This is a genomic window from Mangrovactinospora gilvigrisea (assembly GCF_001879105.1).
Lineage (GTDB): Bacteria > Actinomycetota > Actinomycetes > Streptomycetales > Streptomycetaceae > Mangrovactinospora > Mangrovactinospora gilvigrisea.
Genome location: NZ_MLCF01000017.1, coordinates 54625 through 98735, shown reverse-complemented (window position 1 = coordinate 98735; position 44111 = coordinate 54625). Strand labels below are relative to the sequence as shown.

At 74.8% G+C, this 44111-nt stretch carries 33 protein-coding genes (1 of these 33 running past the window's edge); 18 read left to right on the top strand and 15 right to left on the bottom strand.

Features of this window, described 5'->3' with window-relative positions; genetic code table 11:
- Positions 1–13 precede the first annotated feature (13 nt).
- Both BIV57_RS24915 and BIV57_RS05240 read right to left on the bottom strand, forming a co-directional pair.
- On the bottom strand, positions 14–3775 hold the full coding sequence (locus tag BIV57_RS24915; RefSeq protein ID WP_079170021.1) for a glycosyltransferase family 2 protein: 3762 nt from the start codon (positions 3773–3775) through the stop codon (positions 14–16).
- Positions 3776–3923: 148 nt separating this feature from the next.
- Entirely contained in the window at positions 3924–4187 is a 264-nt protein-coding gene (locus BIV57_RS05240; RefSeq protein WP_071655449.1) for a WhiB family transcriptional regulator, read from the bottom strand.
- A 758-nt stretch (positions 4188–4945) separates the two neighbouring features.
- Between BIV57_RS05240 and BIV57_RS05235 the strand changes: the two genes are divergently transcribed.
- The 3 genes from BIV57_RS05235 (at position 4946) to BIV57_RS05225 (ending at position 7897) form a co-directional block, all read left to right on the top strand.
- Positions 4946–5497, top strand: a complete 552-nt coding sequence (locus tag BIV57_RS05235; protein WP_245797436.1) for a cysteine dioxygenase — start codon at positions 4946–4948, stop codon at positions 5495–5497.
- A 103-nt stretch (positions 5498–5600) separates the two neighbouring features.
- Positions 5601–6566, top strand: a complete 966-nt coding sequence (gene cofD / locus BIV57_RS05230) for a 2-phospho-L-lactate transferase (RefSeq protein ID WP_071655448.1) — start codon at positions 5601–5603, stop codon at positions 6564–6566.
- Positions 6563–7897, top strand: coding sequence for a coenzyme F420-0:L-glutamate ligase (locus BIV57_RS05225; RefSeq protein ID WP_071655447.1), 1335 nt, complete (start codon positions 6563–6565; stop codon positions 7895–7897). The genes cofD and BIV57_RS05225 overlap by 4 nt, the downstream gene beginning before the upstream one ends.
- A gap of 88 nt (positions 7898–7985) precedes the next feature.
- Here BIV57_RS05225 and BIV57_RS05220 read toward each other — a convergent pair whose 3' ends face one another.
- A complete protein-coding gene (locus tag BIV57_RS05220; RefSeq protein ID WP_071655446.1) occupies positions 7986–8945 on the bottom strand; it encodes a DNA-3-methyladenine glycosylase family protein in 960 nt (319 codons plus the stop codon).
- Positions 8946–8986: 41 nt separating this feature from the next.
- Entirely contained in the window at positions 8987–10162 is a 1176-nt protein-coding gene (locus tag BIV57_RS05215; protein ID WP_071655445.1) for a peptidoglycan recognition protein family protein, read from the bottom strand.
- A gap of 172 nt (positions 10163–10334) precedes the next feature.
- Between BIV57_RS05215 and BIV57_RS05210 the strand changes: the two genes are divergently transcribed.
- From BIV57_RS05210 to BIV57_RS05200, 3 genes are all read left to right on the top strand, one after another.
- Positions 10335–11099: a TIGR03089 family protein gene (locus BIV57_RS05210; RefSeq protein WP_071655444.1), complete on the top strand. Its 765-nt coding sequence runs from the start codon at positions 10335–10337 to the stop codon at positions 11097–11099.
- 147 nt (positions 11100–11246) lie between these two features.
- Positions 11247–12401, top strand: coding sequence for an LCP family protein (locus tag BIV57_RS05205; RefSeq protein WP_071655443.1), 1155 nt, complete (start codon positions 11247–11249; stop codon positions 12399–12401).
- A 111-nt stretch (positions 12402–12512) separates the two neighbouring features.
- Positions 12513–14198, top strand: coding sequence for an LCP family protein (locus BIV57_RS05200; RefSeq protein ID WP_071655442.1), 1686 nt, complete (start codon positions 12513–12515; stop codon positions 14196–14198).
- Positions 14199–14375: 177 nt separating this feature from the next.
- Here the strand turns inward: BIV57_RS05200 and BIV57_RS05195 are convergent, their stop codons facing one another.
- The 5 genes from BIV57_RS05195 to BIV57_RS05175 form a co-directional block, all read right to left on the bottom strand.
- Positions 14376–15164 carry an ATP-binding cassette domain-containing protein gene (locus tag BIV57_RS05195; protein WP_071655441.1) on the bottom strand — a complete coding sequence of 263 codons (789 nt, stop codon included), beginning with the start codon at positions 15162–15164 and terminating at the stop codon, positions 14376–14378.
- A 7-nt stretch (positions 15165–15171) separates the two neighbouring features.
- Positions 15172–16215, bottom strand: a complete 1044-nt coding sequence (locus BIV57_RS05190) for an ABC transporter permease (protein ID WP_071655440.1) — start codon at positions 16213–16215, stop codon at positions 15172–15174.
- A complete protein-coding gene (locus tag BIV57_RS05185; RefSeq protein ID WP_245797433.1) occupies positions 16212–17180 on the bottom strand; it encodes a sugar ABC transporter substrate-binding protein in 969 nt (322 codons plus the stop codon). The genes BIV57_RS05190 and BIV57_RS05185 overlap by 4 nt, the downstream gene beginning before the upstream one ends.
- A gap of 83 nt (positions 17181–17263) precedes the next feature.
- Entirely contained in the window at positions 17264–17917 is a 654-nt protein-coding gene (locus tag BIV57_RS05180) for an acyltransferase (protein ID WP_071655438.1), read from the bottom strand.
- Positions 17918–17960: 43 nt separating this feature from the next.
- Positions 17961–18848: a LysR family transcriptional regulator gene (locus BIV57_RS05175; protein WP_071655437.1), complete on the bottom strand. Its 888-nt coding sequence runs from the start codon at positions 18846–18848 to the stop codon at positions 17961–17963.
- 95 nt (positions 18849–18943) lie between these two features.
- Here BIV57_RS05175 and BIV57_RS05170 point away from each other — a divergent pair, with 95 nt between their 5' ends.
- The 8 genes from BIV57_RS05170 (at position 18944) to BIV57_RS05135 (ending at position 31266) form a co-directional block, all read left to right on the top strand.
- Entirely contained in the window at positions 18944–19597 is a 654-nt protein-coding gene (locus tag BIV57_RS05170; protein ID WP_071655436.1) for a succinate dehydrogenase cytochrome b subunit, read from the top strand.
- Complete coding sequence (locus BIV57_RS05165; RefSeq protein WP_071655435.1) at positions 19594–21558, top strand: fumarate reductase/succinate dehydrogenase flavoprotein subunit; 1965 nt, start codon at positions 19594–19596, stop codon at positions 21556–21558. Before BIV57_RS05170 ends, BIV57_RS05165 begins: the two co-directional genes overlap by 4 nt.
- Positions 21559–21569: 11 nt before the next feature.
- Positions 21570–22328, top strand: coding sequence for a succinate dehydrogenase/fumarate reductase iron-sulfur subunit (locus BIV57_RS05160; protein ID WP_071655463.1), 759 nt, complete (start codon positions 21570–21572; stop codon positions 22326–22328).
- Between the two features lie 224 nt (positions 22329–22552).
- Complete coding sequence (locus tag BIV57_RS05155) at positions 22553–23017, top strand: MarR family winged helix-turn-helix transcriptional regulator (RefSeq protein WP_175548669.1); 465 nt, start codon at positions 22553–22555, stop codon at positions 23015–23017.
- A complete protein-coding gene (locus BIV57_RS05150; RefSeq protein ID WP_079170019.1) occupies positions 23014–25761 on the top strand; it encodes an MFS transporter in 2748 nt (915 codons plus the stop codon). Before BIV57_RS05155 ends, BIV57_RS05150 begins: the two co-directional genes overlap by 4 nt.
- A gap of 150 nt (positions 25762–25911) precedes the next feature.
- Positions 25912–27501 (top strand): hypothetical protein, encoded by a 1590-nt coding sequence (locus BIV57_RS05145; protein WP_071655434.1) that lies wholly within the window; start codon positions 25912–25914, stop codon positions 27499–27501.
- 17 nt (positions 27502–27518) lie between these two features.
- Positions 27519–29444, top strand: a complete 1926-nt coding sequence (locus tag BIV57_RS24910) for a hypothetical protein (protein WP_071655433.1) — start codon at positions 27519–27521, stop codon at positions 29442–29444.
- Positions 29445–29790: 346 nt separating this feature from the next.
- Complete coding sequence (locus BIV57_RS05135) at positions 29791–31266, top strand: hypothetical protein (RefSeq protein WP_071655432.1); 1476 nt, start codon at positions 29791–29793, stop codon at positions 31264–31266.
- On the opposite strand, the gene BIV57_RS05130 is transcribed toward BIV57_RS05135, so the two are convergent.
- Positions 31263–32369 carry a glycosyltransferase family 2 protein gene (locus tag BIV57_RS05130; RefSeq protein ID WP_071655431.1) on the bottom strand — a complete coding sequence of 369 codons (1107 nt, stop codon included), beginning with the start codon at positions 32367–32369 and terminating at the stop codon, positions 31263–31265. The genes BIV57_RS05135 and BIV57_RS05130 overlap by 4 nt on opposite strands.
- Before the next feature lie 153 nt (positions 32370–32522).
- On the opposite strand from BIV57_RS05130, the gene BIV57_RS05125 reads away from it, so the two are divergent.
- On the top strand, positions 32523–33695 hold the full coding sequence (locus BIV57_RS05125) for an LCP family protein (RefSeq protein ID WP_071655430.1): 1173 nt from the start codon (positions 32523–32525) through the stop codon (positions 33693–33695).
- A gap of 31 nt (positions 33696–33726) precedes the next feature.
- On the opposite strand, the gene BIV57_RS05120 is transcribed toward BIV57_RS05125, so the two are convergent.
- Positions 33727–34275 (bottom strand): acyl-CoA thioesterase, encoded by a 549-nt coding sequence (locus BIV57_RS05120; protein ID WP_245797432.1) that lies wholly within the window; start codon positions 34273–34275, stop codon positions 33727–33729.
- 72 nt (positions 34276–34347) lie between these two features.
- On the opposite strand from BIV57_RS05120, the gene BIV57_RS05115 reads away from it, so the two are divergent.
- Entirely contained in the window at positions 34348–35403 is a 1056-nt protein-coding gene (locus tag BIV57_RS05115) for an LCP family protein (RefSeq protein ID WP_071655428.1), read from the top strand.
- Positions 35404–35457: 54 nt separating this feature from the next.
- Here the strand turns inward: BIV57_RS05115 and BIV57_RS05110 are convergent, their stop codons facing one another.
- The 3 genes from BIV57_RS05110 to BIV57_RS05100 all read right to left on the bottom strand — a co-directional run bounded on the left by BIV57_RS05110 (position 35458) and on the right by BIV57_RS05100 (position 41080).
- Positions 35458–36558 (bottom strand): lactonase family protein, encoded by a 1101-nt coding sequence (locus BIV57_RS05110; RefSeq protein ID WP_079170018.1) that lies wholly within the window; start codon positions 36556–36558, stop codon positions 35458–35460.
- A gap of 33 nt (positions 36559–36591) precedes the next feature.
- On the bottom strand, positions 36592–39606 hold the full coding sequence (locus BIV57_RS05105; RefSeq protein ID WP_071655426.1) for an endo-alpha-N-acetylgalactosaminidase family protein: 3015 nt from the start codon (positions 39604–39606) through the stop codon (positions 36592–36594).
- Positions 39607–39970: 364 nt separating this feature from the next.
- Positions 39971–41080, bottom strand: coding sequence for an acyl-CoA dehydrogenase family protein (locus BIV57_RS05100; protein WP_071655460.1), 1110 nt, complete (start codon positions 41078–41080; stop codon positions 39971–39973).
- A 234-nt stretch (positions 41081–41314) separates the two neighbouring features.
- Here BIV57_RS05100 and BIV57_RS05095 point away from each other — a divergent pair, with 234 nt between their 5' ends.
- Positions 41315–42640, top strand: coding sequence for a UDP-glucose dehydrogenase family protein (locus BIV57_RS05095; protein WP_071655425.1), 1326 nt, complete (start codon positions 41315–41317; stop codon positions 42638–42640).
- A 220-nt stretch (positions 42641–42860) separates the two neighbouring features.
- Positions 42861–43280 (top strand): CoA-binding protein, encoded by a 420-nt coding sequence (locus tag BIV57_RS05090; RefSeq protein WP_071655424.1) that lies wholly within the window; start codon positions 42861–42863, stop codon positions 43278–43280.
- Between the two features lie 15 nt (positions 43281–43295).
- Here the strand turns inward: BIV57_RS05090 and BIV57_RS05085 are convergent, their stop codons facing one another.
- Positions 43296–44111, bottom strand: partial view of a dipeptidase gene (locus BIV57_RS05085; RefSeq protein WP_071655423.1) — the 3' portion only. 369 nt of this gene lie beyond the right edge of the window; only the last 816 of its 1185 coding nucleotides appear in the window; its start codon lies beyond the right edge, outside the window — the gene reads right to left on this strand; the stop codon is at positions 43296–43298.

Below are 44111 nucleotides of genomic sequence, written 5' to 3'. Positions count from 1 at the left end.
GCTCGGGGGCGGTTTACGAGCCGTCACCGGGGGGCTCCGGTTGGGGGTGGGGGGTGTAGTCGGGGTAGGTCGCGTAGTCGCCGTAGGGGGCCGGGGGCTGCTCCTGCTCCTGCGGCTGCGGGTGCGGCTGCTGGTAGTAGCCGTAGGGGTCCTCGCTGAAGGTGCCGTACTCGGCCTCCGGCGACGGCGTCGGCGACGGCACCGCCGGGGCGTCGGACGTCGTCGCGCCCTGGGCGGCGAGCCGCCGCGCGCGGCGCCCCGTCGGGGGCCCGGACGCCGCCGCGGCGGCCGCGGCCGCGGCCTCCGCCTCGGCCGCCGCGGTGTCGTCGCTGAGCTCGGGGTTGCGCCCCGGCAGCGCGAGGACGAGGGCGACGAGGACGAGCAGCCCCTGCGCGCCCAGCCAGAGCCGGTGGCCGAGCGGGGTCGCGTAGTCGACGCGGAGCCGGCCCCCGGAGTCCGGCACCTTCCAGGTCTGCGCCCAGTCGGTCGAGGAAGCCGCCGGGGTGAGGGCCTTGCCGTCGAGGGTGGCGCGCCAGTGGCCGTCCGCCCGGTCGGCGAGCCGCACCGTGCGGTCGCCGGTGCCGGACGGCACCCGGGTGTCGACGCCGATCCGTCCGGCCGGCAGCACCTTGGTGGCCGCCGGGTCGCCGGCCTGGCGGAGCGTCAGGCGGGCGGCGACGCGGTCGTTCCGCCACAGCAGGGTGCCGCCCTCCTGGCTGAGCCGGGTGAGGCCGGGGGTGGTGTCCAGGGTGCGGGCGAGCGCCGGGTCGACCGGCGGGCGGGCGACGATGTAGCGGACGGCGAAGTCGGCGAGCTCCTGCGGCTGGTCGCCGCCGGTGCCGGCGGCGAGGTCGCGGACCGCCTCCGTCAGGCTGCGGTTGGCGCCCTGGGCGGCGAGCACGTCCGCGTCGCCGAGCGTGATGCCGCTGCCGCGCACCACGGTGAAGTCGATGGACTCGGCGCCGGCGCCCTGGGTGGCGCGCAGCATCAGCGTCCGCGGCTGGTCGGTGGTGGCCGACTCGGCGGCGACGAACGGCGGCACCTGGGCGGCCTGACGGGCCGCCAGCGGCGACGAGCCGCCGTCCACCCCTTGCCAGGCCCACCAGCCGAGCGCGGCGACCGGGCCGAGGGCGGCGAGCGCGGCGGTCAGCAGGGCGGCCGGCTGGCGCCAGCCGAACGCGGAGCCGGAGACGAGCGTGCGGGCGTCCTGCGCGCCGATCGCGGCGGCGGCCAGCAGGGCCGCGGTGCAGACCAGCACGGTGGCGCCGGACCAGGCCGGGCCGCCCGCGACGTTCGCGTGCTGCGCCCACAGGCCGAGGACGGCGGCGACGGCGGCGGCCGTCCAGCAGGCGAGCGCGGCGCGCAGCCGGTCGGCGCGGAGCAGCGCGGCGAGCGCGGCCAGCAGCACCCCGGCGTAGATCCAGCCGGCCGGGGCGCCCGCGCCGCCGGGGCTGAGCAGCGGCCCGAGCAGGTCGTGCTGACGGGGCGCCGGGTCGGCGGCGCCGGCCTGGGCGAGGAACCGCGCGGGGTGCGCGAGGAGCTTGAGCGACCAGGGGGCGTCCAGCACCAGCGGGACGGCCAGCAGGGCGAGGACGCGCAGCGGCAGGGCGCGGCGCGGGCCGCGCAGCGTGGCGTCGGTGGAGGCGATGTCGCCGCGGTCGGCGAGCGTCAGCCAGACGGTGGTGCCGGCGAGCAGCAGCAGAGCGAGCGGCCAGACGGCCGGGGTGAAGGCGGTGACGACGGCGAGCAGCAGCCCGGCGAGCCAGGCGGAGCGCCAACTGCCGGTGTGCCGGGCCGGGGTGTCGACGGTGGCGGTGGCCTCGCCGCGGCCGCGGTAGCCCAGGGCCGTCCAGCCGACGGCGGAGACCGCGGAGCGGGCCAGCGGCGGGAGCAGCACGGCTAGGACGGTCATGCCGAGCCGGCCGCCCGCGAGCCCGCCGGTGACGGCGGGCGCCAGGGCGTAGCCGGCGCCGAGCCAGATCCGCACCCAGCGGTCGGTGACCAGCGGCCGGGCGGCGAGGTAGGCGGAGAAGCCGGCGAGCGGGACGGCCAGCACCATCATCAGCGTGACGGCGAGGGAGGCGTTGCCCAGGAGCACGCTGCCGAGCGCGGCCGGGACGGCGATCCACGGCGGCGCGGCGCCAGCCGCGCCGGTGCCGACGGGGTGCCAGAACGCGGTGAACGTCGACCAGAGTTGGCCCGCGCCGCCCGGGGCGGGCAGCAGCGCGCCGCCCTGCAGGGTGCCGGAGAGCAGGTTGCGGAAGGCGAGCAGCGAGAAGAGCAGCAGCCCGACCAGCAGCAGGATGCCGGGTCGGCGGGACAGCCGCTTGAGCCTGGCGAACCGTTCTCCCTCGTCGAGGAAGTCGGCGTCGTCGCTGGTGGGCCCGGTCTCGACGGCGCTGTGCCGGGCGGAGTTGGAGGTGGACTCGGTGCCGCGCCGGCCGAGGTCGCCGATCAGTTGCTCGACGGCGAACGTCAGGGTGGCGCCGGGCTTCGGGAAGAGCCCGCGCAGCTTCTGGTGCGGGATGCGGCGCACCCGGCCGCGGCGGCGCCGGGCGGCGAGCACCCGGTAGGGCCGCAGCAGCACCGAGGCTAGGCCGAGGACCTCGTCGAGGGCCTGCCGGGGCACCTTGGCGACCAGGTAGCCGAGGGTGCGCAGCAGCGTGCCGAGGACGAGCCGGAGCAGCGTCCAGGGCAGCGCGGCGGCCCGGGTGTTGGCGAGCAGCGTGAAGGCGGCGCCGGCCTTGTCGACCTGGTGGGGGCCGCCGTGCGCGGCGTGGATCTTGCGCCGCTCGCGGGCGGCGGCCTCGGCGTGCCGGACGATCGCGTCGGGGGCGACGAGCACCCGGTGGCCGGCCGCGTTGGCGCGCCAGCCGAAGTCGGCGTCGTCGCGCATCAGCGGGAGGGCGCGGTCGAAGCCGCCGAGGGACTCCCAGACGTCGCGGCGCACCAGCATGCCGGCGCTGGAGACGGCGAGCACCCGGCGGACGCCGTCGTGCTGGCCCTGGTCCTGCTCGCGGCGCTCCAGGCCCGTCCAGCGGCGGCCGCTGGGGGCGATCGAGGAGCCCACCTCGAGGAGTTGGCGGGCGTCGTACCAGCCGCGCAGCTTGGGGCCGACGACGGCGGTGCGCCCGGCGTTGGGGTCGGCGACGCCGGCGTGCGCGGCGGTGCCGGTCTCGGCGACGCGCAGCAGCCGGCGCAGCGCGTCGGGTTCGGGGCTGCAGTCGTCGTGCAGCAGCCAGAGCCACTCGACCGGGCCGGCGCCGGGGTCGAGGGAGACGGAGCGGGGCGCGTCCCGGTCGGCGGTGCGGCCGATGGCGGCGAGCTGGGCGAGGTGGTCGTCCGGCTCGGCGTGCCCGGCGCCCTCGGGGCCGGCGGCCGGGTCGGTGCCGGGCCCGGCGGCCGGGGCCGCCTGCGGGTAGCCGTAGCCGGGCTGGGGCGTCCAGTCGCCGGTGTCCGGGTCGTAGTGGCCGGACAGCTGCCAGGGCAGCTGGTCCTGACGGAGCGCCGGGGTGGCGCGGACGGCCGCGTCCACGGCGGCGCCGAAGCCGGTGCGGCGGGCCAGGTGCAGGACGGCGGGTTCGCCGAAGGTCTCCGCGAGCAGCCGGGGCGAGTCGTCCTCGCTGCCGGTGTCGACGGGGACGATGCGCTGGACGGGGCGGTCCTGACCGAGGACCCCCGCGAGTGCGGTCGGCAGCCACCGTGCGCCGTTGTGGGTGACCAGCACTGCCGTGACGACATGGCGTGGGAAGGCCGGCGGTGGTGTCGTGGTCATCGAGTGGGCCCGCGTTCGCTGGTGGTCGGTTGCTCGGTCAGCGGACCACCCTAGTGGGTGGGGCGGGCAAGCACCGGTGGTACCGGCGGAGTCGGGACCATGGGGACCGCGGCGGCGCCGCCGGCCGCGGCGCCGTCGATCGGACGCCCTACAGGACGCCCTTCTTCAGTCGGCGGCGCTCCCGCTCGGAGAGCCCGCCCCAGATGCCGAACCGTTCGTCGTTCGCGAGTGCGTACTCCAGGCACTCCGTCCGGACCTCGCACGAGAGGCAGACCTTCTTTGCCTCACGCGTCGATCCGCCCTTTTCGGGGAAGAACGACTCGGGGTCCGTCTGCGCGCACAGCGCGCGCTCCTGCCAGCTCAGCTCCTCCTCGATCTCGTCGGTGAGCAACAGCTGAAAGAGCTCGCTCATCGCGCGCCTCCTTGCCCCTCATCGCAACCCCGTGATGCTGTCGTTACCTTTTGCGACGGAACGACACGTCAGAAATTACAGGTGCGTCGCTCCGGTGCCGTCAAGCCGCGGTCTGCTATTGCCCCTCCGATTCACCCGGCTGAACCAAGGTCCTCGTAAAAGTATGCAGAACGGTGCAAACCAATGGCCCAGCGCGGCACTCCGTCACCCCACCGCGCCTGAGCGCGATGTGACGCGGTGTCGGACCGACGGTCCGACAGGTTCGGCGGCGAATCCCGCCCGTCGCCCCGGGCCCCCGGTGCACCACCAGGTACGACAAGGCGAAGAAAGGATTCGGTTGCACGGACCGAGCGATCATGACCTGAATCACGATCAGATCACGGTTCCGCAACGACGACCGAGTGTGCTGAGGCCTCTCCCCGGGGCTCCCATCCGCCAAACGAGATAAGCCCCATAACACCCTATCGAGTGACATTACCTCGCAGTGGAACCAGGCAAGTTGACTGTGGGGCACGGTGTCCGGTCCACTTGCCCGCATGGCCCCGACGCCGTCGACCTCCGCACGCGCCGCGCGCACCATGCGCCCGGCGCCGGTCTCGCGCGCCCGCCGGATGAGCCTCTCCTGTCGCCCGAGCTGTCGATGCCGCACCTGCCGCTGTAGCTAGGGCTCGCGCCCCGCCCGCGGTTCTGTGGCCATCCGTCCGACTTGTCCAACGCCCCCGAGCGGGCGTGGAGTTCCCGACAGGCAGCACAGCGTGATCAATCACACGTCAGGCACCACCGGTATCGGCAGCCCCGCCTTCCCCGACGGCCTCTGCGACATCAGCATCGCGGGCGACCCGCTCGCGCTGCCGCACCGCGAGGTGGCCCGCCCCGAACACCCGGCGACGGTCGGCGACTTCGCCGCGCTGGTGCGGCGGCTCGCCGCGCAGCCGGGGCGCTGGGCGCACCTGGTGCGCTACGACGCCCTCAGCCGCGGCTACGCCCGGCTGGCGACCGGGCCCGGCTACGAGGTCTGGCTGCTGTGCTGGCTGCCCGGGCAGGGCACGGGGCGGCACGGGCACGGGCGCTCCTCGGGGGTGTTCACCGTGGTCAGCGGGGAGTTGACGGAACGCAGGCGCGGCGGGGCGGCACTCCGGCCGGGGACGCTGCGGGTCTCGGCGCCGGGGACGCCGCACGAGGTGGTGAACGCCTCGCTGGAGCCTGCGGTGAGCATCCACGCGTACTTCCCGGGGCTGACGGAGATGCCGCGCATGCAGGACTCGGACGCGGACGAGCACCGCGGAGCCGCCCTGTCGGTCGCCGACTGACCGGTGGTTCGCGCCCGCTCGCGCACCCGGCGGAGCCGGATGTCCGCAGAGTCTCGCGCCCCCTATGGGGCGCGGGGTCGGACGGTACGGAAGACTGGGCCCCATGCGCATCGTGGCATTGGCCGGCGGGATCGGCGGGGCGCGGTTCCTCCGCGGACTGAAGGCAGCCGTACCCCAGGGAACCGAGATCACCGTCATCGGCAACACCGGTGACGACATCCACCTGTTCGGGCTGAAGGTCTGCCCCGACCTGGACACCGTGATGTACACCCTGGGCGGTGGCATCAACGAGGAACAGGGCTGGGGCCGCACCGGGGAGACCTGGTCGGCCAAGGAGGAGCTGGCCGCCTACGGGGTCGAGCCGAGCTGGTTCGGCCTGGGCGACCGCGACCTCGCGACCCACCTGGTGCGGACTCAGATGCTCGGCGCGGGCTACCCGTTGAGCGCCGTCACCGAGGCGCTCTGCGCCCGCTGGCAGCCCGGCGTGCGGCTGCTGCCGATGAGCGACGACCGCATCGAGACGCATGTCGCCATCGACGACCCGGACAGCCCCGGCGCCCGCAAGGCCGTCCACTTCCAGGAGTACTGGGTGCGGCTGCGGGCCGGCGTCCCCGCGCACGCCGTCGTGCCCGTCGGCGCCGACGAGGCCGCCCCGGCGCCCGGCGTGCTGGAGGCCATCGGCGAGGCCGACGTGGTGCTCTTCCCGCCGTCGAACCCGGTGGTCAGCATCGGGACGATCCTCGCGGTGCCCGGCATCCGGGAGGCCATCGCGGACCGCGGCGCGCCCGTCGTCGGCCTCTCCCCCATCGTCGGCGGCGCGCCCGTGCGCGGCATGGCGGACCGAATGCTCGCCGCCGTCGGCGTGGAGACCTCGGCCGCGGCCGTCGCCACCCACTACGGCGCCGGGCTGCTGGACGGCTGGCTGGTCGACACCGTCGACGAGGCGGCCGTGCCCGAGGTGGAGAAGGTCGGCATCCGCTGCCGGGCGGTGCCGCTGATGATGTCGGACGCCGACGCCGCGGCGCGGATGGCGCGCGAGGCGCTGGCGCTCGCCGGGGAGATCCAGTGACGGAGGCGGCGGACCGTCATGAGCTCGCCGTCTGGGCCCCGGACGGCATTCCCGAGGTGCAGCCGGGCGACGACCTGGCGAAGCTGATCGCCGCCGCGGTGGCGGCCGACGGGCGCGCGCTGCGGGACGGCGACGTCCTGCTGGTGACGTCCAAGATCGTGAGCAAGGCGGAGGGGCGGATCGTCCGGGCCGACGACCGCGAGGCGGCCATCGACGCGGAGATGACCGAGCTGGTCGCGCAGCGCGGGAAGACCCGGATCGTCCGCACCCGGCACGGCTTCGTGATGGCCGCGGCGGGCGTGGACGCCTCCAACACCGCCGCCGGAACGGTCCTGCTGCTCCCGGAGGACCCGGACGCGTCGGCGCGCGCGCTGCGGGCCGCGCTCCGGGAGGAGCTGGGGGTGGCGGTGGCGGTGCTGGTCACCGACACCTTCGGCCGGCCCTGGCGGGCCGGGCTGACGGACGTCGCGCTGGGCGCGGCGGGGCTGCGCGCGCTCGACGACCACCGGGGGACGGTCGACAGCCACGGCAACCCGCTGGCCGTGACGATCACCGCGGCGGCGGACGAGCTGGCCGCGGCGGGCGATCTCGTCAAGGGCAAGACCGCGGGGCGGCCGGTGGCCGTCGTGCGGGGGCTGGGCGAGCGGCTGACGACCCGCGAGGACGGGCCGGGCGCGGCCGTGCTGGTGCGCGACCTGGAGTCGGACATGTTCCGGCTGGGGACGGGCGAGGCGATGCGCGCGGCGGTCCAGCAGCGGCGCACGGTGCGGGAGTTCGACCCGGCGCGGCCGGTGGACGGCGCGGCGGTGCGGCGGGCGGTGGCGGCGGCGGTGACGGCTCCGGCCCCGCACCACACCACGCCGTGGCGGTTCGTGCTGCTGGAGTCGGCGGCGGCGCGGACGGGGCTGCTGGACGCGATGGCGCGCGCGTGGCGCGCGGATCTGGAGGGGCTGGACGGGCTCTCCGCGGAGCGGGTCGAGCGGCGGGTGCGGCGGGGGGACGTGCTGCGGCGGGCGCCGTACCTGGTGGTGCCGTGCCTGGTCTCGGAGGGGGCGCACGCGTATCCGGACGCGCGGCGGGCGGCGGCGGAGCGGGAGATGTTCGTCGTGGCGATGGGGGCGGCGGTGCAGAACCTCTTGGTGGGGTTGGCGGCGGAGGGGTTGGGGTCGGCGTGGGTGTCGTCGACGCTGTTCTGCCGGGACGTGGTGCGGGCCGAGTTGGGGTTGCCGGCGGGGTGGGACCCGATGGGGGCCGTCGCGGTGGGGCATCCGTCGGGGGCGGCGCGGCCGCGGGGCGCCCGTTCGGTCGACGCGTTCACGGTGGTGCGCTGACCGCTCGGCGCGGCGCGGGGGTTTGCCGCCCCTCCGCCCCGGCACCCCGCCCGGGGAGGGGGCCGGTGAGGGCGGCAGCCGGCGGGGGTTACATGCGGCGGAAGTCGCGGATGGGTTGGCGGGGGATGTGGCGGGGCGGGCGGCGGGAGCCGGAGAGCAGGAGCCGGACGGCGCGCTGCCGCTGGCCGGCGTAGACCGCCAGCAGACGCACCATCAGCGCGTCGTCGCCGTCCGGGACGCCGGCCAGCTCGCGGCCGACCGTGCGCGGCAGGTGCAGGTCGCCGACCGAGACCAGGTCGGCCGCGCCGTGCGAGCGCTGCAGCGTCTCGGCCGCCGTCCAGATGCCGATGCCGGGCAGGGTGCGCAGCTTGGCGGCGGCCTCCTCCGCGGTGAGCGCCGCCGTGCGCTCCAGCGCGGCGGCGACCCGCACGGCGCGCATCACGGTGCCCGCGCGCCGGGCGTCGACTCCGGCCCGGTGCCACTCCCAGGACGGCACCTTCAGCCAGGCGGCGGCCGGCAGCGGGGTGCGCATCCGCGGATCGGGGACGGGCCCCGGCGCGGGCTCGCCGAAGCGGGCGAGCAGCAGCCGCCAGCCTCGGTACGCCTCCACGGTGGTGACCTTCTGCTCCAGCACGGCGGGCACCAGCGCCTCGACGACCAGCCCGGTGCGGCAGAGCCGCAGCCCGGGGTGGCGGCGGTGCGCCTCGGCGATCACCGGATGGCGGGGGACGAAGCCGGTGGAGCCCTCCGCGTCGGCGGCGCCGACCAGGTCGGGCAGCGCGTCCAGCAGCCAGCCGGCGCCCGGTCCCCACGCCTCGCCGCGGACCTCGCCGTCGGCGGGCCGGGCCGTCACCCGGAGCGTGCCGGGGCCGTCGGGGGTGCGGGAGACGCGCCACACGGCGCCGTCCGGGGCGAGGCGGAAGGACGGGTCGGCGGGACCGCGCCGCAGCACGCCGAGGGTGCGCGGCACGTCCACCGGCGCGGCGGGCCGGTGGACGCGGGTGGCCGGCTGCGGGGCGGGGGCGCTCACGGGGGTCCACTCAACCATGCGCGCCGGACATCCCACGTCCGGTACCGGGATCCGGGGCGTCAGCCGGCCGCGAGGCTGCGGATCCTCGGCAGGTCGGCGTAGAGGCGGCCGCCCGGGCAGTCGGTGCTGAAGGCGTCCCGGTGGCCGGAGATCGTCCGGAAGGTGTGCCGGGCGCCCTTGGGGTAGCGGCTGCCGCTGTCGCCCGAGGTGAGGACGACGGTGCCGGCCGGGTTGGTGTGCGTCATGCCGAGCTTCCAGGCGGCGAGTCGGGCGATGGCGCTCAGCATCGCGGACGGCGGCGAGGCGGAGTCGTAGGAGCCGATCGCGGCGATGCCCGCGGTGCCGGTGTTGAAACCGAGCGTGTGGGCGCCGAGCACCGGGCGGGCGACCCCGCCGGCGCGGCCCTCGTAGATCCGGCCGCAGGTGTCGACGAGGAAGTTGTAGCCGATGTCCCGCCAGCCGTTGCTCTTGACGTGGTAGCGGTAGATCCCGCGGATCACCGCGGGCGCCTGGGAGCAGCTGTAGCCGTTGCCGGTGGCGGTGTGGTGCACGAAGATCGCGCGGACCGGCGAGGTGTAGGCGAACTGCTTCTCGCGCAGGCTCTCGTCGGCGCCCCAGCCCTTGCGGGTGACGATGGCCGGGCGGCCGCCCATCCGGGTCGAGGGGCGCTCCAGGGCGCGGCTGCCGGGGCCGTCGGCGGGCTCGGGGAGGGGGTGCGCGGCCACCGCGGCGCCGTCCGGGCCGGGGTCGACGAGGTCGGCGCGCAGGCCGTCGGGGAGCCGGGTGCCGGCCCGCGGGACGAGGCGCACCCGCAGGTCGTCGGAGGGGCCGACCCACAGCGGCGGGGTGCCGCCGCGGGCGCCGGTCGTCAACTGGTCGGGGTCGGGGGCGTCCTCGCGGCCGTGGGTGTCGAGCGGGAGCCAGTCGGACCAGCGTCCGGTGGCGGCGTCCCGGACGCGGACGGTGACCGCGGCGTGCAGCTCGGCGGCGGGGTCGTCCCAGGTGAGGCCGAGGAGGGAGAAGGCGCCGGTGGCCGGCGGCAGTCCGCGGCTGCGGAACGCCGACCAGGGGATGGTGCGGGTGCTGCCGGGGACGTCGTCGAGGGGCGGGGCGGGCACGGCGGGGGTCGCGGCCGTGGCCGTCCGGGCGACGGTGCCGGAGAGGACGGCGGAGGCCGCGGTCACCGTCCCGAGCCGGAGGACCGTGCGACGTGAGGGGTCCAGGAGTGCGCGCATGCCTCCGATGGTTTCCGCTGTCCCACGGGTCGTCATCCGCTGATCGCCTCGGGTGGTTCCGACGGGTGAATGCGGTCTGACACGGGCTCAGATCTATTCGGACAGGCGTGCAGGGAGCGAGGGGGTGGGGAAGGCCTGTTCGGATCGGCGTCCCGTTACCCTCGGTGGTGCTATGACGACATCCTCAGCCGACACCCCCGACGCCCTGCTGCGGGCCGCGCTCGCCGCCGATCCGGCGCGCCCGCTGGTCACCTTCTACGACGACGCCACCGGCGAGCGGGTGGAGCTCTCCGCCGCGACCTTCGCCAACTGGGTCGCCAAGACCGCGAATCTGCTCCAGGAGGAGCTGGCGGTGGAGGCGGGCGGCCGGGTCGCCCTGCTGCTGCCGCTGCACTGGCAGACGGCCGTGTGGCTGCACGCGTGCTGGGCGGTGGGCGCGGTGGCCGCGCCCGACGGGGACGCCGCGGCCGCGGAGGTCGCCGTCAGCGGGCCCGAGGCGGCGGCGCTGGCCGCGGCGCGGGAGTGCCGGGGCGAGCGGGTGGCGCTGGCGCTGCGGCCGCTGGGCGGGCGGTTCCCGCAGGTCCCGGAGGGGTTCCTGGACTACGCGGCGGAGGTGCCCGGCCAGGGGGACGCGTTCTTCCCGTACCAGCAGGTGGGGGCGGGGGACGCGGCGCTGGCGCCGGCCGGTGGCGGCGCGGCGGTGCTGACGGGGGCTCAGGTGGTGGCGCGGGCCCGGGAGCGGGCCGCGGAGCTGGGCCTGGCGGCGGGGGCGCGGGTGCTGGTCGCGGACACGGCGGGGGTCGACCTCGTCGACGCGCTGCTGGTTCCGCTGGCGGTGGGCGGGTCGGTGGTGCTGGTGCGCAATGCCGCGCAGGGACCGGCGGGGGGCGCGGCGAAGCGGGCCGAGGCGGAGCGGGTGACGGACACGCTCGGGTAGCCCGCGGCCCGTCCGGCTCGGCAGCCCCACCCGAGCCCCGCCATCCGGCCCGGGTTGGGCCGGTTGGCGGTGCAGGGGTCGACGGAGCGCGGCGCCCGCTGTTCAGTGGTCTTGGTGGTTGGGCGCCGAGACGGGTGGTGGTGGGCGGTGGCGGACGGACGCGGGCGGTACTGGGCGCGGCGCCTGCTGCTCCCGCTCGCCGCCGCGGTGCTCGCCCTCGCCATGGCGGCCGGCTCCGTCGTGCTCTTCGCCCTCGGCCGCCTCAACGCCAACATCCGCACCGACCACGGCACCGAGGCGCTGCTCGGCCGCTCGCACTCCGGCGCCGCGGCGGCCGTCACCGGGGCCACCGAGAACATCCTGCTGATGGGGACGGACTCCCGGGCCGGCGCCAACGCCCAGTACGGCCACGGCCTCGCGGACGGCCCCGCCCGCTCCGACACCACCATCCTGCTGCACCTGCCCGCCGACCGGAGCTGGGCCACCGCCGTCAGCATCCCGCGCGACCTGATGGTGCAGGTGCCCGCCTGCCCGCGCGCCGGCGGCGGCAGCTACGCCCCCCGCTTCGTCCAGTTCAACTGGGCGTTCGAGCTGGGCGGCGCGTCCTGCACCATCCGCACCGTCGAGCAGCTCATGGGCCTGCGCGTGGACCACTTCGCCACCGTCGACTTCACCGGTTTCAAGAAGATGGTGGACGCCGTCGGCGGCGTCGAGGTGTGCCTGCCGAAGGCCGTCCACGACCGGGACGCCAAGCTGGACCTGCCCGCCGGGCGCCAACTCCTCAACGGCTCGCAGGCGCTGGGCTACGTCCGCGTCCGGCACGCCCTCGGCGACGGCAGCGACATCTCCCGGATGGGTCGCCAGCAGGCCTTCCTCGCGGCCCTGGTGCAGAAGGTCGACTCGGACGGCGTGCTGCTCGACCCCACCCGGCTCTACCCCCTGCTGGACGCCGCCACCTCCTCGCTGACCACCGACTCCGGCCTCAACTCGCTCGACAAGCTGTACCGGCTGGCCTCCGGCCTGCGGGCGCTGCCGCGCGACCGGATGGTCTTCCTGACGGTGCCCCAGGCGCCCTGGGCCGCCGACCCCAACCGGGTGGCCCTCCAGGAGCCGGCCGCGCGCCAGCTGTTCACCGCGGTGCGCAACAACCGCCCGGTGGCGGTGGAGCCGCCCGCCAGGCCGTCGCCGCTGCCGTCCGCGCGGCCGTCGGCGCCGCCCTCGCCCGTCGTCGCGGCGCCGAGTCAACCGCCTTCTCCCGAACCGCTGTTCACCGGTCGGGCCGCCAATGCAGACATCTGCTGACATTCAGCCCTCCGCCGCCCGGACCGATTTGCCGCAAGCCACCCGGAACCGCTGAACTTGACCGCTACTGTGGCGTGATCGCAAGCGGAATCGAAGCGGAAGGGACGGGGAGTGGCGACCGGAGACGTCGACCCGGCGGACCAGTGGGTGCGTGACCCCGCGACCGGCGAGTACCAACTGCGCAGTCCTGGCGACACCCGGCCCATGGAGATCGTCCCGGCGCCGCCGGTGCCCGCCCAGTCCGGCGGGCACGGGCACGGGCGCGGCGGCGCCGGAGGCGGTGGCGGCAGGAGCGGCGGCGGCGGGGGTGGCGGCAGGAGCGGCGGACGTCCCGGCGGGCGCGCCGCGCGGCGCCGCGGCGGGAAGGGCGGCCGGGCCGGCAAGCGCCGGGTGCTGCCCTGGGTGGCCGGCACGGTCGCCTTCGTGCTGATCGGCGGGGCCGCCGCGGCCTACGGCGTCTACCAGCACTTCAACGGGAACATCAACTCCATGGACGTCCACCCCGGCGGCAGCCGCGCGGACGACGACCACGGCCCGCTCAACATCCTGATCCTGGGCACCGACAGCCGAAAGGGCCTGGGCAGCACCTACGGCGACACCGGCAGCGTCGGCCACGCCGACACCACGATCCTGCTGCATGTCTCCGCGGACCGCTCCAACGCCACCGCGGTGAGCATCCCGCGCGACCTGATCACCGACGTCCCGGAGTGCCAGACCGGCAACAAGACCATCCCGGGCTCGAAGAACGTCCAGTTCAACACCAGCCTCGGCCAGGACGACCGGGACCCCGGCTGTACCTGGAAGACCACCGAGCAGCTGATGGGCATCACGATCAACCACTTCATGATGGTGAACTTCGAGGCGGTGAAGACGCTCTCGGACGCGGTCGGCGGGGTGCCGGTCTGCGCGGCGCACGACATCGACGACCCCAAGTCCCACCTCCACATGACGGCCGGCCGGCACATCGTCAAGGGCGACCAGGCGCTCGCCTTCGTCCGCACCCGCCACTCGGTGGGCTTCGGCGGCGACCTGACGCGCATTCCGCTGCAGCAGCAGTTCCTCAGCTCGCTGATCCGCAAGATCAAGAGCAATGGGACGCTCACCGACCCCACCAAGCTGTGGTCGCTGGCGGACGCCGCCACCAAGGCGCTCACCGTGGACAGCGGCATCGGCTCGATCGCCAAGCTGGAGGGGCTCGCCCGCGACCTGGGCGACGTCGACACCAAGAACATCACCTTCGCCACCGTCCCGGTGATCGACGACCCGAACAACAAGAACTGGGTGGTCCTCAAGCCGGGTGACGCCCAGTCGCTGTTCCGGATGGTCCGCGAGGACGAGTCGCTCACCGCGGTCAAGAAGAAGAAGGCCGCGGCGGCGAAGAAGGCGGCGGCGAACGGGCCCGCGGCGCGCGTCGCCAAGGCGAACGCGGCGGCGGCCGCGGAGGTGCGGGTCAAGGTGGTCAACGGCAGCGGCGTGATCGGCCAGGCGCAGGAGACCATCGACTGGATGCAGAACCAGAAGGGCTACCGGCTCTCCAGCAACGGCCTCAACGCGGCGCCCCGGCCGGCGACGACGCTGGTCTACGCGCCGGGGCAGGAGGCGGAGGCGAAGCGGCTGGTGGAGGACTTCGGGCTGCCCGACTCCGCCCTGAAGCCTTCGGCCTCGGCAGGGCAGCAGCTGGTGCTGACGCTCGGGAAGGACTTCACCTCCCCGGGGACGCCGGTGCAGGCACCGAAGAAGGCCCCGGCGGACCTGCAGCACGTCCAGGCGAACGACACGAACCAGTGTGCCAAGTAGGGGACATGCCGCAGGCCCCGCACCCCTTGCGGGGCGCTAGTGCCGTGACCGGCAGGGTTTGCCCGGAAGGAGCGTCGTTCGGTGCGGCAGGGGGCACCTCCCGGACGGAGTCTGGGGGAGTGCGTGCCGGGCGGCGCGACGGGGCAAACCTTGCCGGGAGGGGCACTAGGTCCGCCTTCAGCCCTCGACGCCGCGCAGCTCGTGCTCCAGCGCCTCCAGCTCGGCGCCGCCGGCCATCTGGCGGGTGAGCTCCTCCAGGGAGATGTCCGCCTTCTCGTAGTTGCCCAGCGCCGCGCCCCGCTTGAGCAGCAGGAACCGGTCCCCGACCGGATACGCGTGGTGCGGGTTGTGGGTGATCAGGACGACGCCCAGGCCGCGGTCGCGGGCCGCCGCGACCTGGCGGAGCACGATGCCCGCCTGCTTGACGCCCAGCGCCGCGGTCGGCTCGTCCAGGATCAGCACCTTGGCGCCGAAGTGCACCGCCCGGGCGATCGCCACGCACTGCCGCTCGCCGCCGGAGAGCGTGCCCACCGGCTGCTCGACGTTGCGCAGGTTGATGCCCAGCTCGGCGAGCGCCTTGCGGGCGGTGTCCCGGGCGCCGCGGCTGTCGATGATCTTCAGCGGGCCGATGCTCTTCCGCGGCTCCGAGCCGAGGAAGAAGTTCCGCCACACGCTCATCAGCGGCACCACCGCCAGGTCCTGGTAGACCGTGGCGATCCCCCGGTCCAGCGCGTCCCTCGGCGAGGAGAGCCGCACCTCCTCACCGCCGATGAGCAGGTGGCCGAAGTCATGCTGGTGCACCCCGGCGAGGATCTTGATCAGGGTGGACTTCCCGGCGCCGTTGTCGCCGAGGACGCAGGTCACCTCGCCCGCGTTGACCGTCACCGAGACGTCGTCGAGCGCCTTGACGCTCCCGTACATCTTGCCGACGCCGCGCGCCTCGACGAGTGTCTGATGCTCGCTCATGGGCCCGTCACCGCCTCATCCGTTCCGCACGGCGGCGGAACACGTCGTTGGCCAGTACCGCGACGAGCAGCAGCACGCCGAGGAAGAGCATGAACCAGTCGCTGTTCCAGTCGGCGAAGACGATGCCCTGCCGGACCATCCCGAACAGCAGCGCGCCGATCGCCGCGCCGACGACCGAGCCGAAGCCGCCGGTCATCAGGCAGCCGCCGATCACCGCGGCGACGATGTACTGCAGCTCCAGCCCGATGCCCTGGTTGGCCTGGACGGTGGTGTAGCGCAGCACGTTGATGTTGCCGACCAGCCAGGCGCCCAGCCCGGTGAGCATGAAGAGCGCCACCTTGGTGGAGCGCACCGGGACGCCGACCGCCCGCGCCTGGAGCGGCGCGCCGCCCGCGGCGAACACCCAGTTGCCGAACCGGGTCTTGAGCAGCACCCCGGAGAGCAGGGCCGTGGCGCCGATCCACCAGAGGATGGAGACCGGGAACGGGGTGCCGCCGATGCGGAACGTCGAGGCGAGGAAGTACCCGGCCGACTCGTAGCCGTGCGCGGCACCCACCCCGGAGATCTGCACATTGCCGGTGACGGCCCGCGTCACGCCCAGGTTGAGGCCCTGCAGGGCGAGGAACATGCCGAGCGTGATGATGAAGCTCGGCAGCCCGGTGCGCACCACCAGCAGCCCGTTGACGAGCCCGACCAGCAGCGCGAAGACCAGCGAGACCAGCAGAGCGAGCCAGACGTTCCAGTGCGCCTGGGTGGCGAGGATCCCGGTGACCAGTCCGGTGGAGGCGGTGTTGACGCCCGTGGAGAGGTCGAACTCGCCGCCGATCATCAGCATGGCGACGGTCACCGCCATGATGCCCAGCGTGGAGGCGTCGTCCAGCCAGTTGGAGACGCCCTTCACGGTGAGGAACTGATCGGTGATCAGGGTGAAGAAGACGAAGACCAGCACCGCGCCGAGCAGCGAGCCGATCTCGGGGCGGGCCACCAGCCGGTCGACCAGCCGCGGCGGCCTGGCCAGCTCGGGGACGACGGCTGTGCTTCCGGCGCTCATCGCGTCCCCCGATCCACGTACTGGCCGACGGTGTTGACATTGCTCTTGTCGACGAAGGCGGGCCCGGTGAGGACCGGCTTGCCGCCGCCCACCGTGTTCCCGTTGTTCAGGTAGAGGCTGAGCATGACGATCGGCAGATAGCCCTGCTCGTACTGCTGCTGGTCGACGGCGAAGAGCAGTTGCCCGCCCTTGATCTCGTTGACCACGTCGGCGTTGAGGTCGAAGGTGGCGATGGCCGCCTTGGCGTTCGCCCCCGCCTTGGCCTTCACAGCCAGCGCCGCGACCTGCGAGTTGAGGGTGAGGACGGCGTCGATGGACGGGTCCGCCTGCAGGGCGCCCTGGATGCGGGCCCGGGTGTCGGTCGGGTTGGAGATGTCCACCTGGAGGCGCTTGGTAGTGCCGCCGAAGCCCTTGGCGGCGCCGTCGCAGCGCTGGTTCTGCCCGACGTTGCCGGCCTCGTGGATGACGCAGAGCAGCTTGTGCTTGCCCGCCTGGGCGAAGCGCTTGCCGGCGGCCTCGCCGGCCACGGACTCGTTCTGGCCGACGTGGCCGATGGCGCCGTAGGCGGCGGACTGCTCCTCGCCGGAGTTGATCGTCACCACCGGGATGCCGGCCTGCACGGCGCGCTGGATCGACGCCTTGAGGGCGGGCGGGTTGGCCATCGAGACGACCAGGCCGTCCACGTGCTGGGCGACCGCGTTGTCGATCAGCTTGGACTGGGCGCCGGGGTCGCCGTCGGAGTAGTAGCTGACCTTGTCCTTGAGGTCCTTGCCGGCCTGCACGGCACCGTTCTTGACGACGTTCCAGAACATGTCGCCGGCGGTGCCGTGGGTGACCACTGCGAACCGGTAGCCGTTGTGCTTGCCGGAGACCCCCTTGGCCGTCTCGCTGGGCGCCGCGGTGGCGTTCGGCGAGGTCGCGGTGGGTCCGGTGCAGGCGGCCGCGGTGAGGGCCAGGGCCGCCACCGCGAGCAGGGCGCGCCAGGGCCTTCGGCGCCGTTGCCGTGGGCGATCTTGAGTAGGCGTCATGGTCCTACGGTCCTCTCGGCTCATCGGTCGCGGGAAGGCGTCGGCACGGGTCGCAGCCGGACGCCGCCGTCCGGCGCGGGATGCTCCTCGAACCGGTCGCCGGTGCGGGGGCAGTGGTAGCGGGCCGGGCCCTCACCGGGCTCAGGCAGCGGCTCCAGGGGGACGCCGGCCCGGCCCACCCAGTTGATCCGGCGCGCCGGGCAGCCAGCGACCAGGGCGAACTCGGGGACGTCCTTGGTGACCACGGCGCCGGCGGCGACCAGCGCCCAGCGTCCGACCTCGACGCCGGCGACGACCACGGCGCGGGCCCCGATGGCGGCGCCCTCGCGGACGGTGACGCCCTCGGCCTCCCAGTCGCCGCCGCCCTTGAGGGCGCCGTCCGGGTCGGTGGAGCGCGGGTAGCGGTCGTTGGTCAGCACGGCGGCGGGGCCGACGAAGACGTTGTCCTCCAGCCGGGCGGGCTCGTAGACGAGGGCGTAGTTCTGGAGCTTGACGCGGTCGCCGAGGACGACGCCGGTGCCGACGTAGGCGCCCCGGCCCACGATGCAGTCCGCGCCGAGGCGGGCGTCCTCGCGGATCTGGGCGAGCTGCCAGACCTTGGTCCCGGCGCCCAGCCGGGCGCGCGGATCGACGTCTGCCGTGTCCGCGACAAAGCCACCGTCGGCTGCTGACATGTGGTTTTGACCTCTCTCTTACGCGTTCGCGTCCCGTGGGACCTTAGCCGGTCCCGAGCTCGTCGAGGAGGAGGGCCCGGAACTCGCGCGCCGCCCGTGACGGTTGGACGTCCCTCCGGTGGGCGAGCGCCACCACCCGGGTGAGTCCGGGCGAGCGGAAGCGCCGGGCGCGCAGCCCGGGGTTGGCCATCGCGACGGTGCCGGGGACGACGGCCGCGCCGAGACCGGCGCGGACGAAGCCGATGACCGCGTCCATCTCGCCGCCCTCCACCGCGAAGGCCGGCTCGAAGCCGGCGTCGCGGCAGGCGGCGACGGTGAGGTCGCGCAGGTCGTACCCGCGGCGGAACATCACCAGCGGCAGATCGCGCAGCGCCTCGATGCCGAGCGGCCCGTCCCGCTCGTCCTCGTCGTCGCCGGAGGTGATCAGCACCAGGTCCTCGTGGAGCAGCCGGGTGGTGGTGAGCGGCAGGTCCTGGCGGGGCAGCGGGAGCACCACCAGGGCGACCTCCAGCCGGCCCTCGTGTAGGTCCTGGACGAGGTCGTGGGAGCCGGACTCCTCGACCACCAGCTCCACCCCGGGCCAGCGGTCCCGGAAGCGCCGGAGCACCGGCGGGAGCAGGCCCGTCATCAGGCTGGGGGTGGCGCCGAGCCGCAGCCGGCCGCGGCGCAGCTGGGCGAGCTCCTGCACCTCGACGCGGGCGGTGTCGACGTCGGCGAGGATGCGGCGGGCGATGGGGAGCAGGGTCTCGCCGGCCGCGGTGAGGGTGATGTTGCCGCGGGTGCGGACGAAGAGCGGGGTGCCCAACTCGGCCTCCAGCACGCCTATCTGCTTGCTGAGGGAGGGCTGGGCGACATACATGCGCTCGGCGGCGCGGGTGAAGTGGCGCGTCTCGGCGACGGCGACGAAGTAGGCCAACTGCTGCAGCTGCACGGCGACAGCGTAGCGCGTGAATAGCCTCCGGCTATGGAGACGACATCCATCATGTCTTGGACCTCTGGGGCCATCCGGCCCTAGCGTCGGGTGACATGCGCACCACGATCGCGCTCAAGGCGCTGATGGCGGTCACCGGAATCGTCATGCTGGCGTTCCTCGTCCTCCACATGCTCGGCAACCTCAAGATCTTCTTCGGTCCGGAGGACTTCAACGCGTACTCGCACTGGCTGCGGACCCTGCTCATCCCGTTCCTGCACTACGGCTGGTTCCTGTGGATCCTGCGGGTGGTGCTGGTGGTCTCCGTCGTCGGCCACATCGGCTCGGCGATCGTGCTCACCAAGCGGGACCGCGCGGCCCGGCCCGTCCGCTACCGGCACGCGCCGCCGGCGAGCAGCACCTACGCCACGCGCACGCTGCGCTACGGCGGCGCGATCCTCGCGCTCTTCGTCGTCTTCCACATCCTCGACCTGACGACGGGCGACGCCAACCCGCACTTCACCGAGGGGCACCCGTACCAGAACCTGACGGCCAGCTTCGACCGCTGGTACGTCGCGGTCTTCTACATGCTCGCCGTCGTACTGCTCGGCCTGCACGTCCAGCACGGGCTGCGCTCGGCCGCCCGCACCCTCGGCGTCGCGGCCGGCCGGCAGCGCGCCTTCGCCGCCCTCGGCACCGCCCTCGCCGCCGTCCTCACCGCCGGCTTCCTCAGCGTCCCGGTGGCCGTCCTCGCAGGAGCCGTCTCATGAGCGCGTACTCCGAGTACCGCGTCGGCGAGCCGATCGCCGACACCCGCTCCCCCGGCGGGCCGATGAACGACCGCTGGTCCCAGCGGAAGTTCGAGGCCCAGCTGGTGAACCCGGCCAACCGCCGGCACCACACGGTGATCGTGGTGGGCACCGGCCTGGCCGGCGCCTCCGCGGCCGCCACCCTCGGCGAGCAGGGCTACCGGGTGGAGTCCTTCTGCTACCAGGACAGCCCGCGCCGCGCCCACTCCATCGCCGCCCAGGGCGGCATCAACGCCGCCAAGAACTACCGCAACGACGGCGACAGCGTGCAGCGGCTCTTCCACGACACCGTCAAGGGCGGCGACTTCCGCGCCCGGGAGTCCAACGTCCACCGGCTCGCCGAGATCTCGCTGCAGATCATCGACCAGTGCGTGGCGCAGGGCGTGCCCTTCGCCCGGGAGTACGGCGGGCTGCTCAACACCCGCTCCTTCGGCGGCACCCAGGTCTCCCGCACCTTCTACGCCGCCGGGCAGACCGGGCAGCAGCTGCTGCTCGGCGCCTACCAGGCGCTGGAACGGCAGATCGCCGCCGGGCAGGTGACGATGCATCCGCGCACCGAGATGCTCGACCTGATCGTCACCCCGCAGGACGGCCGGGCCCGCGGCATCGTCACCCGCGACCTGGTCACGGGCAAGGTGGAGCGGCACCTCGCCGACGCCGTGGTGCTCTGCACCGGCGGCTACGGCAACGTCTTCTACCTCACCACCAACGCCAAGGGCTGCAACGCCACCGCGATCTGGCGGGCGCACCGGCACGGCGCGCTGCTCGCCAACCCCTGCTACACCCAGATCCACCCGACCTGCATCCCGGTCAGCGGCGACCACCAGTCGAAGCTGACGCTGATGAGCGAGAGCCTGCGCAACGACGGCCGGGTGTGGGTGCCCAAGGCCACGGGCGACGAGCGCCACCCCGGGCAGATCCCCGAGGACGAGCGCGACTACTACCTGGAGCGCGTCTACCCGGCGTTCGGCAACCTGGTGCCGCGCGACATCGCCTCCCGGGCCGCCAAGAACGTCTGCGACGAGGGGCGGGGCGTGGGGCCCGGCGGCCGCGGGGTGTACCTGGACTTCGCGGACGCCATCGAACGGCTGGGGCGCAAGGCCATCGAGGCCCGGTACGGCAACCTCTTCGAGATGTACGAGCGGATCACCGGGGAGGACCCCTACACCCGCCCGATGCGCATCTACCCGGCCATCCACTACACGATGGGCGGGCTGTGGGTCGACTACGACCTGCAGTCGACGATCCCCGGGCTCTTCGTCGCCGGCGAGGCCAACTTCTCCGACCACGGCGCCAACCGGCTGGGCGCCTCGGCGCTGATGCAGGGCCTGGCGGACGGCTACTTCGTCGTCCCGGTCTCGGTCAACAACTACCTGGGCGAGACCCGGATCGCCCCCGCCGACCCCGCCGACCCGGCACTCGCCGCCGCCGCGGACGCCGCCGAGGCCGGCGTCCGGGAGCGCGTCGAGCGGCTGCTGGCGGTGGACGGCGACCGCACCGCCGACTCCTTCCACCGCGAGCTGGGGCAGCTGATGTGGGAGCTGTGCGGGATGGAGCGCACCGAGGAGTCGCTGACGGAGGCGCTGCGCCGGATCCCGGCGCTGCGCGAGGAGTTCTGGCGCCGGCTGAAGGTGCCGGGCGGGCCCGAGCAGCTCAACCAGTCGCTGGAGAAGGCCGGCCGGGTGGCCGACTTCCTGGAGCTCGCCGAGCTGCTGGTGCTGGACGCGCTGCACCGCGAGGAGTCGTGCGGCGGGCACTTCCGCGCCGAGAGCCAGACCCCCGAGGGCGAGGCGCTCCGCGACGACGAGCGCTTCTCCTACGTCGCCGCCTGGGAGTTCGCGGGCGTCGGCGAGCCGCCCGTGCTGCACCGCGAGGAGCTCGCCTTCGTCGAGGAGAAGCCGACCACGAGGAGCTACGCCTGATGTCCGACCTGATGGAGCTCACCCTGCGGGTCTGGCGGCAGCCCGGCCCGGACGCCGACGGCGAGATGCGGACGTACACGGTGGCCGACGTCTCCCCCGACATGTCGTTCCTGGAGGTGCTGGACGTCCTCAACGAGGAGCTGGCGGCCCGGGGCGAGGAGCCGGTGGCCTTCGACCACGACTGCCGGGAGGGCATCTGCGGCGCCTGCAGCCTGGTGATCAACGGCGAGCCGCACGGGCCGCAGAAGCGGACCACCGCCTGCCAGCTGCACATGCGGCACTTCGCGGACGGCGACGTCATCGACGTGGAGCCGTGGCGCGCGGCGGCCTTCCCGGTGGTGCGCGACCTGGTGGTGGACCGCGGCGCGTTGGACCGGATCGTCGGCGCCGGCGGCTACATCACCGCCCCGACCGGCAGCGCGCCCGAGGCGCACGCCACCCCCGTGGCCAAGGACGCGGCCGACGAGGCGTTCACCGCGGCGGCCTGCATCGGCTGCGGGGCGTGCGTGGCGGCGTGCCCGAACGCGTCGGCGATGCTCTTCACCGCGGCGAAGATCAAGCACCTCAATGTGCTGCCGCAGGGCCGGCCGGAGGCCGGCACCCGGGTGCTGGACATGGTCGCGGCGATGGACGCGGAGGACTTCGGCGGGTGCACCAACGTGGGGGCGTGCGCGACGGCGTGCCCCAAGGGCATCCCGGTCGACGTCATCACCGAGATGAACCGCGACTGGCTGAAGGCGGCGGCCCGGTCCCGCAAGAGCGGCCGCTGACCCGCCCCGGGCCGGCCGCGGCGCCGTCCCCCACAGCTCCCCGATTTGGGGAAAACTCCGGTGGGCCCTACGAGGTGCAGGGCCCATCGGAGTCCGTCTTTTCCAGGGGTTTGCCAGCCCTTTACAGGGACATGTCGACAACGGCACCCCGCGCTTCCACCGGTCCGCACAAGGGCGTACATTTCCTTGTTGGCCTCAAGCAACCAAGCCCGAAGGGCACGTCCATGCCCGACACCTCCACGGAGCGACTCGGCGACGAACTCCTGCGCCTCGGACGCATGATGGCGTCCGCACGTCAGCACTTCGTCAACCGCCGCGGCTCCGGAGACCGCATCCTCCTCGGCGCCCTCGCCTCCCTGGGCGACCGCCGCACGACCGACCTGGCGGCAGCCGTCATGCTGGACGCCTCCGCCGTCAGCCGCGGACTGCACTCGCTGCAGCAGCGCGGCCTCGTCGCGCGCCGGCCCGACCCCAACGACGGCCGCGGCGCCCTTCTGACGATCACCGAGGCCGGACGCGCCCAGTGGAAGCAGTACCAGGCCGAGCGGGACGCCAAGCTCGACGAGGTGCTCACCGACTGGCCCGAGGCCGACCGCGAGACCCTCGCCGTCCTGCTCCACCGCCTCAACGACGATCTCGCCGCCCATCAGCATCAGCTCCACCAGCAGCAACGGGGAACCACCATATGAGCAACGGCACCGCCACCCCGGCGAACGCCGGGCCCGCCGCCACCACGCCGGCCGCGGGGCACGGCTTCCAACTGACCCACCGCCAGATCCTGACGATCCTGAGCGGCCTGATGATGGGCATGTTCCTGGCCTCCCTGGACCAGACCATCGTCTCGACCGCCATTCGCACGATCTCCGACGACCTCAACGGGCTGAGCCAGCAGGCCTGGGCGACCACCGCCTACCTGATCACCTCGACGATCACCACACCGCTCTACGGCAAGCTCTCCGACCTGCACGGGCGCAAGCCCTACTTCCTCGCCGCGATCAGCATCTTCGTGGTCGGGTCGGCGCTCTGCACCTTCTCCACCTCGATGACCGAGCTGGCCGGCTTCCGCGCCTTCCAGGGCATCGGCGCCGGCGGGCTGATGTCCCTCGCGCTGGCGATCATCGGCGACATCGTGCCGCCCCGCGAGCGCTCCCGCTACCAGGGTTACATGCTCGCCGTCTTCGCCACCTCCACCGTGCTCGGCCCGCTGGTCGGCGGGTTCCTGGCGGGACGCCACGAGATCCTGAGCATCGCCGGCTGGCGCTGGGTCTTCCTCGTCAACGTGCCGATCGGGATCATCGCGCTCTTCGTGGTCGCCAAGGTGCTCAACCTGCCGCACACCCGGCGCGACCACCGCATCGACTGGTGGGGCGCGCTCTTCATCGTCATCGGCGTGGCCCCGCTGCTGCTCGTCGCCGAGCAGGGCCGGGAATGGGGCTGGAGCTCCGCACGCTCGCTGTCCTGCTACGGCATCGGCGTCGTCTCGCTCATCATCTGGGTCTTCGTCGAGATCAAGATGAAGGACGAGGCGCTGATACCGATGCGCCTCTTCCGCAAGCCGGTCTTCAGCAGCTTCAGCGTGCTCGGCGCCCTCATCGGCATGGGCATGTTCGGCGGGATGATGATGATCCCGCAGTACCTGCAGATCGTCCGCGGCGAGTCGCCGACCCGCTCCGGCCTGCTGATGCTCCCGATGGTCTTCGGCATGATGCTGATGTCCATCGTCGCCGGGCAGATCACCTCCAAGACCGGGCACTACAAGTACCTCCCGGTCTTCGGCACGGCGCTGATGATCGTCGGCATGATGCTGTTCCACTACAAGGTGCAGTGGGACACCCCGATCTGGCAGACCATGGTCTACATGGCGGTCTTCGGGATCGGCCTGGGCGGCTGCATGCAGACGCTCACCCTCGCCATGCAGAACGCGGTGGAGGCGAGGGACATCGGCGTCGCGAGCGCGTCCTCGACGTTCTTCCGGCAGATGGGCGCCACGGCCGGCACCGCGATCTTCCTGTCGATCCTCTTCTCGACGGTCAGCGGCCACATCCAGACCGCCTTCCAGGCCGCCGCGAAGACGACCCGGTTCCAGGACGCGCTGCACAACCCTTCGGTGATCAACAACCCGGCGAACAAGCCGATCCTGGAGATGCTGAAGAACCCCCACGGGGGCGGCTCCACCGGCGTGCTCAACGACTCGTCGTTCATCCAGAAGCTCGACCCGGTCTTCTCCGAGCCGTTCAAGCAGGGCTTCTCCTCGTCCATGCACACCGTGTTCCTCTACGCGGCCTGCATCGTGGCGGCGGCGTTCGTGCTGGCGCTCTTCACCAAGGGCGTGCCGCTGCGCCAGATGTCCGGGCTGCAGGCCCGCACCGGCGGCGAGGGCGACGACCACAGCGCGGCGGCGCCCGGCGGCGAGACCCCGGCGCTGGCGGCGGGCACGCCCGCCGCGGCGGAGGACCGTCCGACCGTCGCGCTGGCCACGGTGGGCGCGCAGCGTCCCGCCCACGCCGCGCACGCCGCGCTGGAGCCGGTCGCCGCGGCGGGGCTGCCGCAGCGCGTCAACGGCAAGCACGCCCGGCGCGGCGCCCCGATGCCGGTGATCGCCCAGGCCGCGCTGGCGGCCCAGGGACGGCCGGCGGCCGTCACCCGGGAGACCGCGGCCACCACCACCGGCGCGGAGCTGCACGGCGTCGTCCGGACGGTGGACGGCAGCCCCGTGCCGGGCGCGGCCGTGACCCTGATCGACGCCTCCGGGCGGCAGTTGGGCCGCACCACCTCCGAGGAGGACGGCAGCTACGCCCTCGCCGTGCCGGGCGCGGGCTCCTACGTCCTGATCGGAGCGGCGGGCGGGCAGCGCCCGCAGGCCGAGACGGTCGTCGTCGGCGACCGCGGGCTGGAGCACGACCTGCTGCTGCCGGCCGGCACCAGCCTGGTCGGCACCGTGCTGGGCGGCGACCCGGTCGGCCCGCTGGCGGGCGCGCTGGTCGTCGCCACCGACGCGCAGGGCCAGGTGGTCGCCTCCGGCGCGGCCGGCGCGGACGGGACGTTCCGCTTCGCCGAACTCGCCCCGGGCACCCACACCCTGACGGCCAGCCACGACGGGCACCGCCCGGCGGCGACGCTGGTCGAGGTGGCCGCCGGCACGGAGACCCGGCAGGAGCTGCGGCTCTCCGCGGGGGCCCGGCTGGCGGGCGTCGTCCGGGCGCAGTCCGGCGACCGTCCGCTGGCGGACGCGCGGGTGACGCTGATGGACTCGGCGGGCGGAGTCGTCGCGGCGACGCTCACCGACGAGGACGGGCGGTACGCGTTCGCCGACCTGGGCCACGGCGCGTACACGCTGGTCGCCTCGGGCTACCCGCCGGCGGCGGCGACGGTCCGGACGGCGTCCGGCGAATCGGCGCACTGCGAGCTGCACCTGACGCACGAGGAGGCGTAGCGGCCCGCCGCCCCTGCGCCCAGGCACGCCCCGGCACCCCATCCGGACCCCGCACCGCGGGGACCCCGGGTGGGGTGCCGGGTTCCGGGGCGGGGCCGGCGCCGGGCGGACGGGGCAACCGGCGGCGCGGACCGCGGAGTCCTACGCGGTGTGAGCAGCCACCCCCTCCACCTCCTCGCGCCCGCCGTCCCCCCGCGCCTCCTCCGCGACCTGCTGGACCGCCTCCCCGACCCGGCGTCCGTGCTCCGCGGGGCCCTGCCCGACGCCCTCGTCGACGCCCTCCCGCCGGAGGCCACCGCCGGGAACCCGATGCTGACGCCCCGCCAGGTGCTCCGCCTCGCCCGCCGCGGCGCCGACGTCTACCGCCACGCCATGGCCACCCCGGCCGTCCGCCACCTGCTCGCCGCACGCGGCACCGTCCGCCCCCGGGACGGCGACGCCCCCGACGCGCTGCGCCCCCTGCTCCCGCACCACCCCGCCGCCACCGCCGCCGCCCTCGGGGAGGCCGACGGCCTCACCGACGCCGAGTGGCACGCCGTCACCACCGGCGCCCCCTTCGCCCCGCTCGCCCCCGCCCACCTCGTCACCCTGCTGCGCGCCGACCCGGAGGGCGCCGCGCACCACCTCGCGATCCCGCACGACCCCGACGCCCTGGTCGCCGCGCTGCCCGCGCTGCACGCGCGGCGCCACCTGCCGCTCCCGGTGCGCGCCGCACTCCTCGCCGCGCTGCCCGGGGCGCTCCCGCCCGACCTGGTGCGCGCCTTCCTCGACCACCGCACCCACGCCCCCGTCCCGGCGGGGCCGCTGCGCGCCGTCGCCGTGCGCGCCGTCCGCGCGCAGGGCCTGGACCCCGCCGGGATCGTCACCGGCACCGCGCCCGTCCGCGACCTGGCGCGGCTCCTCGTCCCCTACGACGCCGCCGGCGCCTGGCGCCACGACGGCCCCGACGCCGCCTGGCGCCCGTCCCCCGAGTACCTGCCGATGCTGGACGCGCTGCGCACCGCCCTCGACCCGCTGGGCGGACCGCAGCTGGTCGCCACCGCCTACGCGTTCACCCGGTACCCCGGCACCCTCCCCGAACTCCTCGCCGCCACCGCCAAAGCGACCGCGCCGCACACCACCGTCCCCGCCCTCCCCTACCGCCGCGACAGCCCCGTGGCCACCCAGCGCGCCGCACTCGACGCCCTGCACCTGCTGCTGGAGCACGCCCGGCCAGACGAGGCCGCCCGCGTCATCGCCCGGATGCCGCCCCGCGACACCCTCGCCCTGGCCCGCCGCGCGGCCGGTTGGCTGCACCGCAACCGCCGCCACTACCGCAGCGACCAGGCCGGCGGCCTCGGCGTGCTGGAGGCGATCGCCGCGCACTCCCCGCACGCCCAGGTCCGCGCACGGCTGCGCGCCGAGGCGGAGGCCGGCATCGCCGACCTCGGCAGCAGCCTCGGCGCCGCGAGCCAGCCGGACATCCTCGGCTGCCTCGCCCGGCACGGCGTCCCGATCGGCGGGCCCGTCCCCGCCCGCACACCGGACGGGCCCGGGGAGCCGCCCCGCACCGCCGAGCGCGTCCTCGCCGACCCCGTCCGGGCGCCCCGGGCCCTCGCCGCCACCGCCGCCGCGCTCGGCGAGGACCTCGACGCCTGGACGGTGGCGCTGCGGCTGCTCCCCGGTTTCCGCGGCGACGTCGACGCCTGGCTCGCCACCGCCGCGGGCATCGCGAAAAGCCCTCGCGCGCCCGGTGCTTGACCCCCATCCTTGACCCCATGCCGTCCGAACCCCGCCGGCCGCTCGGCCATCTGGAGTCCGAGGCGGCCCTCCTGACCCTGCGCACCGCGCCCGACGCGCTCGCCGTGCCGCTGCACGCGCTGCTCGCCTCCGACATCGAGTGGTCCCTCGGCGAGGCCGACGACGTCCGCTTCGCCTTGGAGCTGCTCGCCCCGGACGACCCCGCGGTGGTCCCCGAACTCGCCCGCTGCCCGCGCCTCGACGACGACCAGCGGATCCGGATCTTCGCCGAGCTGGAGGCGCTGCCCGACTCGCAGCGCCGCACCACGCTGCTCACCGTCCTCTACCAGGGCGCGCCCGCCCCGGCCGTCGCCCACCGGCTCGCCGCCACCGCCGGCGCGGCGACCGTCGCCGAGAAGCTGACCCGCAACAGGCGGACACCGGCCCGGATGCTCCGCCCGCTCGCCCGCACCGGCGAACCGCGCGTCCTCGCCGCCCTGCTGCGCAGCGACCACCGCGAGGTCACCGACGGCGAGCGGGCCCGCGCCGCGCTCGGCCTGCTGCGGCTGCCGTCCGCCTCACCGGTGCTGGACGCCGCGCTGAAGCAGCCGGTCGGCGGCCAGGCCCGCGCGGTGTGGCGGGAGTTCGCCGCCGCGGCGGCCGGCTACCGCGCCGAGGGCGCCGTCCCGCCCGCGGAGCTCGACCGGCTGACGGCGCTCGCCGCGTCGGACGGCACCCCCGAGGGGCTCATCGCCGACCTGGAGCGGACCCGCTCCGGCCGGGTCGACGAGCAGTGCCTCGCCTGGAGCGCCGCCCGCCCGGACTGGGCGGCGCTCGCCGCCCGCCACGCCCGCGAGCCGCTGCCCGCGGCGCTCGCGGACCGGCTGGTCCGGGTGGACGGCTGCCCGCCCGAGCTGGCCCGGGCGTTCCTCGACCGGTCGCCGCGGGACGGCGCCGGCGGCGGCTCGGGCCGTATCGGCTCCGGCCGCGGCGGCCGGCCGATGAGGGGCGCCGCCCTCACCACCCTCGCCCGCACCGCCTCCGCGGCGCTGGCCCGGGGGCTGGTCACGCCCGAGGAGGCGGTGGCGGGCGTCCGCCCCGTCCGCAATCTGCGCGCCCTCGCCGAACACCCGGACCTGGACGCCGTGTTGGCCGGGCCGCTGCGCGCCGCCCTGGCCGGAGCCGACGCCGGGACGCTGCGGACGGCGGCACACCTCGCGCCCGCCTGCGCCGGCGGGCTGGCCGACCTCCTCGCCGCGGCCCGCGCCGCGGGCCAGGCCCCGCCGGACGGCCCGCTCGCCCCGGAGGCGACGGCGTTCCTGGTACTGCTGATGGACCACGCCGAGCCCGACACCGCCCGCGATGTCGCGGCCGCGCTCGACCGCTACGACGCGGTCTGGTGCGGCGAGCACTCGCACACCGGCGGCGCGCTGCTCGCCGCGGCGCGGGCGCACCGCCACGACCCGCAGGCGACGGACCGGCTGCTCGCTCTGGCCCGCCGGCCTGAGCAGGAGGCCCAGCTGCTGCGGGCCGGACTGGAGGGTGTGGCGGCGGGGGTGCTCTGCCACCGCTCCGACCCGGAGCTGCTCGCGCTGGCGATCGAGGCGGCGGGCGAGGCGCTCCCGGGGACGGTGGAGCGGCTCCTCGGCGGCCCCGGCCTCGACCCGGCGGCGGGCCGTCTGCTGACCGGCCGTCACGACCTGCTGCCGCGGCCCCTGCTGGAGCGGATCGACGCCTGGCTGGCGCGGTGCGCGGTGCCGCGGGCGCGGCCGGAGTGGCCGCAGGCCCAGGACGAGCTGCGCCGCCTCGCCCGCGAGGACGCCCCGGCGTTCGCGGCGTTCCGCGCCGACGCGGCGGCGACGCTCCGCACGGCTGACGCATGGCTGATTGCGGCCCGGCTCCTGTACGAGTTCACGGGAACGCTGGAGGAGTGGACGTCCACGGCGGCGGCCATGGCCCACTGAGGCCGACGCCCCGTCAGGGGCGCGGGGAACTGCGCGGGTGAGAACAGCGGACCATGACTCGGCAAGTGCCCATGACCTCCACGGCGAGAGCCGTCCCCACGGCGGCTCGACCACGGCGCAGCTGTTTGTCTCGCGGCGGATCGGGCTCACTCGCGCAGTTCCCCGCGCCCCTGACGGGGCGCGCCAGGTGCGCCGGAACGAGAAGGCGAGCGGTGACCGGTGGGGGCGCCACGGCCGCCGCCGGAGGCGGGGGCGCTTGGCGGGTCATGGTTCGCTGTGCTCGCTCGCGCAGTTCCCCGCGCCCCTGCGGGGGCGCGCCAGGTGTGCCGGAACGAGGAGGTGGGCGGTGACCGGTTGGGGTGGTGCTGTCGCCGGGGAGGCCGCCGCGGAGGTGGTGCTTGCGGCGCCGGCCGCGTACGCCGGCGCGCTGCTGGAGCGGCTCGCGCCCGAGCTGACGCCCGACGTCCCCGCGCAACTCGCGGAGGTCGTCGCCGCGGAGGGCGGTCCCGGCCTCGTGCTCGCCGCCGCGGACGCGCACAGCCTCACGGACCGTCAGCGCGACCGCCTCTTCACGCGGATCGAGCGCCTGGACGACGACCGCCGCGGCACCGCCCTCGCCGCGCTCTACCGCTCGACGCGCGACCCCGCGCTGCTGCACCGGATGGCCGCGTCCCCCTCCGCCGGGGCCCTCGTCGAGGCGCTCCTCGCCCGCGGCGCGATCGTCAACGCCCTGATCCGCCCCCTCGCCGGGCACCCCGAGATCGACGCCCGCCTGGTCCGCCGCCGCGACGACACCCTCACCGCCGGCGAGTTCGCCCGCGCCGCGCTGCGGCTGGGGCCGCCCCCCGAGGTCGACGCCACCGTCGACGAGCTGCGCGCCCTCGCGGAGAGCGACCGCACTCCCGAGGGCCTGCTGGCCCTCGTCGACGAGCACCTCGCCGACAGCGACCACCTCGCCTTCGGCGTCCGCCTGCTGGAGCGCGACGCGACCCCGCCCGACTGGGACGCCCACCTCGACCGGCACGCCCGCGCGCCGCTCCCCGTCCGGCTGCGGCTGCTGCTCCTGCACCGGCACGACTGCCCGCCCGCCGTCGCCCGCGCACTGCTCGCCGACGGCGACGGCGGCGCCTCGCTGGGCCCGTCCGGACGCCGCCGGCTGCCGGAGGTCGCCGCGCTGGTCCTGGACCGGGGCCTGCTCGGCGCGGACGAGGTGCTCGCCGCCGCGCGCCCCGTCCGCCGGCTGATGCGGCTGCTGGAACCGGGCAGCCCGCGCCGCGACCGGAACGCCGCCGCCCGCCGTGAGGCCGTCCGGGCCGCGCTCGCCAAGGCCGTCGCCGGCGTGTCCCCGGAGCGGCTGCGCGCGGCGGCGCGCCTCGCGCCGGCGTTCGACGGGACGCTCCCCGAGCTGCTGGACGCCGCCGGCGCCCGGCACCCTGCCGACGCCCCCGCCCCCGCCGCGCTCGCCTTCCTCGCGCTCCTCCTGGAGGGCGCGGACGCCGACGTGTGCGCGGCGGCGACCGCCGCCGTCGGATCACCGCTGCTGGAGCGGCTGGTGACGGCCCGTCGGCGCGTACCCGCGCCCGCGCCGCGGCCGGGCGGCACACCGCCCCGCCGCGCGCTGCCGTGCCTGACCGCCCTTCGCACCGGGGACGACACCGCCGCCCGCGAGGCGTTCCGCGTCCGCGCGGACGCGCTGCTGCGCACCCCCGACGCCTGGGCCGTCGCCGCCCGCCTGCTCCCCGGCTTCGACGACACCCTGGATGCCTGGCTCGCGGTCTCCGCGGCCGTCGTCCGTCCGCAGCGATCCCCGGACAGGACCTAGGCGTCCTGGACCTGGGGCCGGTCGTCGGCGCCCAGGCGGCGCCGCGCGTCCGCCAGTCCGCTCTGGCCGCGCGAGGCGATCACCGTGCGGGCCAGCGACCGAGGGCTCGTCAGGAAGCCGTATCCCCAGCACATATGCATCGTCGCGAGCGCGACGGGCAGCTGCGCGCGGGCCTTCCAGGAGAGCCCGCGGCCCTCCTTCGCCGTTCCGGCGAGCACCGCGGCCGCGTACCCGGCCGGCACCACCCACCCGATCGGGTGGACCGCCGCGCCGACCACGATGCCGGCCGCGATCGCGACCACCGCCGCCGGCGGGGCCAGGTAGCGCAGGTTCACCGAGCCCTTGTGGTAGCGCGTCACCACCCGCCGCCACCGCCCGTACTGCAGGTACTGCTTGGCGAGCGTCCGCACGCTGGGCCGCGGCCGGTAGGAGACCCGCAGCTCCGGCGAGAACCAGATCAGCCCGCCGGCCTCGCGGATGCGGTAGTTCATCTCCCAGTCCTGGGCGCGGATGAACTCCTCGTTGTAGCCGCCGACCTGCTCCAGCGTCTCGCGCCGGAAGACGCCGAGGTAGACCGTGTCCGCCGGGCCCGCCTCGCCACCCGTGTGGAAGGCCGCGTTGCCGACGCCGATCCGGGAGGTCATCGCCGCTGCGACGGCCTTCTCCCACTCCGTCTCGCCCTCGGCGTACATCAGCCCGCCGACGTTGGCCGCGCCGGTCTCCGCCATCAGCCGCACCGCGTTGGCGATGTAGTTCGGCGTGAGCATGCCGTGCCCGTCGACCCGCACCACCACGGGATGGCTGGAGGCCGCGATCGCCGCGTTGAGGCCGCAGGGGGTGCGTCCGGTCAGGTTGGGCACCGACTTCACCCTCGGGTCGGCCGCGCACAGCTCGGCGGCGATCTCGTCGGTGCGGTCGGTGGACGGACCGAGCGCGACCACCACCTCGAGCTCGCCCGGGTAGTCCTGCTCCAGGACGCGGCGGACGGCGGTGCTCAGGTGCCGCTCCTCGTTGAGCACGGGCATGATCACGGACACGGCCGGGGCGGCCTCCGCGCCGGGGGAGCGCCCGCCGTCGGTCTGGTTGCTGGGCTTGGCAGTCATCGGGGTCGAACCTACCGCCTCTCCGGCACCTCGGCGCCCTCCCCCGATCCCCGGCCGATCCGGACGCCGTGTTGATCCGTGATTGTCCGGTTCCGTCGTCCTAGGCTCGCGGTCTGACTGTCTGCTTTTTTCCCGATCCCCTGGGGGACTCCCATGCCGCAGGCCAGGCGCTCCGTCCGCGGCCGCACCCGCCGCAGGCGCACCCGCTGGTGGCTGGCCGGGCTGCTCACCTCGCTCTCCGTGCTGGCGGCGAGCTGCGCCGGATGGACGACGCTGGCCCGGCTGAACGGGTCGGTGGGCCATGTCGACGCGTTCGCCGGGCTCGCCGGCCGCCCGGGCGCCGGGCGGGGCCAGGACCTGCTGGTGGTCGGCACCGACGACCGGGAGGGGGTGTCGCCGGCCGAGCTGCGCCGGCTGCACGCCGGCGGCCAGTCCTGCGACTGCACCGACACCATGCTGCTGGTGCACCTGTCCGCGGACCGCCGGCACGCGGCCGTGGTCTCCATCCCGCGCGACTCCTATGTGGAGATCCCGGCGCACCGCGACAAGCACACCGGACGGGAGGTCCCGGCCGGCCACGGCAAGATCAACGCCGCGTTCGGGATGGGCGGGCCGGCGCTCGCCGTGAACACCGTGGAGCAGGCCACCGGGATCCGCGTCGACCACTACCTCCAGGTGAACTTCCTCTCCTTCGTCTCGACGGTGGACGCGCTGGGCGGTGTGACCGTCTGCACGCCGCGTCCGCTGGTCGACCCGGAGAGCGGGCTGGACCTGGCCCCCGGCACGCACCGGCTGGACGGCGCCGAGGCGCTCCGCTACGTCCGGGCGCGGCATGTGGACGGCTCCTCCGACCTGGGGCGGATGAGCCGCCAGCAGCAGTTCGTGGTGCAAATGGCGCGTCAGGCGCAGGGCAGCGGGCTGATGATGGACCCGCCGCGGCTGCAGCGGGTGGTCTCGGCGGCGCTGCGCTCGCTCACCGCGGACCGCGGCCTCACCGCGACGGACCTGGTGGCCCTGGCGTCGGACCTGAAGGACCTGCGGCCGCAGGACATCACCCGGCAGACGGTGCCGCTGGCGGCCGTCGACCACCCGGTGCCGGGGTGGGGCTCGACGGTGCTGTGGGACACCGCCGCGGCCGACCGGCTCTTCGAGGACCTGAGGGCGGACCGGACGCCGGGCACCGGATCGCCGTCGCCGTCCGCCTCGGCGTCGACCTCCGCCTCCGCGTCGGCCCCGGCCCGGTCGGTGTCGGCGGACGTGGCGCCCGCCGCGCGGCCGTCCGCGAGCACCGGGACGGCCTGCGACCCGGGCGGCGGCGCGGCCTGAGCGGCGTCGGCAGCCGAGCCGCCGGGCCCGCTCAGTCGAGCCCCTCGGCGGAGCGCCGCTCGCGCAGGTCGAGGATGGCCCGGCGGCGGGCCAGCCGGTGGGTGCGGCGGATCTCGGCCTCCTGGAAGCGGCGCCGGTCCGAGGCGGTCTCGGGCAGCACCGGCGGGACGGAGCGCGGCTTGCCCTCCGCGTCGACCCCGACGAAGACCAGGTAGGCGGTGGCGACGCGGGTCTCCGGGGTGGACTCGTTCCACCGCTCGGCGAGCACCCGGACGCCGATCTCCATGGAGGTGCGCCCGGTCCAGTTGACCTGGCCGTGGAAGTGCACCAGATCGCCGACGTTGACCGGCTCCAGGAAGGCCATCTCGTCCATGGAGGCGGTGAGGGCCACACCCCCGGAGTGGCGTCCGGCGACCGCGCCGGCGCAGGTGTCCACCAGCTTCATGATGGTGCCGCCGTGCACCGTGCCGTAGAGGTTGGCATCGGTGGCGGTCATGACCTGGGAGAGGGTGATCCGGGAGACCGAGGTGGGCTTCCCCGGGATCTCCGGGGCGTCCTGGGGCGGGCGGGATGCGTTCACGCGTCTCACTCTACGTTCGCCTCCAGCGGTGCAATACCCATCAAATGCGACAAAGGCGAGCATCATGGCCCCATGACGAATCCTCAGGAGCCGGGGCAGGAGCCGCCGCTGCCGCCCGAGCTGTCGCCGCGCCGCCAGGCCGAGGCGCGCGGGGCGAAGCGCCGCGACCGCCGCAGCCGGCGGTGGCGCTGGCCGCGCCGGATCGTCAAGACGCTGCTGGTGCTGGTCGTGGTCCTGGTGCTGATCGGGATCGGCACCCTGGTCTGGGCCCAGACCCAGTTGCAGCACGTGGACGCGCTCGCCGACTACTCCGGCCGGCCGGCGGCCGGGGCGGGCACCAACTGGCTGCTGGTCGGCTCGGACAGCCGGGACAATCTGACGGCGGAGCAGAAGCAGCAGTACCACACCGGCAGCGACCAGGGGCGGCGCACCGACACCATCATCGTGCTGCACACCGGCTCCGACGGGACGACGCTGGTCAGCATCCCCCGCGACTCCTGGGTGACCATCCCGGCGTACCAGGGGACGGCCGCCCACCAGTCGAAGATCAACTCGGCGTTCGGCCAGGGCGGGGCGCCGCTGCTGGTCCGCACGGTGGAGACGGCGACGGGGCTGCGGATGGACCACTACGCGGAGATCGGCTTCGCGGGGTTCGTCAACATCGTCGACGCGCTGGGCGGCGTGCACATCTGCCTGACGGCACCGGTGAAGGACAGCAAGTCGGGCGCGGACCTCCCGGTGGGCTGCCAGACCCTCGACGGGCAGCAGGCGCTGGCCTTCGTCCGGGCCCGCTACTTCGACCCGACGTCGGACTTCGGGCGGATGAAGCGCCAGCAGCAGTTCCTCTCGGCCCTCGCGGACCGCTTCCTCTCGGCGGACGTGCTGCTCAACCCGTTCCGGATCTACCCGGCGATGAACGCGGTCTTCGAGGCGCTGCTGCTGAGCGACGGGACGGGCCTGCTCGACCTGGCCCGCCTCGCCACCGCGCTCAACAGCGTCTCCAAGGGCGACGGCAAGGAACTCACCGTCCCGATCTCCACCGGCAGCTACCCCACCCCCGACGGCGAAGCGGTCCTGTGGAACAAGCAGGAGGCCGCCACGCTCTTCGAGCAACTCCGGCAGCACTGAAACCGGGGCGGGGTGCCGGGGTTCAGGGCGGCATCACCGCGCCGGCGCCGGCCGTCACGCGCGGCCCGGCACCGCCAGCAGCGCCACCGGGGAGCCGACCTCGGCCGCGACGCCCGCGGACGTCAGCGCCCCCGTGTCGGCATCGACGTCGAACGCGGTCACCACGCCCCCCAACTGCGCCCCCGCGTAGAACCACTTCCCCACGAACCCGATCTCGCGCGGAATCGGCCCGCCCGCCGCCGCGTCCTCCACCGGCACCGGCATCCCGTCCGCCCCCACCCGGAACACCCCCACCACGTCCCGCCCGCGGTTCGCGACATACAGATACCGCTGGCACGGCGACAGCCGAATCGCCGAGGGCCAGTTCTCCTCGTTGGCCGGCGGCCGCTCCCCCACCACCGCCGGCACCTTGCCCACGACCTCCAGCACGCCGTCGCCGGTGAGCGACCGCCGCAGCACCGTCACCGAGGTGTCCAGCTCGCCCGCCACATACGTCGCCCCCGACGCATGGTGGACCAGGTGCCGCGGCCCCGTGCCCGGCTCCAGCCGCACCGCCGAGGCGCGGATCAACGCGCCCTTCTCCAGGTCCACGTGATAGGTGATCACCTGGTCCAGCCCCAGGTCGGTGACGTGCAGCACGGCGTGCCCGTCCACCGTTCCGCGGCCCGGCAGGAAGACCGCCATGTGCGCGTGCGGGCCCTCCTGGCGCTCCGTCACCGGGCCGCTGCCCTCGTGCCGGGCGACGTCCGCGGCCTCCCCGACCGCGCCGTCCGCGCCGAGCGGATGCAGCGACACCGTGCCGGAGCTGTAGTTGGCCACCGCGAGCCAGCGCCCGCTGGGGTCCACCGACAGGTGGCAGGGCGCCGAGCCGTGCGTGGAGCGCGACTCCCCCAGGCGGGTCAGCGCGCCGTCGGCCGGGTCGAAGCGGTACGCCCACACCTGGCCGTCCGCCGCCTCGGAGACCGCGTAGACGGTCCGGCCGTCGGGGTGCAGGGCCAGGTAGGACGGGTCCACCGCCGGATCGACGGCGCCGACCGGGCGCAGCGCTCCGGTCGCCGCGTCCTGCCGGAACACCGCGACGCCCTCGCCCTCACCGGGCGCGTTGGGCGCCGCCGCCGAGGTGTACGAACCCACAATCGCAAACATCTCGCTCATGCCCGCACGCTACGCGGCGCGCGCACCCGACCGCTACGGCGAGACGTCGTCGACGACCAGGTTGTCGAGCACGAACGCCACCCCCTTGGCGTGCACGATGCCGAGCCAGGCGGTCCCGTCCGACGCGGGGCCGATGGTGACGGTCCGTGAGTAGCTCCGGTGCGGCGCGCTGTACTGCGGCGGAAGGCTGTCGGTCCAGCCCGCGGGGGCGGGGCCGGCCGGCGGCGGGCTGTCCAGGGCGCGGCTCGCGGTGGGCGGCAGCGCGTCCTCGAAGGCGGTGCCGCCGGGACCGTCGTAGCCCAGCCGCACCCGGTAGTCGGTGCCGGGGTCGGCCTGGTAGTCGAAGGAGATCCGGTAGCTGCGGCCCGGCTCCAGCCGCAGGGTGTGCGGAAGTGTGCGGTAGAGCAGGCCGGTGGTGTCGCCGAAGGTCTTCAGCGAGAACCGGCCGGAGACGGTGTCCCGGGTGTAGCCGCGGTGCGTCTCGGAGAGGTGGGTGCGCGGGTCGGAGCCGCCGTTGCCGGTGTAGACGAACGGGCCCCAGCCGAAGTCGACGTGCTCGAAGTCCTCGTGGAGGACGTGGCCGCCCTGGGCGGGGTCGGCGCCGGGCAGCGCCACCAGCCGGACGTCGGCGAAGTCGGCGGTGGCGCCGTCCGGGCCGTCGTCCGCGGCGAGGGTGAGCAGCACCTTGCCCTGCCGTCCCGGCGCCACGGTGAACAGCACCCGCAGCGGCTGGAAGCCGGTGCCGGAGCGGCGCGAGGCGGCGATCCGGTCCGGGACCGGCGAGTCGGTGAGCCAGTTGACGGCCGCGGCGCCGCCGTGCCCGGTGACGCGGATCTCGGCGCGCCGGCTGCCGCCGGTGATCCGCACCCGCGCCGAGGCGGCGTAGGTGCCGGGCGCCAGCCCGCGCGGCCGCTGCTGGACGCTGCGTCCGGCGCCGGCCGCGACGCGCAGGAACGGCAGGCCGTTGCCGTCGTCGGCGACGGCGAGCCCGTCGGGGTGGGACGGCGCCCAGTCGGCGAGCGTCCGGGCGAGGAAGCCGGGGTCGGCGAGGTGCCCGCCCTCGCCGTAGGCGACCGGCGTCCGGGCGGGGGCGGCCTTGGGGTAGAGCACATAGGGCGCCCCGGCCGCCGCGTCGATGCGGACGCCGCCGCCGCTCACCGGCAGGGTGACGGGGTCGCCGCGGCCGGTGTCGGTCAGCGGGTAGGCCCGCACGCCCGCCGGGCTCCCCCACTCCGGCGGGAGCTGCCAGGTGGTGGCGCCGCCGTCCGGGTTCCAGTGGTAGACGCGGTTGGGGGCGGTGGGCGGCCAGGGCACGAAGACGGCCTCGCCGTCCATCACCGTCCGCCCGCCGCGGGTGATCCGGTAGCCGCCGGACTCGGTGGAGGCGACCACCCCGCCGGTGAACTCCGCGCGGTCGGCGGTGAGCCGCAGCAGCTCGTGGTGCTGGAGGAACTTGGTGGGCAGGTTGGTGCCGAAGGTGGCGGCGACCCACGGCCGGGTGTCGTGCTGGCCCTGCCAGCCCTGGTAGTTGGTGTTCCGCACGGCGAGCAGCAGCGGGTGGTGACCCCAGGCGTCCCGCTGGTGGTTGCGGAGGAAGCGGACGATCTGCGAAGGGAGGCCGTTGCCGGTCTGGCCGGCGTAGGTGAAGACGCCGGTGCGCTCGAACTCGGGGTCGCCCTCGGCGCCGAGCGGCAGATGGTGGGAGGCGATCGCGGCGGCCTGCCGCCAGGCGGGGTAGCCGGCCGCCCAGAAGGTGTCGGTGTAGACGAAGCCCAGCTCGGGGAGGGCCGCGGCGAGGGCGGCGAAGCGCTCCGCGAAGGCGCCGTCCGACTGGTCCTTGGCGGTGTCGAGGTGCCAGGCCTGGTCGAGCCAGGCCCAGCCGGGGTCGGTGGGGCCGTTGGAGCGGTCCCAGCGGAAGCTGTGCGCCTCGGGGTACTCCTCCCAGGCGTTGATGTGGACGCCGACGGAGGCCTGGTAGCGGGCCGCGGTGCGGGTGAGGGTGCGCAGGTCGGCGAGCCCGCCGGCGCGCTCGTTCCAGTGCCCGGCGTAGTCGTTGTGGGCCGAGTCGTGGCCCTCGGACTGATAGCCCTTCAGCAGCAGCGCCTGGGGCAGCCCGTCGGTCCACAGCCAGGCGCGCTTGACCTCGTCGAGGGTGGTGAGGAAGGGCTGGTCGGCGTTGCTGGCGAAGTTCATCGCGATGCCCTGGACGACGCGGGTGCGCGACCAGTCGGCGGCGGGCGGGTCGACCATGATCTCGCGCAGCGCGACGGCGCCGTCCTGCCAGTCGGCCGCGCCGTCGCCGTTGCGGTCGGCGGTGACGATCACCGCGGCCTCGGGGAGCCCGACGAGGTCGCCGGCGGGGCCGCGGTGCAGCCAGCTGCCGGGGGCGAGCTCGGCGTGCCGGGCGCCGTCCGGGCCGGCGGCGACGCGCTGGGCGAGGCGGGCGGGGTCGACGGTGGTGGAGTCGATCGCGGCGGCCAGCCGTCCGGTGCTGACCATCGCGTAGGAGGCGGGCGACCAGTCGGCGGCGGCGAGGCCGGCGAGCGGGGCGATGGTCTCGTGGACGGTCTGATGGCCGTAGACGGGGTCGAGCCAGACGGCGGCGAGGCCGGCGCCGGCCTGGGCGTCGGAGACGGAGACGAGCCCGGAGCCGGGGACGGCGAAGGAGGTGAGCGGGTGCCCGGCGGCCTCGGTGAGCCCGGTGGTGGTGAGCCGCAGCACCGCGCCGGAGAGCGCGAGGCGCAGGGTGAGGGTGAGGTGCGGCAGCGTCAGCCGGTAGTCGGCGCGGGCCGCGTCGTGGTGGGTGACGGCGACGGCGGGGGTGGCGGCGGTGCCGTCGACGGTGACCGTCCGGGGCCCGCCGGCGCCGTCCACGGCTCCGCCGAGGGTGTCGCCGGTGGCGTTCCAGGTGTAGCCGAGGACGCGCGGGAAGGCGGGGTCGAGGGCGACGGTCAGCTCGGCGGACCGCAGCACCAGCGGTGCCTCCGCCCCGGCCCGGCCGGGCGCGGCCAGCGCGGCCAACGGCGCCGCCACCCCGGCCGCCAGCACCCCCCGTCGCCCAACTCCTGCGCGCTCACTGCAATCTAATGCTCGATCAGACGTCATCCCGACATTCAATGCGCACCCGCCGGACCACGCCACCCCCCTGCAGTGCCCAGCGCCGCCCCGGCCCGACCGCGCCCACCCCGCCACACCGGTCCGGGCGGTCGGGCCACCGGGCGGCGGAGCGGCCGTGCTGCCGGACGGCAGGGTCGCCGGAGGGGTGGAGCCAAGTCCGCGCGACTCGGCCGCGCGGCGGCGTGTGCGCCCCGCCGGCGCACGCCGCCAGCCGCCGCCGGCCCACCGAAGGTCCCCCGCGCAGGACCACGCCGGCGGAGCCGGCGGGCCGTGCGGGCGCGTCGGTGCTGACGGCCTACTTCAGGAGCTGCTTCGCCATCACCACGCGCTGGATCTGGTTGGTGCCCTCGTAGATCTGGGTGATCTTCGCGTCCCGCATCATCCGCTCCAGCGGGTAGTCGCGGGTGTAGCCGTAGCCGCCGAGCAGCTGGACCGCGTCCGTGGTGACCTCCATCGCCGCGTCCGACGCGAAGCACTTCGCCGCGGCGCCGAAGAAGGTGAGGTCCTTCTCCTCGCGCTCCGACCTGCCCGCCGCCGCGTACGTCATCTGGCGGGCCGTCTCCACCTTCATCGCCATGTCCGCGAGCATGAACTGCACGCCCTGGAAGTCGGCGATCGGCCGCCCGAACTGCTCGCGCTCCTTCACATAGCCGACCGCGTAGTCCAGCGCGCCCTGCGCGATCCCCAGCGCCTGCGCCGCGATGGTGATCCGGGTGTGGTCCAGCGTCCGCATCGCGGTGGCGAAGCCGGTGCCCTCCTCGCCGATCATCCGGTCCGCGGGGATCCGGACGTTGTCGAGGTAGACCTCCCGCGTCGGGGAGCCCTTGATGCCCAGCTTCTTCTCCGGGGCGCCGAAGGAGACGCCCTCGTCGTCCTTCTCCACCACGAACGCGGAGATGCCGCGCGAGCGCTTCGAGGGGTCGGTGACGGCCATCACCGTGTAGTAGTCGCTGACGCCCGCGTTGGTGATCCAGCGCTTCACGCCGTTGAGGACGTAGTGGTCGCCGTCCCGCACCGCCTTGGTCTTCATGCCCGCCGCGTCCGAGCCCGCGTCCGGCTCGCTCAGGCAGTAGGAGAACATCGCCCGCGCCTCGGCCAGCGGCCGCAGGTACTTCTCCTTCAGCTCCTTGCTCCCCGACAGCATCACCGGCAGCGAGCCCAGCTTGTTGACCGCCGGGATCAGCGAGGACGACGCGCAGACCCGCGCCACCTCCTCGATGACGATCACCGCGGCGAGCGCGTCGCCGCCGGCCCCGCCGAACTCCTCCGGGACGTGCACCGCGTGCAGGTCGTTGGCCTCCAGAGCGTCGCGGGCCTCCTGCGGGAAGCGGGCCTCCTCGTCGACGGCCGCCGCGCTGGGCGCGATCTTCGCCTCCGCCAGCGCCCGCACCGACTCCCGCAGCATCTCGTGCTCCTCGGGAACCCGGTACACCTCGAAGTCCGTCGCCACGTCGTCACCCCAGCTGTCGTACCCAAGCGATTACCGGCCGGTAACCCGATCCGATCCTAGAGGTCGCCGCCGATGGGCAACAGGGCGATGCCGGGCCCCGGGCCGGTGACCTCCACGACAGTTCCTTACCACCGGTCGCGGCCCGTTACCATCGCGGGACCAGACGTCCCGTCCCCCCTGGAGGAACTGGTGGCACCTCGGCTCACCGTCATCGGCACCGGATACCTCGGCGCCACCCACGCCGCATGCATGGCCAAGCTCGGTTTCGAGGTCATGGGCATGGACGTCGACGCCGAGAAGCTCGCCGAGCTCGCCGCGGGCCGGGCGCCGATGTACGAGCCGGGCCTGGACGAGCTGCTCGCCGAGCAGGTCGCCTCCGGACGCCTCCGCTTCACCACCTCCTACCAGGAGGCCGCCGAGTTCGGCGACGTCCACTTCGTCTCGGTCGGCACCCCGCAGCTGCGCGGCGAGTTCGCCGCGGACGTCTCGTACATCAACACGGCCTTCGACGGCCTGGCCGAGCACACCGCCCGGCTCGGCAAGGAGGCGCTGATCGTCGGCAAGTCCACCGTCCCGGTGGGCACCGCCGACCGGCTCGCCGCCCGCCTCGCCGAGACGGCCCCGACCGTCGAGGTCGCCTGGAACCCCGAGTTCCTCCGCGAGGGCTTCGCCGTCCAGGACACCCTCCGCCCCGACCGCCTGGTCATCGGCGTCCGCTCGCAGCGCGCCGAGGACCTGCTCCGCGAGGTCTACGCCGAGCCGCTCGCCGCCGGCGTCCCGCTGGTCGTCACCGACTTCCCCACCGCCGAGATGGCCAAGGTCAGCGCCAACGCCTTCCTGGCCACCAAGATCTCCTTCATCAACGCCATGGCCGAGGTCTGCGAGGCCGCCGGCGCCGACGTCGTCCAGCTCGCCGACACCCTCGGCTACGACGACCGCATCGGCCGCCGCTTCCTCAACTCCGGGCTCGGCTTCGGCGGAGGCTGCCTGCCCAAGGACATCCGCGCCTTCATGGCCCGCGCCGGCGAGCTCGGCGCCGACCAGGCGCTCACCTTCCTGCGCGAGGTCGACTCCATCAACATGCGGCGCCGCGCCCGGATGGTGGAGCTCGCCCGCGAGCAGTGCGGCGGCGGCTTCCTCGGCAAGCGGGTCGCGGTGCTGGGCGCGGCGTTCAAGCCCAACTCGGACGACATCCGCGACTCGCCGGCGCTCAACGTCGCCGGCCAGATCCAGTTGCAGGGCGCGCAGGTGACGGTCTACGACCCGAAGGCCGTCGACAACGCCCGCAAGATGTTCCCGGCCCTCGCCTACGCCGACTCCGCGGTCGAGGCCGCCCGCGGCGCGCATGTGGTGCTGCACCTGACGGAGTGGCAGGAGTTCCGCGACATGGACCCGTCCGAGCTGGAGGGGGCCGTCTCCGAGAAGCGCATCCTGGACGGCCGCAACGTCCTCGACCCCGACAAGTGGCGCACCGCCGGCTGGACGTACCGCGCCCTGGGCCGCCCGCAGCGCTGAGCGGGCTAGGCCGCTTCTGACGGATCTCCGCGGCGTCGCGACGCCCGGCACGCCCTCTCGCCGCACCGCCCAAAGACCGACGCAACCCCACTGCGACGGCCTTCGTTCGGCACGCCGACAGGACGCACCGGACGCCGCTCCTTCCTCCACGGAGATCCGTCAGAAACGGCCTAAGGCCGCCCAGCCGCGGACGCGGTCCGGCGCCCGTAGGCTCGGGGGCATGAGCGAGTACGGCGACACGGAGACGGTCCGGCGGATCCTCACCGAGGACGGCGACACCTGGGCCGTGGTCGGCCTCTCCGGCAACCGGGCGCGCGCCGCCTACGGGGTGGCGGCGCTGCTGCAGCGGCTCGGCAAGCGGGTGGTGCCGATCCACCCCAAGGCCGAGACGGTCCACGGCGAGCAGGGCTACGCCTCGCTGGCCGAGGTGCCCTTCCCGGTGGACGTCGTCGACGTCTTCGTCAACAGCGGCCTCGCCGGCGCGGTCGCCGACCAGGCGGTGGCGGCCGGCGCCAAGGCGGTCTGGTTCCAGCTCGACGTCGTCGACGCCGACGCCTACCGGCGCACCACGGACGCCGGCCTCGACATGGTCATGAACCGCTGCCCCGCCATCGAGGCCCCCCGCCTCGGCCTCATCTGACGGGGCGGCGACACCTCACCGCGCGAACCGCACGATCGACGCCCCCCGCTTCTCCCGCAGACGTGCGGCGACGCTCTCCGCGTCGCCCAGCACCCGCACCGCGTTCTGCCACGTCAGCTTCGCCAGGTCCGACGAGGACCACCCCCGCCGCACCAACTCCGCGATCAGCCGCGGGTACCCCGTCACATCCTCCAGGCCGTCGGGCGTGAACGCCGTCCCGTCGTAGTCCCCGCCCAGCCCGACGTGGTCGACGCCGGCGACCTCCCGCATCCGGTCCAGGTGGTCGGCCACCGTCCCCACCGACGCCTTCGGCCGCGGGTTCGCCTCCTCGTACTCCCGCTGCACCGCCATCGCCTCCGGCGTCGTCGCCAGCGGATGCAGCCCCTTCGCCCGCATGTTCTCGTCCGCCGCCCGCGTCCACGCGACGGCCTCCGGCAGCACGAACTTCGGCACGAACGTCGCCATCGCCACGCCCCCGTTGCGCGGCAGCTGCTCCAGCACGTCGTCCGGGATGTTCCGCGGATGGTCGTTGACCGACCGCGAGGAGGAGTGCGAGAAGACCACCGGCGCCTCGCTCACCCGCAGCGCGGCCCGCATCGTCTCCGGGGCGACGTGCGAGAGGTCGACCAGCATGCCCAGCCGGTTCATCTCCCGCACCACCTCCTCGCCGAACGGCGACAGCCCGCCGACCCGCGGCTCGTCCGTCGCCGAGTCCGCCCAGTCGGTGTTGGAGTTGTGGGTGAGCGTCATGTAGCGGACGCCCAGCTCGTACAGCGCCCGCAGGGTGGCGAGGGAGTTGTTGATGGAGTGGCCGCCCTCGGCGCCCATCAG

Excerpts from the sequence above, each read along its gene's own strand:
- BIV57_RS24915 (WP_079170021.1), bottom strand. The coding sequence starts at position 3,775 with ATGACCACGACACCACCGCCGGCCTTCCCACGCCATGTCGTCACGGCA.
- BIV57_RS05240 (WP_071655449.1), bottom strand. The coding sequence starts at position 4,187 with ATGAGCGAGCTCTTTCAGCTGTTGCTCACCGACGAGATCGAGGAGGAG.
- cofD (WP_071655448.1), top strand. The coding sequence starts at position 5,601 with ATGCGCATCGTGGCATTGGCCGGCGGGATCGGCGGGGCGCGGTTCCTC.
- BIV57_RS05220 (WP_071655446.1), bottom strand. The coding sequence starts at position 8,945 with ATGGTTGAGTGGACCCCCGTGAGCGCCCCCGCCCCGCAGCCGGCCACC.
- BIV57_RS05215 (WP_071655445.1), bottom strand. The coding sequence starts at position 10,162 with ATGCGCGCACTCCTGGACCCCTCACGTCGCACGGTCCTCCGGCTCGGG.
- BIV57_RS05210 (WP_071655444.1), top strand. The coding sequence starts at position 10,335 with ATGACGACATCCTCAGCCGACACCCCCGACGCCCTGCTGCGGGCCGCG.
- BIV57_RS05195 (WP_071655441.1), bottom strand. The coding sequence starts at position 15,164 with ATGAGCGAGCATCAGACACTCGTCGAGGCGCGCGGCGTCGGCAAGATG.
- BIV57_RS05190 (WP_071655440.1), bottom strand. The coding sequence starts at position 16,215 with ATGAGCGCCGGAAGCACAGCCGTCGTCCCCGAGCTGGCCAGGCCGCCG.
- BIV57_RS05180 (WP_071655438.1), bottom strand. The coding sequence starts at position 17,917 with ATGTCAGCAGCCGACGGTGGCTTTGTCGCGGACACGGCAGACGTCGAT.
- BIV57_RS05170 (WP_071655436.1), top strand. The coding sequence starts at position 18,944 with ATGCGCACCACGATCGCGCTCAAGGCGCTGATGGCGGTCACCGGAATC.
- BIV57_RS05165 (WP_071655435.1), top strand. The coding sequence starts at position 19,594 with ATGAGCGCGTACTCCGAGTACCGCGTCGGCGAGCCGATCGCCGACACC.
- BIV57_RS05160 (WP_071655463.1), top strand. The coding sequence starts at position 21,570 with ATGGAGCTCACCCTGCGGGTCTGGCGGCAGCCCGGCCCGGACGCCGAC.
- BIV57_RS05155 (WP_175548669.1), top strand. The coding sequence starts at position 22,553 with ATGCCCGACACCTCCACGGAGCGACTCGGCGACGAACTCCTGCGCCTC.
- BIV57_RS05150 (WP_079170019.1), top strand. The coding sequence starts at position 23,014 with ATGAGCAACGGCACCGCCACCCCGGCGAACGCCGGGCCCGCCGCCACC.
- BIV57_RS24910 (WP_071655433.1), top strand. The coding sequence starts at position 27,519 with ATGCCGTCCGAACCCCGCCGGCCGCTCGGCCATCTGGAGTCCGAGGCG.
- BIV57_RS05130 (WP_071655431.1), bottom strand. The coding sequence starts at position 32,369 with ATGACTGCCAAGCCCAGCAACCAGACCGACGGCGGGCGCTCCCCCGGC.
- BIV57_RS05125 (WP_071655430.1), top strand. The coding sequence starts at position 32,523 with ATGCCGCAGGCCAGGCGCTCCGTCCGCGGCCGCACCCGCCGCAGGCGC.
- BIV57_RS05115 (WP_071655428.1), top strand. The coding sequence starts at position 34,348 with ATGACGAATCCTCAGGAGCCGGGGCAGGAGCCGCCGCTGCCGCCCGAG.
- BIV57_RS05110 (WP_079170018.1), bottom strand. The coding sequence starts at position 36,558 with ATGAGCGAGATGTTTGCGATTGTGGGTTCGTACACCTCGGCGGCGGCG.
- BIV57_RS05100 (WP_071655460.1), bottom strand. The coding sequence starts at position 41,080 with ATGCTGCGGGAGTCGGTGCGGGCGCTGGCGGAGGCGAAGATCGCGCCC.
- BIV57_RS05090 (WP_071655424.1), top strand. The coding sequence starts at position 42,861 with ATGAGCGAGTACGGCGACACGGAGACGGTCCGGCGGATCCTCACCGAG.